Source organism: Alcaligenes aquatilis (assembly GCF_003076515.1).
GTDB lineage: Bacteria > Pseudomonadota > Gammaproteobacteria > Burkholderiales > Burkholderiaceae_B > Alcaligenes > Alcaligenes aquatilis.
Genome location: NZ_CP022390.1, coordinates 115,344 through 173,014, shown reverse-complemented (window position 1 = coordinate 173,014; position 57,671 = coordinate 115,344). Strand labels below are relative to the sequence as shown.

General features: G+C 57.3%; 47 protein-coding genes (1 of these 47 only partly in view). 22 read left to right on the top strand and 25 right to left on the bottom strand.

Annotation, left to right across the window (positions count from 1 at the left end):
* Position 1: 1 nt before the first annotated feature.
* The gene (gene gluQRS / locus CA948_RS00755) at positions 2 to 895 is read left to right on the top strand and encodes a tRNA glutamyl-Q(34) synthetase GluQRS (RefSeq protein WP_108727063.1); all 894 of its coding nucleotides are present in this window, start codon (positions 2 to 4) and stop codon (positions 893 to 895) included.
* A gap of 417 nt (positions 896 to 1,312) precedes the next feature.
* Positions 1,313 to 1,771, top strand: coding sequence for a Smg family protein (locus tag CA948_RS00750; protein WP_042484796.1), 459 nt, complete (start codon positions 1,313 to 1,315; stop codon positions 1,769 to 1,771).
* Positions 1,772 to 2,018: 247 nt separating this feature from the next.
* Here the strand turns inward: CA948_RS00750 and CA948_RS17730 are convergent, their stop codons facing one another.
* The gene (locus CA948_RS17730; protein ID WP_238988628.1) at positions 2,019 to 4,739 is read right to left on the bottom strand and encodes a GDYXXLXY domain-containing protein; all 2,721 of its coding nucleotides are present in this window, start codon (positions 4,737 to 4,739) and stop codon (positions 2,019 to 2,021) included.
* A 113-nt stretch (positions 4,740 to 4,852) separates the two neighbouring features.
* Between CA948_RS17730 and CA948_RS00735 the strand changes: the two genes are divergently transcribed.
* Positions 4,853 to 7,459: a DNA topoisomerase III gene (locus CA948_RS00735; RefSeq protein WP_108727062.1), complete on the top strand. Its 2,607-nt coding sequence runs from the start codon at positions 4,853 to 4,855 to the stop codon at positions 7,457 to 7,459.
* A gap of 90 nt (positions 7,460 to 7,549) precedes the next feature.
* On the opposite strand, the gene CA948_RS00730 is transcribed toward CA948_RS00735, so the two are convergent.
* From CA948_RS00730 to ilvB, 6 genes are all read right to left on the bottom strand, one after another.
* Complete coding sequence (locus CA948_RS00730; RefSeq protein WP_094195231.1) at positions 7,550 to 8,722, bottom strand: Fic family protein; 1,173 nt, start codon at positions 8,720 to 8,722, stop codon at positions 7,550 to 7,552.
* 237 nt (positions 8,723 to 8,959) lie between these two features.
* The gene (locus CA948_RS00725; protein WP_108727061.1) at positions 8,960 to 9,394 is read right to left on the bottom strand and encodes a CopD family copper resistance protein; all 435 of its coding nucleotides are present in this window, start codon (positions 9,392 to 9,394) and stop codon (positions 8,960 to 8,962) included.
* Between the two features lie 29 nt (positions 9,395 to 9,423).
* Positions 9,424 to 10,677 (bottom strand): TRAP transporter large permease, encoded by a 1,254-nt coding sequence (locus CA948_RS00720; protein ID WP_420866732.1) that lies wholly within the window; start codon positions 10,675 to 10,677, stop codon positions 9,424 to 9,426.
* Between the two features lie 94 nt (positions 10,678 to 10,771).
* Positions 10,772 to 11,269 (bottom strand): TRAP transporter small permease, encoded by a 498-nt coding sequence (locus tag CA948_RS00715; protein WP_108727059.1) that lies wholly within the window; start codon positions 11,267 to 11,269, stop codon positions 10,772 to 10,774.
* A 12-nt stretch (positions 11,270 to 11,281) separates the two neighbouring features.
* On the bottom strand, positions 11,282 to 12,247 hold the full coding sequence (locus tag CA948_RS00710) for a TRAP transporter substrate-binding protein (RefSeq protein WP_162496920.1): 966 nt from the start codon (positions 12,245 to 12,247) through the stop codon (positions 11,282 to 11,284).
* A gap of 109 nt (positions 12,248 to 12,356) precedes the next feature.
* Positions 12,357 to 14,126: a biosynthetic-type acetolactate synthase large subunit gene (ilvB, locus tag CA948_RS00705; protein WP_108727057.1), complete on the bottom strand. Its 1,770-nt coding sequence runs from the start codon at positions 14,124 to 14,126 to the stop codon at positions 12,357 to 12,359.
* 56 nt (positions 14,127 to 14,182) lie between these two features.
* Between ilvB and CA948_RS00700 the strand changes: the two genes are divergently transcribed.
* From CA948_RS00700 to CA948_RS00685, 4 genes are all read left to right on the top strand, one after another.
* Positions 14,183 to 14,986: an SET domain-containing protein gene (locus tag CA948_RS00700; RefSeq protein WP_108727056.1), complete on the top strand. Its 804-nt coding sequence runs from the start codon at positions 14,183 to 14,185 to the stop codon at positions 14,984 to 14,986.
* A gap of 331 nt (positions 14,987 to 15,317) precedes the next feature.
* Positions 15,318 to 15,839 (top strand): TRAP transporter small permease, encoded by a 522-nt coding sequence (locus CA948_RS00695; protein WP_108727055.1) that lies wholly within the window; start codon positions 15,318 to 15,320, stop codon positions 15,837 to 15,839.
* Positions 15,836 to 17,137, top strand: a complete 1,302-nt coding sequence (locus CA948_RS00690; protein WP_094195223.1) for a TRAP transporter large permease — start codon at positions 15,836 to 15,838, stop codon at positions 17,135 to 17,137. Before CA948_RS00695 ends, CA948_RS00690 begins: the two co-directional genes overlap by 4 nt.
* Before the next feature lie 45 nt (positions 17,138 to 17,182).
* Positions 17,183 to 18,208 (top strand): DctP family TRAP transporter solute-binding subunit, encoded by a 1,026-nt coding sequence (locus CA948_RS00685; protein WP_108727054.1) that lies wholly within the window; start codon positions 17,183 to 17,185, stop codon positions 18,206 to 18,208.
* 228 nt (positions 18,209 to 18,436) lie between these two features.
* Here CA948_RS00685 and CA948_RS00680 read toward each other — a convergent pair whose 3' ends face one another.
* Positions 18,437 to 19,939 (bottom strand): AMP nucleosidase, encoded by a 1,503-nt coding sequence (locus CA948_RS00680; RefSeq protein WP_108727053.1) that lies wholly within the window; start codon positions 19,937 to 19,939, stop codon positions 18,437 to 18,439.
* Positions 19,940 to 20,938: 999 nt separating this feature from the next.
* Between CA948_RS00680 and CA948_RS00670 the strand changes: the two genes are divergently transcribed.
* From CA948_RS00670 to modD, 4 genes are all read left to right on the top strand, one after another.
* Positions 20,939 to 23,104 carry a malate synthase G gene (locus tag CA948_RS00670; protein ID WP_108727051.1) on the top strand — a complete coding sequence of 722 codons (2,166 nt, stop codon included), beginning with the start codon at positions 20,939 to 20,941 and terminating at the stop codon, positions 23,102 to 23,104.
* A 280-nt stretch (positions 23,105 to 23,384) separates the two neighbouring features.
* Positions 23,385 to 24,095 carry a molybdate ABC transporter substrate-binding protein gene (gene modA / locus CA948_RS00665; RefSeq protein WP_108727050.1) on the top strand — a complete coding sequence of 237 codons (711 nt, stop codon included), beginning with the start codon at positions 23,385 to 23,387 and terminating at the stop codon, positions 24,093 to 24,095.
* Entirely contained in the window at positions 24,095 to 24,760 is a 666-nt protein-coding gene (modB, locus tag CA948_RS00660) for a molybdate ABC transporter permease subunit (protein WP_203226729.1), read from the top strand. The genes modA and modB overlap by 1 nt, the downstream gene beginning before the upstream one ends.
* Positions 24,757 to 25,659 (top strand): ModD protein, encoded by a 903-nt coding sequence (modD, locus tag CA948_RS00655; RefSeq protein WP_108727049.1) that lies wholly within the window; start codon positions 24,757 to 24,759, stop codon positions 25,657 to 25,659. The genes modB and modD overlap by 4 nt, the downstream gene beginning before the upstream one ends.
* Positions 25,660 to 25,921: 262 nt before the next feature.
* Here modD and CA948_RS00650 read toward each other — a convergent pair whose 3' ends face one another.
* Positions 25,922 to 26,815, bottom strand: coding sequence for a LysR family transcriptional regulator (locus tag CA948_RS00650; protein WP_108727048.1), 894 nt, complete (start codon positions 26,813 to 26,815; stop codon positions 25,922 to 25,924).
* A gap of 89 nt (positions 26,816 to 26,904) precedes the next feature.
* On the opposite strand from CA948_RS00650, the gene CA948_RS00645 reads away from it, so the two are divergent.
* Both CA948_RS00645 and CA948_RS00640 read left to right on the top strand, forming a co-directional pair.
* Complete coding sequence (locus CA948_RS00645) at positions 26,905 to 27,651, top strand: sulfite exporter TauE/SafE family protein (protein ID WP_108728664.1); 747 nt, start codon at positions 26,905 to 26,907, stop codon at positions 27,649 to 27,651.
* 243 nt (positions 27,652 to 27,894) lie between these two features.
* Positions 27,895 to 28,902: an AraC family transcriptional regulator gene (locus CA948_RS00640; RefSeq protein WP_108727047.1), complete on the top strand. Its 1,008-nt coding sequence runs from the start codon at positions 27,895 to 27,897 to the stop codon at positions 28,900 to 28,902.
* On the opposite strand, the gene CA948_RS00635 is transcribed toward CA948_RS00640, so the two are convergent.
* A complete protein-coding gene (locus CA948_RS00635) occupies positions 28,899 to 29,411 on the bottom strand; it encodes a 2,4'-dihydroxyacetophenone dioxygenase family protein (RefSeq protein ID WP_026483888.1) in 513 nt (170 codons plus the stop codon). The two genes, CA948_RS00640 and CA948_RS00635, sit on opposite strands and share 4 nt — an antisense overlap.
* A 377-nt stretch (positions 29,412 to 29,788) precedes the next feature.
* Here CA948_RS00635 and CA948_RS00630 point away from each other — a divergent pair, with 377 nt between their 5' ends.
* Positions 29,789 to 30,601, top strand: a complete 813-nt coding sequence (locus CA948_RS00630) for an alpha/beta fold hydrolase (protein ID WP_159086091.1) — start codon at positions 29,789 to 29,791, stop codon at positions 30,599 to 30,601.
* Between the two features lie 132 nt (positions 30,602 to 30,733).
* On the opposite strand, the gene CA948_RS00625 is transcribed toward CA948_RS00630, so the two are convergent.
* The 6 genes from CA948_RS00625 to dinB all read right to left on the bottom strand — a co-directional run bounded on the left by CA948_RS00625 (position 30,734) and on the right by dinB (position 38,679).
* Complete coding sequence (locus CA948_RS00625) at positions 30,734 to 31,924, bottom strand: acetylornithine transaminase (RefSeq protein ID WP_094195198.1); 1,191 nt, start codon at positions 31,922 to 31,924, stop codon at positions 30,734 to 30,736.
* A 272-nt stretch (positions 31,925 to 32,196) separates the two neighbouring features.
* Entirely contained in the window at positions 32,197 to 33,258 is a 1,062-nt protein-coding gene (locus tag CA948_RS00620; RefSeq protein WP_108727045.1) for a serine hydrolase domain-containing protein, read from the bottom strand.
* Complete coding sequence (locus CA948_RS00615) at positions 33,258 to 35,792, bottom strand: TonB-dependent siderophore receptor (RefSeq protein ID WP_108727044.1); 2,535 nt, start codon at positions 35,790 to 35,792, stop codon at positions 33,258 to 33,260. The genes CA948_RS00620 and CA948_RS00615 overlap by 1 nt, the downstream gene beginning before the upstream one ends.
* A gap of 78 nt (positions 35,793 to 35,870) precedes the next feature.
* The gene (locus tag CA948_RS00610; protein ID WP_238988627.1) at positions 35,871 to 36,851 is read right to left on the bottom strand and encodes a FecR domain-containing protein; all 981 of its coding nucleotides are present in this window, start codon (positions 36,849 to 36,851) and stop codon (positions 35,871 to 35,873) included.
* Positions 36,848 to 37,399 (bottom strand): sigma-70 family RNA polymerase sigma factor, encoded by a 552-nt coding sequence (locus CA948_RS00605; RefSeq protein WP_326833659.1) that lies wholly within the window; start codon positions 37,397 to 37,399, stop codon positions 36,848 to 36,850. The genes CA948_RS00610 and CA948_RS00605 overlap by 4 nt, the downstream gene beginning before the upstream one ends.
* A gap of 74 nt (positions 37,400 to 37,473) precedes the next feature.
* Positions 37,474 to 38,679: a DNA polymerase IV gene (dinB, locus tag CA948_RS00600; RefSeq protein WP_108727042.1), complete on the bottom strand. Its 1,206-nt coding sequence runs from the start codon at positions 38,677 to 38,679 to the stop codon at positions 37,474 to 37,476.
* Positions 38,680 to 38,856: 177 nt separating this feature from the next.
* On the opposite strand from dinB, the gene CA948_RS00595 reads away from it, so the two are divergent.
* The 5 genes from CA948_RS00595 to CA948_RS00575 all read left to right on the top strand — a co-directional run bounded on the left by CA948_RS00595 (position 38,857) and on the right by CA948_RS00575 (position 44,465).
* Positions 38,857 to 40,428 (top strand): ABC transporter substrate-binding protein, encoded by a 1,572-nt coding sequence (locus tag CA948_RS00595; RefSeq protein ID WP_108727041.1) that lies wholly within the window; start codon positions 38,857 to 38,859, stop codon positions 40,426 to 40,428.
* Between the two features lie 155 nt (positions 40,429 to 40,583).
* Entirely contained in the window at positions 40,584 to 41,570 is a 987-nt protein-coding gene (locus tag CA948_RS00590) for an ABC transporter permease (protein WP_108727040.1), read from the top strand.
* Between the two features lies 1 nt (position 41,571).
* The gene (locus CA948_RS00585; RefSeq protein WP_108727039.1) at positions 41,572 to 42,486 is read left to right on the top strand and encodes an ABC transporter permease; all 915 of its coding nucleotides are present in this window, start codon (positions 41,572 to 41,574) and stop codon (positions 42,484 to 42,486) included.
* Positions 42,487 to 42,489: 3 nt separating this feature from the next.
* A complete protein-coding gene (locus CA948_RS00580) occupies positions 42,490 to 43,464 on the top strand; it encodes an ABC transporter ATP-binding protein (RefSeq protein WP_108727038.1) in 975 nt (324 codons plus the stop codon).
* Positions 43,461 to 44,465, top strand: a complete 1,005-nt coding sequence (locus CA948_RS00575) for an ABC transporter ATP-binding protein (protein WP_086069875.1) — start codon at positions 43,461 to 43,463, stop codon at positions 44,463 to 44,465. The genes CA948_RS00580 and CA948_RS00575 overlap by 4 nt, the downstream gene beginning before the upstream one ends.
* Before the next feature lie 168 nt (positions 44,466 to 44,633).
* Here CA948_RS00575 and panD read toward each other — a convergent pair whose 3' ends face one another.
* Complete coding sequence (panD, locus tag CA948_RS00570) at positions 44,634 to 45,194, bottom strand: aspartate 1-decarboxylase (RefSeq protein WP_094195190.1); 561 nt, start codon at positions 45,192 to 45,194, stop codon at positions 44,634 to 44,636.
* A gap of 262 nt (positions 45,195 to 45,456) precedes the next feature.
* On the opposite strand from panD, the gene CA948_RS00560 reads away from it, so the two are divergent.
* Positions 45,457 to 46,236: an ABC transporter ATP-binding protein gene (locus CA948_RS00560; RefSeq protein ID WP_094195188.1), complete on the top strand. Its 780-nt coding sequence runs from the start codon at positions 45,457 to 45,459 to the stop codon at positions 46,234 to 46,236.
* Between the two features lie 341 nt (positions 46,237 to 46,577).
* Here the strand turns inward: CA948_RS00560 and CA948_RS00555 are convergent, their stop codons facing one another.
* On the bottom strand, positions 46,578 to 47,195 hold the full coding sequence (locus CA948_RS00555) for a flavin reductase family protein (protein ID WP_108727037.1): 618 nt from the start codon (positions 47,193 to 47,195) through the stop codon (positions 46,578 to 46,580).
* A gap of 161 nt (positions 47,196 to 47,356) precedes the next feature.
* On the opposite strand from CA948_RS00555, the gene CA948_RS00550 reads away from it, so the two are divergent.
* Complete coding sequence (locus CA948_RS00550; protein WP_108727036.1) at positions 47,357 to 48,334, top strand: AraC family transcriptional regulator; 978 nt, start codon at positions 47,357 to 47,359, stop codon at positions 48,332 to 48,334.
* 22 nt (positions 48,335 to 48,356) lie between these two features.
* Here the strand turns inward: CA948_RS00550 and CA948_RS00545 are convergent, their stop codons facing one another.
* From CA948_RS00545 to CA948_RS00525, 5 genes are read right to left on the bottom strand one after another with little or no spacing between them, the layout of a single operon-like run.
* On the bottom strand, positions 48,357 to 49,949 hold the full coding sequence (locus tag CA948_RS00545; protein WP_108727035.1) for a phytoene desaturase family protein: 1,593 nt from the start codon (positions 49,947 to 49,949) through the stop codon (positions 48,357 to 48,359).
* A 1-nt stretch (position 49,950) separates the two neighbouring features.
* Positions 49,951 to 50,562 (bottom strand): flavin reductase family protein, encoded by a 612-nt coding sequence (locus tag CA948_RS00540; protein WP_042484910.1) that lies wholly within the window; start codon positions 50,560 to 50,562, stop codon positions 49,951 to 49,953.
* 25 nt (positions 50,563 to 50,587) lie between these two features.
* Positions 50,588 to 51,832: a styrene monooxygenase/indole monooxygenase family protein gene (locus tag CA948_RS00535; RefSeq protein WP_108727034.1), complete on the bottom strand. Its 1,245-nt coding sequence runs from the start codon at positions 51,830 to 51,832 to the stop codon at positions 50,588 to 50,590.
* Positions 51,833 to 51,889: 57 nt separating this feature from the next.
* Positions 51,890 to 52,672 carry an SDR family oxidoreductase gene (locus CA948_RS00530; protein ID WP_026483921.1) on the bottom strand — a complete coding sequence of 261 codons (783 nt, stop codon included), beginning with the start codon at positions 52,670 to 52,672 and terminating at the stop codon, positions 51,890 to 51,892.
* A 22-nt stretch (positions 52,673 to 52,694) separates the two neighbouring features.
* Positions 52,695 to 53,582, bottom strand: coding sequence for a SphA family protein (locus tag CA948_RS00525; protein WP_081251453.1), 888 nt, complete (start codon positions 53,580 to 53,582; stop codon positions 52,695 to 52,697).
* Between the two features lie 330 nt (positions 53,583 to 53,912).
* On the opposite strand from CA948_RS00525, the gene CA948_RS00520 reads away from it, so the two are divergent.
* Positions 53,913 to 55,301: a DUF6056 family protein gene (locus CA948_RS00520; RefSeq protein WP_108727033.1), complete on the top strand. Its 1,389-nt coding sequence runs from the start codon at positions 53,913 to 53,915 to the stop codon at positions 55,299 to 55,301.
* Positions 55,302 to 55,515: 214 nt separating this feature from the next.
* On the opposite strand, the gene CA948_RS00515 is transcribed toward CA948_RS00520, so the two are convergent.
* Positions 55,516 to 56,553: a TRAP transporter substrate-binding protein gene (locus tag CA948_RS00515; protein WP_094195180.1), complete on the bottom strand. Its 1,038-nt coding sequence runs from the start codon at positions 56,551 to 56,553 to the stop codon at positions 55,516 to 55,518.
* A gap of 142 nt (positions 56,554 to 56,695) precedes the next feature.
* On the bottom strand, positions 56,696 to 57,671 hold the 3' portion of the coding sequence (locus CA948_RS00510) for a TRAP transporter large permease (protein WP_094195179.1). Its footprint extends 314 nt past the window's final position; the window shows 976 of its 1,290 coding nt (coding positions 315–1,290); its start codon lies off the right edge, out of view; its stop codon occupies positions 56,696 to 56,698.

Genomic DNA, 57,671 nt, shown 5'->3' with positions numbered 1-57,671 from the left:
CATGACCGCCCAGCTTCTTACCCCCTACTGTGGTCGCTTTGCGCCTAGTCCCAGTGGTCCCTTGCACGAGGGTTCACTGGTTGCGGCCATGGCCAGCTACCTGGATGCACGCGCCCAGAACGGGCGCTGGTTGCTACGCATTGAAGATATAGACACGCCACGCGTGGTCGCCGGGGCAGACCAGATCATCATGCAGCAACTGCGGGGCCTGGGCATGCACTGGGATGGCGAAGTTCTATGGCAAAGCCAGCGGCTGGCTCGCTATCAGGACGTGTTTGACGGCCTGCGCGAGCGGGATCTGGTCTACGGCTGCACCTGCACCCGTCAGGAGATTCTGGCCGCCTCCATGCCGCTTGCCCCGGATTCGCATGAATATCCCTATGCAGGCACCTGCCGCCACGGCATCCCGGCAGATCGCGCCGTACGAGCCTGGCGGCTACGCGTACCGGAAGGGGTGGAACACTTCACGGATCGCTGGGCCGGGCCGCAACAGCAGGACGTAGCCAAAGAAGTAGGGGACTACATTCTTAAACGCGCCGACAAACTCTGGGCATACCAGTTTGTGGTGGTCATTGATGATGCGGACAGCCAGATCACCGATGTCGTGCGTGGCGCAGACTTGCTCAGTTCCACGGCCCGCCAGCGGGTATTGCAAAGAATCCTGGGCCTGCCGCTCCCGCGTACCCTGCACGTACCGCTGGCCTGCGATGAGCAAGGCCGCAAGCTTTCCAAACAGAACCATGCCCCGGCCTTTGATCTGGACCATCCAATGGAAACGCTGCAACGAGTCTGGGCCTTTCTGGGCTTTGCTCCCCTGGTTGCCAACACTCTGGACGAGTTCTGGAGCCAGGCCACCTGCGCCTGGGCACGGCGCTTCCCCTTATCGCTTAGCTAAAATCCGGGTATCCAAGCAGCACACTGGATTCTGAGCGCTGATTCCTTGCTGCCTGCTGCCTGTTGCCTGTTGCCTGTTGCCTGTTGCCTGTTGCCTGTTGCCTGTTGCCTGTTGCCTGTTGCCTGTTGCCAACCAGTGTGCCCCTCCGTCGGCTCTCTGTGCCAGCTTATTAGGTTTCAAATAAACGACAGTTTCTGCCCGAACAATCGATTTATGTTTCAATCATAAAGACGCCCCGCCGCACAGGGCGTCTACCAGAGCAAAACCCGGTAAAAATCGGCCTCACCGCTCACGGCAGAACCCACCCAAGCCCTGAACCCCCCATTTGCCCCCTACCGCAAATCAGCGTAAAGTTTGGTCACTGGTTACCGAATTCACGCAGTTTTTTTAATCACTTAGGACGGCAACCTTATACCCATGTTTGATATCCTGGTTTATCTTTTCGAGACGTATTACAACCCCCAGTCCTGTCCCAAGGCGGAGGTTCTGGCCCACAAATTGGCCGCTATTGGCTTTGAAGACGAGGACATCAACGACGCACTGGGCTGGCTACATGCACTGGGCGAGACCTCGCAACAGTGTCAGCCTACCGCTCAACTCAGTCCCAACAGTCAGCGTATTTTTTCTGAGCACGAACAGAATGTGCTGGGCGCTGACGCGATGGGTTTCATCACCTTTTTGCAAAATTCCGGCGCTCTTACCGCCCACCTGCGCGAAATTCTGATTGAAAGCGCCATGACAGTGGACGAAAGCCCGGTCTCGTTGGACAAAATAAAAATTGTCGCCCTGATGGTTTTGTGGAGCCACGAAGCCGAAATCGATCATCTGATCTTTGAAGAGCTGCTCAGCGACGACTCCACCCGTCAGTCCCACTAAGCTGATACACAGGAACCTATTTTTTGTTCAAGAAACGGCCCCGATAAAGAGGGTCCTTCCACACAAAAAACCAAGGCCCGACTCCGACACTTCATCGGATTCGGGCCTTTTTGATGGGTCTTGCTGTCGCTTGGACGGTGTTTAACCTTCTTTGTGGATACAGCAGACATTCAAGAAAGCCGGATTGTCTTTATTAGATAGGGGCAATCCGACTATAGGCTATTGAGCGCAACTGATCAGATCAGGCTCACTTGATTTCCTTTCTGTCCTTGTCCAGCATCGCGCGCAACAGGCTCTGACCATCCTCGACCACGGCAAACTCGCCGTAGCGGGCGGCATCGAAGCGATCTGCCGAGCCTTCCGCAAAGAACCAGGCATCTGTTCCAGGCGTCCAGTTACTGCGGTGACGGCGCATGCGCAAGCGCATCACATCGGAAGGTTCAGCCACAGGGCCTTCTTCGCTCCACAGGCGCTCCTGGCCGTCCTGCTCCAGATAAACACCCTTGAGCTGCGCCACCTTGTTCTCATCCAGTTGCACCGCCACAACCACCCACTGCTGAGCGTCCATCTTGGCAAGCGCGTCCTTGGGCAAGCCCCAGGACAGGGCAGACAAGTTCTGCGACAGGGCAAAGTTCAAGGACATATAGTCGCCCTGCATCAGCGAACGGGGATCGACCGGAGCCAGCTCCAGCAACACCGTCTGACCATCGCTCAAGATGCGTTCTTTTTGCACGATAGCGACGTTGGCCACACCCAGCACCAGCACCGTCCCCAACAAAACGCTGGCAAGAATGCCTTTAGGAGCCGCCTGCACCGGCGCGTCGGCCACCACTTTATTGCGACCTAGCTGACCCAGATACGCAAACACCAAGCAGCCTACGCCCGTTGCCAGCAAGAGTTCGGCCTTGTCCAGCAGACTGATGTTCAGGATGTAATACAGACGCCAAAGGCAGAACAGGCCCATTGCCACGGCCACGGCCAACAAGCTGAGATAGCGCCAGGCATAAGCCACCAGAATCCAGCTCAAGGCCAGAGCCACCGGCGGATAAGGTGTCCAGACCGCACACAAGGCTGCCAGACCCAGCAAGGCAATGCCATAGACCAGAGGCTGGTCACGCCAGCCGCGCCAATAAAACGCCAGTATCGCCAAAGGAGCCATCGCCAGCAAAAAGCCAGCCACGGTCAGGTAAGGCCGCGACTCGTCCCAGAAGGGCATGGAATAAAACAGCGTGCCCGCCAAAACAAGATGAATCTGGGAAGCAAGCAGCAAGGACCAGAACAAGGGCAGCCAGAAATGCGACTTGCGCTCACCACGCACATAAAGATGTCCTAACGACAAGGCGGCAAAGAACATGAATGCAGCGGGCATTTCCAGCACCCAATAAGGCATCATGGCCCAGCGATCAAACAAGCGCTCGATCACCAAAAACTCGATCGCGGCCAGTGCCCAGATCACCAGCAACATGCGCAATACGAACTGTCCTTTGGCCAGCCTGTACAGCAAGGTGCTGATCACGACGGCTATCATGGCGCTGACCTCATGTGGCCAGGGGTAACGCATGTCCACAAGCGGCACGCTAAGCAAGAGCACCGCGCACGCAACCCAGCCGCCGACCAGATCCCGGCTGGATACCGTCTGAGCCTTGGCAAACAGCACGGGGGACACCAGAGCCATGATGCCGCCCAGTACACCCAGCGCTTCCAGACTCAAGTCCAGAGAAACAGCCAGGTACAGCAGAATAATCAGTGGTAACAGCAGGTATAGGAACAGCTTGATCAGCCTCAGATACCAAGGATGATGTTCATCACTGCCTTGAGTATCCAGTGCATCTGCCTGGGCCGGTTGTTGAGCTTGTGTAACGGCATCAGCCTGGACGCTAGCCTGAGCATTGGCCAGGACCTCTGCTGTTGAAGCCGCAGGACTTGTTGCCGCTGCTGCGTTGACGGTTGATTGAGTTGCAGCCGCTTCGGTTCCAACAGTGGCATTTGCCGTGACGGTGGTAGTTGTTGCATCAACTGCCGAGGCCGTTGCCAACGTGGCACCTGAAGCAAGATCGACCTTGGCTGCTTCCAGCGTTCCAGCACCTGCATCTGCAGTAATAGCGCCCGCCGTATCCTCTTTAGCAGCCAAGGCCTCGCCGCCATGAGTCCGTCGCCAATTGACGACCTGCTGCTGCAAGAAACGCAGCAGCCCCAGACCCAGGCCCACAATCACCACCACGATCAGTAGGAACGCATCGCCTGCATACTCGATAATCAGCATGCTCAAGGAACCATACGCGCCGAACGAGGCCAAGGACATGATCAGCAAATCCGGGCGACGGTAGCGATAAACACCGTACAACGCCAGGAACAAGGCAAGACCGAGCAGGAAGTTGCCTTCCATGACCTGGGCACCGATGAAAAAGCCCACCGCAATCGCTGCTACACGCGGCACGATGCGCCACGGGTCATGACGCGCACGCCAGATGGTCTCGGCTGCCAGCAACAGCAGCGCATTGACTGCCAGAGCCAGCAAGGTCTGCGAAGTATAGCTGCGCCCAAACCAGTCCAGACGGGCCACATCTATCCATAGGTAGAAGGCCGTATTGATCAGTACCAGCCACAGCACGGACAGAAAGACACTGCGCACGGTGAATACCCAAGGTATGATCAGCACAGTCCACAATGCGAAAAGCTGCCAAGGGTCTGCGCCAGTCTGATAAGTCTGGCCAATCAGGGCCAGCAAACCGCCCGTGGCCACGGCGGCCAGGCCGGTCAAAGCAGCAGGCACTCCCAGATCATGTCCCCAGCCACCGGAACGTCGGCGAAACAGCAAGGCCAGTCCTGCTGAAATCAGCACGGCACCTTGAGCCAGGGCAAATTTGGCGACATGCCCCCAGTTTTCCCAATTGGCCGCAATCCAGGTCACCAGACCACTGGCAAGCAGCAAAACGGCCAAACCCCAGGCCAGTTTTGTCAGAAACACTCGCCAGTCAGTTGGCCATACGTTAGTCTTGTCAGGTCTCATAACTTGCATAGAGGGATAAGCACCTCGTATCATTTCGCGCATTGCAGCGCAGTTGCTGTCACTGGAATCATATGGATAAAACACTAATCATTGCCGAGAAACCTTCAGTCGCCGTAGATATCTCGCGGGCATTGGGCGGTTTCACTCGAGAAGGTGATTATTTTGAAAGCGATCGCTATGTGCTGGCCTCCAGCATCGGCCATCTGCTGGGCCTGGTGGCCCCTAATGATCCGGTTCGCGGCAAGTGGAGCTTCACACATCTACCTGTTATACCCCCTCAGTTTGAGCTCAACCCAACAGACAAAAAATCGACTGAACGCTTGAAACTGCTAGTCAAGCTCATCAAACGAAAAGATGTCACTGCTGTTATTAATGCCTGTGACGCAGGGCGCGAGGGTGAGCTGATTTTTCGCTACATTATGCAATACGCCGGAGCGAAAAAGCCGGTGCAACGGCTTTGGTTACGTTCGATGACACAATCGGCGATTCGTGAAGCCTTTGAAAACCTGCGTGATGATGAGGACATGAAACCGCTGGAAGCAGCGGCCCGTTCGCGTGCCGAGGCTGACTGGCTGGTGGGCATTAATGGCACTCGTGCCATGACCGCCTTCAACAGCAAGGACGGCGGCTTTTTCAAAACCCCCGTGGGCCGTGTGCAAACCCCCACGCTGGCCATCGTGAACGAGCGCGAGAACCGCATTCGCCAGTTCGTATCACGCGACTACTGGGAAGTACACGCGGACTTTATCGCCGCTGCCGGCCTGTACTCCGGCCGCTGGTTTGACCCCAAATTCACCAAGGACGAACACGACCCCGAGAAGAAAGACTCGCGTCTGTGGTCCCAGGCTGCCGCTCAGACCATTGTGGCTGCCTGCCGCGAGCAGCCCGGTGTGGTCACCGAGGAATCCAAGCCCAGCACGCAGATGTCGCCCGCCTTGTTTGATTTGACCTCGCTGCAACGCGAGGCCAACTCGCGCTTTGGCTTCTCGGCCAAGACCACCTTGTCCTTGGCCCAGACGCTGTACGAACGTCACAAGGCGCTGACCTACCCCCGTACTGATTCGCGCTACTTGCCCGAAGACTATATAAGCACGGTGCAAGAAACCATGCGTGCGCTGGCTGACAGCGGCACGCCTGCCAGTGCTTCGGTGCAGCCGTTTGCGCAGGAAGTGGTCGAACAAAAATGGGTCAAGCCCAACCGTCGGATCTTCGACAACAAAAAGGTGTCGGATCACTTTGCCATCATCCCCACCTTGCAGGTACCCCGGGAGCTGAGCGATGCCGAACACAAGATTTACGAGCTGATCAGCCGTCGCTTCCTGGCGGTGTTCTTTCCGACCGCAGAGTTCCGCGTCACCACACGTATCACGCAGGTGTCGGGACACCATTTCAAGACGGAAGGCAAAGTGCTGGTCAAACCGGGCTGGCTGGCTATTTATGGCCGTGATGCCCAAGGCGAAGACGCGTCCCTGGTGCCCGTTGCCGATGGCGAGAAGGTCCGCACTGAAGATGTGAACACCAAGGCACTGGCCACCAAGCCGCCTGCACGCTTTACGGAAGCGACCTTGCTGTCGGCCATGGAAAGCGCGGGCAAGCTCGTCGACGATGAAGCCTTGCGCGAAGCCATGTCCGAGCGCGGTCTGGGTACACCAGCCACTCGTGCCGCCATTATTGAAGGTCTGCTGAACGAAGCCTATCTGCGCCGTGAAGGCCGCGAACTGGTGCCTAGCGCCAAGGCACGTCAACTGATGACTTTGTTGTCCGGTCTGGGCGTTAGCGAACTGACTTCGCCCGAACTGACAGGCGAGTGGGAGCACCAGCTCAAGCAGATCGAGCAACGTCAGTTGGACCGCGACGTGTTCATGCGTGAAATCGCGCAAATGACGCAAGTGATCGTCAAACGTGCGAAAGAGTACGAACGCGACACCGTTCCTGGCGACTACGCAACCTTGCAGACGCCATGCCCTAAATGTGGCGGCGTGGTCAAAGAAAATTACCGTCGTTATGCCTGCACGGCTTGCGATTTTTCGATTGGCAAACACCCCGGCGGTCGCACCTTTGAACTGCCGGAAGTCGAAGAGCTGCTGGCCAAGAAAGAACTGGGCCCTCTGCCTGGTTTCATCAGCAAAATGGGTCGCCCCTTTGCGGCATTGTTGCGCATCACCGACGAGTACAAGCTGGAGTTCGACTTCGGCCAGAACGACGACGATGATGACGAAACCCTGGATTTCAGCGGCCAGACCCCGGTCGGTCCCTGCCCCAAGTGCCAGTCCTCCGTCTTTGAGCATGGCTTGCGTTACTTGTGCGAAAAGTCCGTTGGCCCATCCAAGAGCTGCGACTTCCGTAGCGGCAAGGTGATTTTGCAGCAGGAAATTACCCGCGAGCAGATGGCCAAGTTGCTGGGTGAGGGCAAGACAGACTTGCTGGATGGTTTCGTGTCCTCGCGCACCAACCGCAAGTTCAAAGCCTTCCTGGTGCGTCAGGCCGACGGCAAGATCGGCTTTGAGTTCGAGCCGCGCCCAGAGAAGCCAGGTCGTAAATCAGCCGCCAAGAAAACGGCGACTAAAGCAGCGGCTAAAAAGACAGCAGCAAAGAAAACAGCAGTGAAGAAAACAGCGGCCAAGAAAACGGCAGCTAAAAAAACGACTGCTAAAAAGACGGCCAGCAAGGCAGAGTAAAAAGCTCGGCTTAGTTGGAAGAAATGGCCTCCCTTTTTTGGGGGGCCATTTTTTTATACAACGCCATATCGCCTGACAAGATAGCGAGACTTAATCCGGCTTGGTTGCGGCTTCCGGATATAACTCCGGAAACAAGAACTGCAAGCTATCAAGTGGCAAGCCCCAACGCACTGGCCCAGATGCAGTATCACTGACAAGCAAGCCGCTTTTTAACAGCTTCGACATCAAGGAGCGTGCTGTACGCTCGCCTAAACCCGTCATCTGCGCAAACTCCATGCGCTTGAGAGGACCCGCTGCAAACAAATGATAGAGAGGCAAGATAGCCTCTTTACGCACCTCCTTGTCATGAGCGTGGCGAAATATGATGAGCGCCTCAATGCGTCGCTTCATATCATCCAAATCCAGCATACGTCCCATGAATTTCACTTGGTCTTGGCAAATACCAAGAAAGAACTCAATCCATTCATTCAAACCGGCAGTGCTCAAATTGCCTCTACCGTCCAAATCCCCACGGCGGGCCGAATCTGCATTATTCAAATGAACGTAATAGTCTTGCGTGGCACGGGCCAGCCCTCGACTGGGCGACCACAAGCCTTCGGATAAAGGCCAAAGAGCACAATGCGTCTGCAAGCGGGCAGAGCGGCCATTACCATCCAAAAAGGGGTGCACCCATGTGACACGGTGGTGCAAGCAGGCGACCAGAATAAGTCGTCGATCCCAAGAATGGCTTTGATCATAGACCTCGTCCATGCGCTTCATAAAACGGGGTAAAGATGTGGCGACCGGAGGAATGTGTCGGCCAACCTGCACCGTCTCCTCTCGAAGTTTGCCAGGAATAATGACTCGGCCATCTTCGGTAAGCCGGTCCTCCTGAGGCAGTTGCGAGTACAACTTCTCATGAGCGATCAGCAGAAACTCCGAGTTCATCGGAGACACTCCTTGATCAAGCAACTCCTCCAGATCTTTTTCCGCCTGGATATGCGCCAACGCGACGCGCTGTAGTCGAGCAACGTCTGGTTTATCTGAAAACTGCTTGTGTAAAGCATCCTCAATATGGATCGGATGAGTACTTTGTCCCTCAATCCGGTTCGAGTAGTACGAGTTCATGGATCGTACAAGCTCACGAATACTTTCACGCGCGCGCGGGTGAGCCACACCCGCCAAACGGCTTGCATCACGAGCAATATCGGCCGCTTTCTCGATCAAAGCCTGAGGTAAGCTCGCCGGAACAAGAGGGTCGAACTGATGAGGAGAATCATACATTTTTTGCCGCCTTAAATTCCGCTTGCGATCACATCTCAATATATTGATATTAATAGATTTTATATGAATTTTACATTAGTTAATATACGTATATTTGCCGCCTTTTTTTCCGGTCTTTATACCGGCCAGATTTACGGCTGTACATCAATATCAACATAGCAATAGCGCAGCATATGGAAACGCCAATAGAAAGCGGACAGTTGTCAGGTTTTGGCATAGACGACAACAGCCCGAACCTTAAAGCGGCCAGTAAAACAGCGCCTTTGCCAGCACCACAATCAATAAAACGTGCGCAAAAACACTAAGGTGAATAATCCGTGAGCGCCGCGCCGTCATGGTCTTGCGCCGGCTCATCACCATGACGGACAGGAAGTGTCCAAATACACTTAACGCCAAGGCGATTTTCAAGCCCAAAATCCAGGCACGGGCCCCACCCACCTCAAACAGGGCCCGATGCTGCCAGGCCAGACTCAAACCCGCACCGTAAAGCAATAACAAGACCCAAGGCATGATACGGCGCGCCCGTCGCCCCAAGGCATGCTCGAACTCCCGCATCGATGGCCGGGAGACATGGCGCGCCAGAGGCGACAACATCAGCACCTCGAAAAACACCGTGCCGACGAAAAAAATCGCAGCCAAAAGATGGATCAACAGCAGGAGAAAGTAGCTCATGAACAGTGCTCAGAAAAGCAGACAATTCATCAACGGTACACCAGGTCTCGTGCCAACAAACTGACTTCTGGCACATAGCTGATCAGCATCAAGCAGGCCAGGATGACGACTACAAAAGGCAGTAGGGGACGTATCAGTTTTTCCAAGGAAATCCCAGCCACCGAGCAGGCGGCAAACAAGTTCACGCCAAAGGGCGGCGTTATCATTCCCAATGCCAGATTGACCACCATGATGATGCCAAAATGCGCCGGATCAATGCCAAACTGCACAGCCACCGGCAACAAGAGCGGAGCCAGAACCACGATTGAGGCCGAGGTCTCGACAAACATGCCTACCACGAACAAGGCGGCATTTATCCCCATCAAAAACAGCACGGGGCTACTAAACAACTCTCCCAACCATGTGCCCAAAGCGGCTGGAATGCCAGTGCGATTGAGCAAAAAACCAAATACACCGGCATTGGCAATGATGAACATAATGACCGCCGTGGACACCACGGAACGATGCAGCACCTTGGACAAATCGCTCCACTTAACGCTGCGATAGATCACCATGCTGACGATCAAGGCATAGACTACCGCCACAGCCGAAGCCTCAGTCGGCGTGAAAATACCCCCGTAGATCCCACCAAGAATGATGACCGGCATCAGCAAGGCCAGCCACGCCTGACGAAAGGCCGTCCAGACGCCCAAACGACCCACTCCATCTTGTAGGCCCAGTCCATGACGGCGCGCATACAGCCACACGTAAAGCATCAAGACACCACCGATCAACAAGCCAGGACCAATCCCCGCGACAAACAGTTCGCCCACCGACGTATCCGTTGAGACGGCAAACAGAATCATGGGAATGGAAGGAGGAATAATCACTCCCAGCTCCGCCGCAGATGCCTGCAAGGACGCCGCAAACGGCGCCGGATAGCCGTGCCGGACCATGGCAGGAATCAGAATCGCTCCCACCGCAAAGGTGGTTGCCACACTGGAACCGGCTACAGCAGCAAAAATCATACAGGTCAGCACACAACTGCAGGCCAAGCCACCTTGCACACCACCGACCAGGCTTTTGGCAAACTCCACCATGCGGTTGGACATGCCGCTCGATTCCATCAAGTTGCCCGCCAGGATGAAGAAAGGCACGGCCACCAAAGGGTACTTATCCAGGGCCGCATACAACTGCTGGGCGATCACCAGAAACGTCATGCGCCCCTCCCACGCCACCCCCGCCATATTGGCCAGCCCCACGGCAATCGCCACGGGCACCGTCAATACAAAAAACAGCAGCATGGACACAAGCATGATCTGGGGCACGATACGTTCTCCGGTCTAAACAGATGCCTGCCTGGCATCCAACGTTCGGTGGTGCTTTAAGGACAAAGGGTCAAAGCTGCGTGTGATCCACCACAGCGGGTGCCGGTTTTTCCAGCCAACGGGCCAGCAGCCCTAGAATGGCCAGCACAGCACCAATCGGGATCGCGATATACACCCAGGAAATGGACCACTCCAGACTGGGCATGGTCTGAAATCGCACCCGCCAGGTCATTTGAATGCCGACCCAGGTCAGCAGGCCGAAAAAAGCCAGGCAAGTAAACAGCACGGCCACATCCAGCCAGTGCTGCGCCCGCTGCCCGACCCAAAGCCGCAGCACATCCACGCTTAGCATGGCGCCCTGCCGCAAGGCCAGACACAGCCCCAGCATGACCGTCCAGATCAGGGCGGCACGCGACCAGGCTTCGCTCCAGTCGGCAGGCGACTGGAGCACGAAACGGGCGATCACTTGATAGAACGCCGCCGCCACTGCCGAGAGCAGCAGCAACTGCGTCACCCAGGACACCAGACGAAACAGGCCCTTATCCAGAACGGACAGCAGCGCTTTCATGATGAGCGCCGTTTACTGAGCCTGACGGATAGACTCGACCAATTCCTGGCCGAACTGTTTGTAGTACTGGGGATAGACTGGCTCTACCGCTTTGGCAAACGCTGCATGGTCAACCGCATTGACCTGCATGCCTTCGGCCTTGACGGCATCCGCGCCGGTTTTCTCGATGTCGTCCACGTAATCGCGCATGGCCTGGGCAGCCGTTACGCCGGCATCTTTCATCAACTGCTTGTCCTGATCGGACAGGCCGTCATACACCGCCGGAGACATCAGCACCAAGGCCGGGCCATACACGTGAGCCGTCAGCGACAAATACTTTTGCAGCTGCGGCAGCTTGGCAGACACAATCACAGACAAGGGGTTTTCCTGACCGTCGATGGTGCCCTGTTGCAGGGCGGTCGCCACTTCAGGCCAGGCCATGGGCGTAGCCAGAATGCCAATCTCGCGGAAAGCGGCAATGTGAATAGGGTTTTCTGTGGTGCGGATCTTCAAACCCTTGGCATCAGCTGGGGTAGTGACAGGACGCACATTATTGGTCAGGTGACGGAAACCTTGCTCACCCCAGGCCAGCGCCACAATCCCGCGCTTGGGAAATTCAGCCAGCATGTCCTGGCCGATCTTGCCATCAAGCACATGGCGGGCATGCTGCAAGTCGCGGAACAGAAAAGGGATATCGAACACGCCGGTCTTGGGCACAAAGTTCAGGGTTGCGCCGGTAGAGACAATGGCCAGATCAATCGTGCCCAGTTGCAAGCCTTCAATGACTTCGCGCTCGCCACCCAAGGCGCTGTTGGGAAAGGCCTCGATGGTGTAGTTGCCATCCTTTTCCAAGGCACTGGCAAAAGCCTTTGCGCCTGCTCCGTAGTGAGAGCTGGTGGACAAGGCGTAGGCCAACTTCAAGGAAGTCTGGGCCGTAGCCGCTCCCGCCGCCAGGCCCAAACCCAGCATCAAACCTGCGGCCAAAAGACGGTTCTTCATGTGTCGGTACATCATGCATGCCCCTCCTGTCTGAATGGATCTGTGTATTTAATGCGTAGTGCCCGGGCTGGGACATAGGGGTTTTTACGCCTGTGTCCCAGCCGACACCTTATTCTTCTACGTACCAGTTATCTTCGGACAACATGACCTGTTGATGGCCATAGCCCGCTGGCATCATAGGGAAACAGTTTTCCAGCGCCAGCACTTCCACGTTCAGAAAGAACGGGCCGTCATGAGCCAGACAGCGCTCCAGCGCGGCATCCAGTTGATCGGGATGCTCCACGCGCTCGGCTTCCCAACCAAAAGCGCGAGACAGGGCCACAAAGTCGGGCATGGCTTCGTTATAGCTGTGGCTGTAACGGCCATCATGAATCAGCTCTTGCCACTGGCGCACCATGCCCATGTGGCGGTTATTGCACAGAATCACCTTGATGGGCGTGCGATGTTGTACGGCGCTGGCCAGTTCCTGAATATTCATCAGCACCGACGCGTCACCACTGACACACACCACCAGCTTGTCGGGATGCGCAATCTGCGCGCCAAACGCGGCGGGCACGCCATACCCCATGGTGCCCGCACCACCGGAGGTCAGCCAACGGCGAGGGCGATCAAACTTGATGTATTGTGCTGCCCACATCTGATGCTGGCCCACATCGGTGGACACGATGGCATCACGGCCTTCCAAATGTGCATCCAAGCGTTGCAGCAAATGCTGCGGCAAGATCGCATCACTGCGCGGGGTGACGTTCAAGCACTCTTGCGCACGCCACACGCCAATACGCTGCCACCAGTCGTTCAAGCGACCTTCGGGCAACTCGTGGTGCGACAGCTCTTTGCGCAAGGCTCGTAGCAGGGGATAACAATCGCCCACCAAGGCCACATCGGCGCGCACGACCTTGTCGATGGAACCGGGGTCGATATCAATATGAATCTTGCTGGCATGGGGGCAGAAGTCGGACAGGCGGCCGGTAATGCGATCATCGAAACGCGCACCCACACAGATGATCAGATCGGCATGGTGCATGGCCAGATTCGCTTCCAAGGTGCCGTGCATGCCCAGCATGCCGACAAACTGTTCGTCACGCGCAGGATAAGCGCCCAAACCCATCAAGGTCAGCGTGCAAGGTGCGCCAGTTTCCTGAACCAGGCTGGTGAAGGCATGGCTGGCATCGGCCCCGGAGTTGATCAAGCCACCACCGCCGTAAAATACGGGGCGACGAGCGTGGGCGATCATGGCAGCCGCGCGTTTGATCGCCGCTTCCTGAGCAGGGGCCGGAGCGGCAGGCGCCAACAGGCTGTCGGCCTCTTCCTGAACGGGTGATTCGCTGCTGGCAGCCGGCAGGGTAGCGATCTGAATATCTTTGGGAAAGTCCAGCAACACCGGGCCGGGGCGACCCTGGGTACACAGGCGCAAGGCTTTGGCTGTCAAGGAAGCCACATCTTCAATACGACGCACCTGGGCATTCCACTTGGTCACAGGGCGGGAAATGCCAATGGCATCGCACTCCTGGAACGCAGCAGTCCCAATTGCGGTGGTCGCTACTTGACCACTAATGCACAGGACAGGAATAGAATCACACAAGGCATCGAGCAAACCGGAGGTGGTATTGGCCATACCGGGCCCCGATGTCACCAGCACCACGCCAGGTTTACCGGTGCTACGGGCGTAGCCTTCGGCCGCGTGTACGGCAGCTTGCTCGTGACGGACCAGAATATGACGAATTCGCGGTTGAGCATGAAGCGCATCATAGAGCGGTAACACCGCTCCGCCAGGATAACCAAAAATGGTATCCACACCCTGAGCGATCAAGGTTTCGAGCAAGATTTGCGCGCCGTTATGGGCGGTCGTTTCAAGTGACATGGTTGCGTAGCCCTGCATGTTTTGTAAGATAGAGATCGCCGTCCAGTTTATCCCCTTTTACAGGCTGATTCCCCATGGTCACTCAACGCCAACCCTGGCATGTCGTCAAACCGTCCAAACTGCATGGCAATGGCGTTTTTGCGCTGCGCGATATTCCTGCCGGAACGCGCATTCTGCAATACGCGGGCAAGCGGCTGACACCCGAACAGGCCGATGCCCTGTTCCCGGTCAATCCCGACGAGCCCTTTCACACTTTTTTCTTTGCATTGAGCAACGGCAAAATTGTGGACGGTGGCCAAAGGGGCAACGACTCGCGCTGGATCAACCACTCTTGCGCACCCAACTGTGAAGGTCACGAGAACGCAGACGGCTCACGCGTGTTCATTGTGGCCATGCGCGATATCCCTGCCGGGCAAGAGCTTCTGTATGACTACTCGCTGGTCATCGACGATGAAATTACCGAAGAGCTCAAGCAGAACTATCGCTGTCTGTGTGGCGCAGCCCAATGCCGTGGCACCATGATTGCCCTGCAATCAGATCGCTCCCAGGCTGTGGCAGACGAGCTGCGTGACGTGGCCGCCGAGTTGGATGCAGAAATGGAGCAAGCCCGCAAAGCCCCTGTCTCGGTCAAGCAAAAAACGGCTGATCTGCAAGCCGCCGCCCCTAAACAGGGAGTGGAAAAGGACGAGCCCGATCAGGATAAAGACGACGACACGGACGACGATACAGAGTCTTCAGGGCACAAAGATAAAAAAGACAAAAAGAGCAAAAAGAAGAAAAAAGACAAAGCCAAACACAAGAATAAAAATAAAGACAAAAAATCGTCCAAAAAGGACAAAGAAGGCAAAAAGGGAAAAAAGGACCGTAAAAAAGAGTAAGCTGTCCCCCAGCTTGCATTAGCCCAGGCTGCCTCACCGGCAGCCTGCACCCTTGCTAATCGCCCCGCACAGCAGGCCCGGCCACACCCCTGCCGGGCTCTCTCAGAGCGCCACACACAGGCCCATCTGTCGTGCCGGGCCAGGTTTTACACCTCCTCAGCTAGGCGAAGCACCAACCCCGTACCGCGTGTGCCCTCGCCCTCGATTCCTATCGTCTCCCCTCAGGGCCAGCAATGGCCCGTCAGTGCTCGTGCACCGGGGGAAATTACTCACTGCCAGCCCCGTCTTTGACCGCTAGCATGTAGCTTTATTGCCCAATCCGACCGATCTCATGGATTCAAGTTCTACAGATACACCCTCCCATCACGCTGCCACGCCGACCCAATCAGGCCTGCGTATTCCTTTGCAAATAGAGGACTGGGCATCGGTCCTGATTATGGCGGCCTTGGCCTTAATTACGTTCGCCAACGTGTTTGTCCGCTATCTGACCAATAGCTCCTTTGCCTGGACCGAGGAAATTTCCATCTTCTTGCTGGTGGTCCTGACCATGAATGCAGGTGCCAGTGCCTGTGTGCGCCACTTGCATATTCGCATTGAAGTCTTTGCCGATGCAGGTACACAGCATCGGCAACGTCGCCTGGCCTTGTTGAGCATTGGCATGAGCCTGTTGTTCTTTATTGGCATGGCCATTCTGTCGGGCCGCATGGCCTTAGATGAACTCCAGTGGGGCGATACCTCTCCCTCCATTGGCGTGCCCACCTGGTGGTACAGCATGTGGCTGCCCATCCTGTCCACAACCCTGAGTCTGCGTTTACTGGGCATGTGGGTCCGTCGTTGGCAGGCCAAACCATGATTGCAAGCTTGCTGTTCATCATCTTTATCGGTTTGATGCTGGTGGGCGTACCCGTTGGCGTATCGCTAGGCATAGGCGGTACGTTTGCCATCCTGATGTCGAACCTGGACACGCACTGGTTTGGCCTGATGGCGGTACCGCAAAGTTTTTACGCCGGCCTGGCCAAATACCCCTTGCTGGCCATCCCCATGTTTGTGCTGGTGGGCTCCATTTTTGACCGCTCAGGCGTTGCCAGCCGTCTGGTGAACTTTGCCGTGGCGCTGGTGGGGCGTGGGCCGGGCATGCTGCCCGTCGTCGCCATTGGTGTGGCCATGTTCCTGGGCGGTATTTCCGGTTCCGGCCCCGCCTGCGCCGCCGCCGTAGGTGCAGTCATGATCGGCGCGATGAAACGCGCGGGCTATCCAGGCCCCTTTGCCGCCAGTATTGTGGGCGCGGGTGCTGCCACTGACATTCTGATTCCACCGTCTATTGCGTTCATTATCTACTCGGTGCTGGTGCCGGAAGCCTCGGTACCGGCCCTGTTTGCTGCCGGTATGTTTCCAGGCATGCTGGCAGGGATAGGCCTGATCATTCCAGCTATCTGGCTGTCACGTCGTCACAAGCTGGGATTGGCCGAAGCCGAACTGCCGCGCCCGCCATTCTGGCGTAGTTTGCGAGAAGCCGCCTGGGGCCTGATTGCGCCGGTCATTATTCTGGGCGGTATGCGCCTGGGTCTGTTCACCCCCACTGAAGCGGCTGTGGTGGCCGTGTTCTACGGCTTGTTTGTGGGTATGGTCATCCATCGCACCATCCAGTTCCGCGATCTGTTTTTGATCCTGCGAGAAGCCGCCGAACTATCAGCCGTCATCATGATGGTCGTGGCATTGGCCGGTATTTTTGCCTGGGCCTTATCCACCCTGAGCATTATTGACCCCGTCACCAATGCCATCATCAATTCCGGTCTGGGCGAGTACGGCATTCTGGCATTGATGATTGTCATGCTGATTGTGCTGGGCATGTTCCTGGATGGCATTTCGATCTTCCTGATCTTTGTGCCGCTGTTCATGCCGATTGCCTACAACTTTGGCTGGCACCCCGTCTGGTTTGGGGTTCTGCTGACGTTGAATGTCGCCCTGGGCCAATTCACCCCACCCGTCGCCGTGAACCTGATGGTGGCCTGCCGTATCGCAGGCGTACCCATGGAAAGCACCCTGCGCTGGGTAGGCTGGTTGCTGCTGGGTATGGGCACCACCATGATGCTAGTGATCATAGAGCCCGAAATCGCCCTGTGGCTGCCACGCTACCTGGGTTTTAACTAAAACCACAAGACTGCAACACAACTCATAGAAAGGGAGACCTGACCCATGAAATTCCGTCACATTCTGGCCGCTCTGGCATGTACAGCCGCCACCCTGGCCGTGGTTCCGGCAACGCAAGCCGCCTACAAATCCGAATACAAGCTGTCCATCGTGGTGGGCACCTCCTTCCCTTGGGGCCAAGGTGCGGTGATCTGGTCCGACCTGGTGCGCGAACGCACCGATGGCCGCATCAATATCAAAATCTACCCGGGTACCTCGCTGGTGCAAGGCGACCAGACACGCGAGTTCACCGCCATTCGCCAAGGCATCATTGATATGGCCGTGGGTTCCACCATCAACTGGTCCCCCCAGATCAAACAACTGAACCTGTTCTCCCTGCCATTCCTTCAGCCCGATGCCAAAGCCACCGACGCCTTGATCCACGGCGAAGTGGGCAAGGATCTGTTTGGCTACATCGAGAAAGCCGGTGTGGTGCCTCTGGCCTGGGGTGAAAACGGTTTCCGTCAGCTCAGCAACTCCAAGCACGAAGTGACCAAGCCTGAGGATATGAAGGGTTTGAAACTACGTGTGGTGGGTTCGCCCTTGTACATGGACACCTTCAGTGCCCTGGGCGCCAACCCCACACAAATGAGCTGGGCTGACGCACAGCCAGCACTGGCCAATAAGGCCGTGGACGGCCAGGAAAACCCCCTGTCCATCTACGCCGGTGCCAAGCTGTACGACGTGCAGCAGCAATACCTGACCCTGTGGAACTACGTGTCGGATCCACTGGTGTTTGTGGTGAACCGCGATGTGTGGAAATCCTGGAGCGAAGAGGATCAGAAGATCGTGCGTGAAGCCGCTATGGAAGCTGGCAAACGTGAGATCGTCATTGCGCGCACCGGCATCACGGCTGAAGATCCGTCCCTGCTCAAAGAGATCGAAAGCCACGGTGTGAAAATCACCACCCTGACTCCTGAGCAGCATGCCGCCTTTGCCAAGGCAACCGAAGGTGTGGTCGAAAAATGGACCAAAACCATTGGTGAAGATCTGGTAAAGAAAGCGCGTGACGCCATTGCTGCCAGCCGCTAAATAACTGGGTTGGCAATACTAAAAGCCGGGCCTATTTCAGGCCCGGCTTTTTTTGTTCGACCAACGCGCTTAAGCAAAAAATTTCTAGCTTGCCGCCCGCAATACAAACCGGTAGACCGTTCGCCACTTGCCAGCATGACCCGTTGGCAAGCTGCTCAAGATGGTTTAGCGGCACTGCAAGTTTGCAACACGTCCAGGCTGGCAAACACTGACAGGCACTGCGATAGCTTATTGAAACGCCGTTTCCAGAAAGCTGCGCAACTTGCGTGAATGCAGCCTTTCCTTGGGCATCTCGCGCAGCAATTCCAGCGCCCGAATGCCGATGTGCAAATGCTGGCCAACCTGACGCGCATAGAACTCACTGGCCATACCCGGCAGTTTCAGCTCGCCATGCAAGGGCTTGTCCGACACGCACAGCAAGGTTCCATACGGTACGCGAAAGCGAAAGCCATTGGCAGCAATCGTGGCGGACTCCATATCCAGTGCAATCGCTCGCGACTGCGACAAACGTCGCACCGGCTCGTGGTGGTCACGCAATTCCCAATTACGGTTATCAATGGACGCCACCGTGCCCGTGCGCATGATGCGTTTCAGTTCCCAACCCGATAGCCCGGCCACCTCGGCCACGGCTTGCTCCAGAGCGACCTGGATTTCAGCCAAGGGAGGGATAGGCACCCAGGTGGGTAAATCTTCGTCCAACACGTGATCCTGACGCACATAGCCATGTGCCAGCACGTAATCACCCAAACGCTGGGTAGTACGCAACCCCGCGCAGTGGCCCAGCATCAGCCAGGCGGCAGGGCGCAAGACGGCAACGTGGTCCGTAATGGTCTTGGCATTGGACGGCCCCACACCGATATTGATCAGCGTGATGCCGGAGTGATCAGCCCGGCGCAAATGGTAAGAGGGCATCTGCGGCGCACGGGCCAGGGGCGAACCTGTTGTTGAAGCATTCGCGCCCGCCGGGGTGATGATATTGCCGGGTTCCACCAGATCGATATACCCCTGCTCGTCGGCCTGCAGCACTTCACGCGCCCACTGGCAGAACTCGTCCACATAGAACTGGTAATTGGTAAACAGTACAAAGTTCTGGAAGTACTCGGGCCGGGTGGCGCTGTAGTGCTGCAAACGATGCAAGGAGTAGTCGATACGCGGCGCGGTAAACGGGGCCAACGGCAAAGGTTCGTTATGCACACGCTCCCACGTGCCGTTGACAATGGCATCGTCCATATACGCCAGATCGGGCACGTCGAAGTGGTCACGCAAGGTGTCACCGGGGGACTCGGGCACAGTCGTCACGGTAGTTTGCACGCCATTGTTCAGGGCGAAATGCAATGGAATAGGCACGGATGACTCGCCCACTTCTACCTGCACACCATGATTGCGCAGCAGCAACTCCAACTGCTCCAGCAAGTAATCGTGATACAGGCCAGGGGCGGTAATGGTGGTCATGTACACACCAGGTTCAACCACGTGCCCGTAAGACAGACGGCTATCCACTTCCTGATAGGTATCGACGCGCAAGCGCACCGCAGGGTAGCAGGCTCTGAACCGCTGCCCGCGTGGAAAGCCACTTTCCAGGCACTGGGCAAAAGAATCACGCAAAAAAGCGGTATTGCGATCGTAGATATGGCGCAACTGCTCCAAAGCCTGGCCGGCGTCCTGATAAGCCTTGAACGGAATCAACTCAGGCGTGGACGTGATACGAGAAAAACCGCTGGGATCAGACATAACAAGTATTCCAAGGGGAAACAAAGACAAGCAGATCTGCAAGCATCATAAGCTGTTTATTGTCTGGCCTCCTACACGGCTCTATGACAAATTCAACTGCCTGATCCGCACGCTTATGTGCCAGCCAAACAAACATGCCTGGCCGTCTGCCGCTTTCGCAGACCACCACCACCCGAGGCAGAAGCCCGGCTATCGTTTTCGCCTACACCTACAGCCATCCCCCATCTACCTTTGAAATGGCTCGGTCAGCCCACAGCGTCTTGCCGTATCCGCGCAGGATGGCCAAGGCAGCACCCAACCCAAAGCAAATGTCGTCACTGGTTTTTGACTGAATCACAAGCCCTCCTGTCCACACAATGGACGCGACTCTCTGTGGTTTTCAGACGGAATTCACTCACGGTCCCTATTTGGATCAGCGCCTTTGCCCCGGTTTTGGGCACATTTCACTTTTCACCGATTCGGCCAAGGACACCCTGACGTACGCCTGCCCCCTAGAACCCGCTTTGATGTCAAAGGCCCTATACAAGCGGCTTGGCAGGCATTTCAAGTATTTCAAGCAGTACTCGATGTGGCGGCTTATGATGACAAGGGAAAGTCAGCTACGTCTTCTACCTCATATATAAGACTTGCCCAAAACCAGTAAATACATTAAGTATGTAGTCTTAATACTTTTAGTATTAAATCCAGCTTGCGTCAGTCCTTCATAATTTAAGTTATCCAACCTGGCAGTGTGCTCGGCATGCGTGTGAGACATAGCTCGTCATCGCGCAAATTAGCTTGTATTTAGGCTAATTTACAATGGGTTAGCGTATTTTAATGATTTTCGCTTCAAGCAATCTGCTCGCCCTCTGATGTCATTTGTGTCCTGGCGCCGCGTGGGTCTATCCACCCGCGATTTCAGCAAGTTCTGAATGCGCTCTTGACCAGGTAATCGCAGTTAGCAAGGCCGTTTGGCCTGCCGCTGTACCGAATCACTTTTAACTATCAGCAAGGGTACACATGACCACTCGAATCTCCTGCCAGCGATTGCAAGTCGCCGAGGTGCTTCATCAGTTCATCGAACAAGAAGCCCTGCCCGGCACAGGTATCTCCTCCGAAGCCTTCTGGACTGGTTTCGATAAGCTGGTCCATGATCTGGCACCTAAAAACCGCGCCTTGCTGGCCGAACGCGACCGCTTGCAAGTCGAACTGGACAAGTGGCACACGGCCAATCCAGGCCCCATCACCGATATGCCTGCCTACAAGAGCTTCCTGAGCTCCATCGGCTATCTGAAAGAGGCGCCTGCCAACGTCAAGGTCAACACCACCAACGTCGACACTGAAATCACCGAACAAGGTGGCCCTCAGTTGGTTGTGCCCATCATGAACGCACGTTACGCGCTGAACGCCGTAAACGCACGTTGGGGCAGCCTGTACGACGCTCTGTACGGCACCAACGCCATCCCTGACACCGACGGTGCCCAGCGTGGCGGTGGCTACAACGCCGTGCGCGGTGCCAAGGTTATCGCCTTTGGCCGCCAGTTCCTGAACGACACTATTCCTCTGGCTCAAGGCAGCCACGACCAGGCTACCTCCTACACCATCGCTGACGGCGCTGTGCGCGTCACCCTGGAAAACGGCGGCACCACCGGCCTGAAAGATGCATCGACCCTGCTGGGTTACCGTGGTCAGCCCGATGCGCCTGAAGCCATCGTGTTCCTGCACAACGGCCTGCACTTTGAACTGCAGATCGACCCCACCAGTGCCATCGGCAAGACCGACCCGGCTGGCGTGAAAGACATCGTTCTGGAAGCCGCGCTGACCACCATCATGGACTGCGAAGACTCCGTGGCTGCCGTGGACGCCGACGACAAGGTTCTGGCCTACCGCAACTGGCTGGGTCTGGTGACCGGCTCGCTGACCGAAGAAATCAAGAAAGACGGCAAGGTTTTCACCCGCCGCCTGGCTGATGATCGCCAGTACACCGACCTGAAGGGCGCTACCCAGACTCTGGCTGGCCGCTCGCTGATGTTCGTGCGTAACGTCGGTCACCTGATGAGCAACCCCGCCATCATTGACGGCGAAGGTCGCGAAATTCCTGAAGGCATTCTGGACGCCGTGATCACCACCCTGATCGGCATGCGTGATCTGCAACTGAAGAAAAACTCGCGCAGCGGCTCGCTGTACATCGTCAAACCCAAAATGCACGGCCCTGACGAAGTGGCCTTTGCCAGCGAAATTTTTGACCGTGTGGAAGGCCTGCTGGGTCTGGCTCCCAACACCGTCAAACTGGGCATCATGGACGAAGAGCGCCGCACCAGCGTGAACCTGAAGGCCGCCATTGCCCAGGCCACCGAGCGCGTGGTGTTCATCAACACAGGCTTTCTGGACCGTACTGGCGACGAAATCCACACGTGCATGCAAGCGGGCGCCGTGGTGCGCAAGGCCGACATGAAACAAGCCGAATGGCAGCCTGCCTATGAACGCAACAACGTTCAGATCGGCCTGCAGTGCGGTCTGCGCGGTCGCGCCCAGATCGGTAAAGGCATGTGGGCCATGCCTGACCTGATGGCAGAAATGCTGGAGCAAAAAATTGGCCACGTGAAAGCGGGTGGCAACACCGCCTGGGTGCCATCGCCTACTGCTGCCACGCTACACGCCTTGCACTACCACCAAGTCAACGTGGTCGACGTCCAGAAAGGTCTGGAAAGCGACACCAACGACTACCTGGACAGCATCCTGACCATTCCTGTGGCCACGGACACCAACTGGTCCGCCAAGGAAATCCAGGAAGAGCTGGACAACAACGCTCAGGGCATTCTGGGTTACGTCGTGCGCTGGATTGACCAGGGCGTGGGTTGCTCCAAAGTGCCTGACATCCACAACGTCGGCCTGATGGAAGACCGCGCTACCCTGCGTATCTCCAGCCAGCACATCGCCAACTGGCTGCTGCACGGCATCGTCACCCACGAACAAGTGGTTGAAACCCTGCAGCGCATGGCGGCTGTGGTAGACCAGCAAAACGCGGGCGACCCCGCCTACCAGAACATGGCCGGCAACTTTGAAGGCTCCTTTGCCTTCCGCGCCGCTCAGGATCTGGTTCTGAAGGGTCTGGAACAGCCTAACGGCTACACCGAGCCCTTGCTGCACCAATGGCGTCTGGCATTCAAAGCCGCTCAAGCCTAAAGCACACGATGTCGCCCGGAGCCTGACTCCGGGTGGCGGGTGCCCCCAATCCCCATCCTGCATCAGCAGGATGGGGATTTTTTCGTTTAAGGGTATGCCTTTGCTGAGCTTTCCTGTTTGATCGCGACTTGCCCCTCCCCAAAACACCCAAACACGCTGTCGAACCACAACACCTGCAACCGTTGTCAAACCCACGGCCTAAAAGCACCCCGGTAGTCCCTGTCCGTCCCTTCTCGTTATAAACTTGAACTCATAACGAATTTGATCGACAGGAAACCCCATGAAATCTTTGCTGTTCTCCGCCGCTTGCCTGCTGGCGATCTCCACCACGGCCCACGCTTCCGACCTGCTGATTGCCTCCGGCGCGGGCTACCGCAAGCCCGTCACCGAATTGATGGAAGCCTTCAATAAAGAAACCGGCCTGACGGTAGAGAGCAGCTTTGGCAATATGCAGCAGGTCCGCGCCCAGAGCGAGCAAAACCCGGACATTGCCGCCATCATTGGCGACCGCTTTTTTCTGGAACCCATGGGCATTGCCCAACAGTTCGTAAACATCAGTCAGGGTGCCCTGATGCTGGCCGTGCCCAAGGGCAAGACCATTGATTCCATCCAGGATCTGCAGCAGCCCAGCTACGCCCGCATCGCGATTGGCGATGCCAAGAAAACGGTTTACGGCCGTGCCGCCACCACCTGCATGGAACGCGAAAAAATCCAGGCCGATGGTCGCACCCTTGAAGTGGCCATGCTCCCGCAAGTATCGACTTACTTGCTGAACGGCGAAGTGGATGCCGGTTTCATCAACCGCAGCGAAGCGCTGGCCCACAAGGACAAACTAGGCACCATCCTACCCATGCCCGCCCACTGCCACGATCCGATTGATCTGAGTCTGGCCGTGCTCAAGAACCGCCCTGACAGTCCCACGCTGCAATCCTGGACCCAGTTCCTGGGCTCGGACAAGGCCAAGTCCATTCTTGAGCGCCACGGCCTGTGATGTCTGCCTGGATGAGCTGCTCCAGCAGCTCGCTGGGCCTGAGTGTCTATGTGCTGGCCGCCACCCTGGTGGCCCAATTGGTTCTGGGGGTAGCACTGGCCTGGGTCCTGGCCAGAAAACGCTTTCCGGGCCACGGATTACTCGATTCGCTGGTGAGCCTGCCGCTGGTTTTTCCACCGATTGTCATCGGTTATTTGCTGCTGCTTGCCTTGGGCAGACAGGGCTGGCTGGCCAGTGCCACCGGCTGGTCACCCAATATTGTTTTTCAGCCTGCGGCCTTGTTGATTGCCGCGTTTATCGCTGGGCTGCCTTTAATGGTCAAACCCGTGCAAAACAGCATGAACAGCCTGTCGCCACGGCTGCGTGAAGCAGCGGCCACGCTGGGCCACGGCACCTGGTCCTACTTCTTCCGGGTGGAGCTACCCTTGCTGCGGCCCGCCTTGGCCACAGGTCTGATTCTGTCGGGCGGCAGGGCGCTGGGCGAAGTCGGGATCTCGCTGATGTTGGGTGGCAATATCGCGGGCCGTACCGAAACCCTGTCTTTATCTATCTACAACGCCGTGCTCGATGGCGACACAGACTGCGCCAATGCACTGTCCTGGATGCTGGGGCTGACGGCATTAGCCTGTTTTTGGGCGCTACGGCGCTACGGGAATCAAAAATGACGGTTTTTTTTGAACAAAGCCAAATCGACCAATGGATTGGCGAAGATGCGTCCTACCTGGACCTGACCAGCCATATGCTGGGCCTGCACAAGCAGAACACCACACTGCGTTACGTCGTGCGTGACCCTATCCGCGTAGCAGGCACTGAAGAAGTGGCCGAGATTGTGCGCTCTTGCGGCGGCCAGACCCAGCACTACACCCCCAGCGGCGTGGCGGCTATGCCCGGTCAGACCATCTTGCTGGCCCAAGGCCCCGCCCAAGCCGTGCTGCGCGCCTGGAAAGTCGGCCAGAACCTGCTGGAGTTTGCCTGCGGTATCGCCACTCTGACACATCAAGTGGTGCAGGCCGTGCAAACGGTGGATGCCTCGGTAGCGGTGCTGACCACCCGCAAACACGCGCCTGGTGTGCGCAAGCTGGCCTTGAAAGCCACACTATCGGGCGGTGCCATGCCGCATCGGCTGGGCCTGGGTGAAACCATTTTGATCTTCCCGCAGCACCGCGCCCTGATGGGCGGTTGGGAAGAGGTAGGCCGTGCAATTGCCCGCCACAAATACGCCTTGTGCGAGAAAAAAATCGTAATTGAAGCAGCCGATCTGGACGAAGCCTATCGCGCGGCCCAGGCTGGCGCGGACGTGGTGCAGTTCGATAAAGTCCCGCCTGAAACTCTGACGCAAATCGTGCCTGCGCTGCGCAGGGCGCATCCTAACGTCACCATTCTGGCGGCAGGCGGGATTCATGCAGGTAACGCAGCCGCCTATGCCGCAACGGGCGTGAATGCCTTGGTGACCAGCAGCCTGCACTACGCGAAACCGGCCGATATTGGGGTGAAGATCAGCTTGGCGGAGCCAGCAGAATCGCAAGAGCCACTTGCAGCTAACAAGATGGAGGAGCTGGAATAAGAACGCCAGCAGCCCGCTATTTATCAGCATTGTCCGCTCGGGGGTTAAACGAAAGCCAGGAAGATAAGCTCCAGCATTAGAGCAAGTAATCAAACGACAGATTTACACAGCACCAGCGACAAAATAAACGGGCCGCTGAATCCCACAGAAGAATCCCACAAAAAATGCAGAAACCAGCACGAGGCCTACGCCTAACATCGGCCCACTGGCTGCTTGAAAAACACATAAGGCCAGCGAATAAGCTCCCGCAATAAGCGTGGACTCAGCAGGCCTTCGTCGACCCCAAATGCTGCAACAAACGCTGCATGGGTTTGGAGAGGGCATCCCAATCCTGATAGCACAGGCACAAGGAGCGATTGGCCCAGGGGTCACTCAAAGGCCGCGCTACAAAGCCATAACGGCGCTTGTAGCGGCTGGCCACCCCTTGCGGCACAATCCCCAGGCCCACACCGTGGGCCACCATCTGGCACAGCCCTTCAAAAGTTTTCATGCGGATACGCTGCGCCAAAGCATGGCCCGCAGCGCGAGCATGCTCGTCCAGATGGTCTTGCAAGGCATTACCGGGCATCAGGCCCACGAATGGCTCATGCAGAACCTCCTGCAAGCTCAATTTGCTGAGCGCCGCCAAGGGATGAGCCGCCGCCATTATCAGCACCAAATGATCCTTGGCGACCGGCTCCAGCACCAGCTCCGGTGCCTGCACCGCATCCGACACCACACCGGCCTGGGCCAAACCTGCCGCCACCGTACGCACAATGTCTGTGCTGGTGCGCTCTTTCAGTTCGATGTGCAGATTGGGCCGCTGCGCCAACCAGGGCGCCAGACGGGGCGGCAGAAAGTCGGTCAAGGCCGCCGTATTCGCATACAGGTGCAAGGTCCCCCGCGCGCCAAGGGCGAAATCCTGCAATTCGCCCTTTAGCAAATCATGCTGACGCAACATCAAACGGGCATGGTGGGCCAGGGCCTCACCCGCTTCGGTAGTGACGACTCCACGCGGCAGACGCTCCAGAAGGGCAACACCCGCGTCGTCCTCGATACGACGCAAACGCTCGCTGGCCGAAGCCAATGCCAGATTCGCGCGTACCGCCCCCTGTGTGATGCTGCCTGCCTCCACAATGCTCAAGAACAAGTGAAGATCTGCCAGACCCAGTCGCATGACCACTCCTGAAAACCCTTCGGATAAACCGAAGGATACCGTCTTAAATCCACATTGTGTACGCCTGCCTGCCACGCTTCAATACAGGCATGCATGAATCTCTCACTTTCTTTCTTCTGATCGGCGCCACCTTCCTGGTCGCGGGCATGGTCAAAGGCATTACCGGCATGGGCCTGCCTACGGTCGCCATGAGCTTGCTGGGTCTGGTGATGTCACCCGCCTCGGCCGCCGCCTTGCTGGTGTTGCCTTCTTTTATCACCAATGTCTGGCAATGCCTTGCCGGGCCGCCCATGCTGGCTTTGCTGCGCAGGCTCTGGCCCATGATGCTGACCATTGTGCTGGGCACGCTCTGGGGCTCGTCCTTGCTGGCCAATACCTCACCGCAGCTATCAGGTATGGCCTTGGGTATCGCGCTACTGGTTTATGCAGGCTATGCGCTTATCGCCCCCACCCTGACGGTGTCACCCCGCTTCGAGCCCTGGCTTGCACCCTTGATTGGCCTGGTGACGGGCGTCGTGACCGGCATTACCGGCGTTTTTGTGATGCCTGCCGTACCTTATTTACAGGCCCTGAATCTGAACAAGGATGAGCTGGTACAGGCCTTGGGGCTGTCCTTCACCATCTCCACCCTCGCGCTGGCAGGTGGCCTGTTCATGCACGATGTGTTCAAGCCAAATCAGCTGAGCCTGTCCACCGTAGTGATTGTTCCAGCTTTACTGGGCATGTGGCTGGGACAAAAAGTTCGCATGCGCATCAGCCCGCGACGCTTCAAGCAATGTCTGTTGCTGTTCCTGGCGGTATTGGGTCTGCAACTGATTATTCGTCCTTTTATTTAAGGTCAGCTCACGACATTGAAGACCTACGGTTCACTTCTTCAAGCCTCAACCACAACGCCAAAAACCAGGCTGATTCTTTTAAACCTAAATAAAATAACAACCATTCTATCCTTCTGTAAATAAAGAATATTCTGAAACCCACAAGCCCCGATCAGGGATAGCCCCCATGCCCGCCCAGCCGTGCAACTTTTACACTAGTCGCTGGTCACGCGCATCCTTATGCTCTGGAACAAGGGGTTCCCAATGTCGGCAGAAAATGGCTTGGATCTGTCGGTGTTGTACCGTCATCCAATCTTTCATTCACACAGCGCCGAGCTGTCCCATCAGCCACTGAGCCGGGCCATTTCCCGGCATGCTCTGCATTGGGGTCGCGGGCGCATCAACACCAGCCTGTACCGCCGCGATATTGATCAGATCAGCCTGATGCGGCTGGGCTACGGTGCCGAAGTGGAAATCCAGGCCGATGCCTTCGGCGACTTCTGTCTGGTGCAAATGCCCTTGCAAGGCACGGCCGAATTCATCAGTGATGGTCATCACAAATTAACAGCCTATCCCGGCGATATTGCGGTGGTATCCCCCCGCCATCATGTGCGCACCTTATGGCAAGCCGGTTGCGAGCAGTTAATCGTCAAAATCCCCTACAGCCTGTTTGATGGCGTGGGTCATCAGACGCTGACGCACGAGGGCATGACTCGGGGCTGTGTCTACAAGTTGGACCCCTGTATGGGCCCGCAATGGGCCAACCTCATCCAGCACCTGCTTCTGCTCCCGGCACAGCACAGCGACCGTTCAGCCTCCTGGACGCAGCATATTGAAAGCAGCCTGGCTTTATTCCTGCTCAGTCATCCCACCGATAAACAAGCTGTGCAGGCTCTGGTGGATGAGTCCATGGGAGCCGCAGCCCGGGCAGGGCAAATGCGACTGCTCCAGGCCAAAAACTATGTGCTGGCGCATTTGCACAGCAACATCTCACTGGATGATCTGGCGCAGGCAGCAGGTGTGAGTCCCCGCTTCCTGCATCTGCTGTGCCGTCGTCACTACAAGCAGTCACCCATGAGCTGGGTACGCAATCTGCGTCTGGACGCCGCGCATCAAGTGCTGCAAAGCCGACCCCGCCCCAATGTCACCGAGGTGGCACTGGCGCATGGCTTTGGGCATCTGGGCCGGTTTTCTGCCTACTATCAGCAACGCTTCCAGGAGCTGCCCCATCAAACGGGGCAGACACGGCACACAAGCCTCAAACAGTCTTAGATAAACATGGACTGGTTGATGGGCAGATTGTGCTTCTTACAGTAGCTGGTGTAGTGGTCGATCATCCAGAACACGTCGATGATTTCCAGAATGTTGTCGTTCTCGTCCAGGAACTCGATGGGCGTGCCCAGGTGGAACAGCGTTTCCATGCCTTCATCAGACACCAGCGTGTGGGTGCGGCCGGGGCTTTCGTGGATGTAATGGCCAGCGCGAGCCACCCAGTCGTACTCCTCGTAACGCAGGCTGCCGGACAAGATGTAGCCAGTCACCACAGCGCGATGACGGTGACGACCCAGGGAGCCACCCTTGTCGGCACGCATGATGTGTACCGAGGTGTTGTTGCGAATATCAAAGCTCAGGTGACGCAGCCAGATATTGGGGCCGAAAGGAATCCAGGGGGAGGTTTCTTCAGACGTATCGAAGTGACCTTCAACCAGAGCGTATTCGTCGCGGACCTTGTCGATGCGCTTTTCGATCTCGATGTAGGGTGGGGTGCTGTTTTGGGTCATGACTTGTCTCTCTCATAGAAATAAAACCGCTGCGTGTGTGACACAGTCGGATGCCAATCCCCCGGATTGGCTGGTTTTTATTCTATGAATCAATTTGGCGCCGAACTATCCAGCTCTGGCACAACACAGGGGCGGATTATCCAGTTTTGGCACTGCTTTTGTCCTTCACTGCCACCCAGCACAAAAAGTGGTGGCTATCCGAGAACCCGTACTCACATTCAACCCTATTGCTGCACATCGGCCCAGCCAGGCAGGAATATCCCTAACAGAGGCTATCCACCCGTTTGGTATACTATCTACAATTATGGTATATACCTCATGTTTCATCGAAACCAACTGAAAACAGCGAGAAAGGGCTCCTAAACATGCGAAACATAATGAAAAAAATAGATTTTCAGGATTTCAGTCTCGCCTATCTTCACCCCCCCACAAACGGCAACACCCCTATCATTTGTATACATGGCTCATGGGATGATCACCAAAGCTGGAACGGTGTTGCCAACAAGCTCTCTGACCATACACTTCTGCGCTACGATCGGCGCGGCCACAGCCGAAGCTCCGCTCCCAAAGGCCAGGGTCGCCTGAGCGAAGATGTCGCCGATGTCATCGCTCTTTTGGACCATCTGAACCTGCAAACAGCTCATGTCCTCGGACACTCTTATGGAGCGAATGTCTCCATTGTTCTGGCCAGCCGCCACCCGGAGCGGGTCAGTTCGATGATGTTGCTGGAACCCCCGGTTTTCAGCCTTTTACAAGACGAAAACGAGGCCCTCAGACTGGAAGCAAGCGACTTGATGAAACAAGCCGCCATGATGATAGAAAAGGGACAGGTCGAAGCAGGCGCAAAACTTTTTATCGAGAAAGTCGCCTTCGGAGACAAGGCCTGGCATGAAGTATTCGACTCGCAGGCCCGCGCCACCATCCTGTCCAATGCACACACGTGGCTCGATCAATTCCGGGACCCGGATCGCTTGGCGGTCAATGTCAGCGCCTTAGCCACGTTTGCCGGACAGACGACACTATTGACCGGCAGCGCGACCCTACCAACCTACGCAGCGGTCATTCAGAAAATATCGGAACGGGTGCCACGCGCCACGATTCGCACCGTCACAGGGGCGGGCCACGGCATGCATATTTCCCACCCTGAATTAGTGGCTGCCGCTGTAAAAGCCCATTTAGAAACCGTGTAAATGCACCTTTTCCCCAGGGCATGGTGACACCCACCATCCCCTGCTCCACGTTATGGCAGGAACACAGCCCCTGTTGTGCAAAGACCAAAAAAATCCGCCCGAAGGCGGATTTCTTTATGGCAGCAACACGACTTAGCCGCGAACCTTGACCAGAATTTCGTCCAGCCAGGCTAGCATCAGGTCGATTTCATCAGCCGTGATGTTCAAGGCTGGCATGAAACGCAGCAGGTTAGGGCGAGGTGAATTCAGCAACATGCCTTCCGGAGCACGGTCGCGGGCCGCAGCCACAATTTCCGGGCCGTCATCCTGATCCAGAATCAGGGCACGCAGCAGGCCTTCACCACGTTCACCATCCATGCCCCACTTGGCGCTGATGGCCAGCAAGCCTTCGGACAGTTGCTTGGCGCGGGCGTTGACCGAATCCAGGAAGCCAGGAGCGGTCAGTTCATCAAACACCGCCACGCCAGCGGCGGTCATCAAGGGATTACCGTTGTAGGTACCGCCCTGATCACCAGGTTGAAAGCAGGAGATTTCCTCGCGTGCGCACAGTGCCGACAAAGGCACGCCACCACCAATACCTTTACCCAAGGTCATGATGTCAGGACGGATGCCCGAGTGTTCGTAAGCAAACATAGTGCCGGTACGGCCCATACCGGTTTGCACTTCATCCACGATCAGCAGCAGCTTGTGCTCGTCGGCCAGAGCGCGCAGGCCCTTCATGAACTCCACGGTCGCGGGAATAACACCGGCCTCGCCCTGTACGGGTTCAAGCATGATGCCCACGGTTTGATCGTCAATCAGTGCGCGCACGGATTCCAGATCATTCAACTTGGCTTTGGGGAAACCTTCAACCTGAGGCGCAAACATGCGATCCCAGCCGGGTTTGCCGGACAGGGACATGGTGGCCAGGGTACGGCCATGGAAAGAGTGCTCAAAAGAAATGATCTTGTAAGCGTTGTTCTTGTTGATCTGACCCCATTTGCGCGCCAGCTTGATGGCGCCTTCGTTGGCTTCACCACCACTGTTGGCAAAGAACACACGATCAAAGCAGGAGTGTTCCACGATGCGTTTGGCCAACGCGATAGAGGGCTCGTTGTAGAACGCCGGCGAGGGGTTGATCAATTTGGACGCTTGTTCGGTGATCGCCTTGATGACGTTGGCAGGGCTGTGGCCCAGCGCGTTCACGGCCCAGCCCTGGACGGTGTCCAGGTATCGCTTGCCGTTGTGGTCTTGCAGCCAGGAACCTTCTCCTCGCACAAAGACCAACTCCGGACGCTGGGTAATTTCCATTAATGCACGTACACCGGCCCGATCGAATTCCATAACGGCAAACCTTGATGAAAATGAAAGAAAAAAAATAAGCCAGCCCGGCGGCTGGACAATTAATTCTAACGCAGCCCACCCCCGGCAGGACGCTTATGCCTGGGACAATGTCCATCTGGACAGCGATTGTCCCTTTTCTGGTACAGCTTGATGCGAAAACAGCGCGGTTCCTGACTTATCAACAGGAGCCGCGCTGTTTTGCTTGAAGCCTGAAGGCTTGTTTTCAGGTGCTACGCTGCCATATCAAACAGGGCTCCGGTCAAGTCGTACCATCAAGGTTGATACACAATGGGCTCCAGTTGCCCGATACCGGTCTGCAGCAGCCGCTCGGCCATGGCACGCACATCCCAATGAATCGCGTTACACATCACCGCCGCCCCCTGACGCCGCTCCGGTGAGTAGGCCATGAAGCTGTGATAGCCCGCCCAGCCTCCACCATGTCCCCAGGCAGCATAGTCCTCACCCAGTTGCACCGTTTCCAGCCCGAACTGGTAATTATTTTTGGGTTCGGTAGGGGCCGATTGCGTCAGCAGACTACGCAGCCCCATCAGCGGCTGCCCCTCCGGGCTCTGCAAGACCGTGTCTTGCTCCAGATGCTGCAACCAACGCCACATATCTGCTGCGCTGCTATGCACCTGACCATCGCCCGTCTGCTCCCAACTGGATTCACTGTTTTGTACTTGCCCATCCTTGACCCGATAGCCACGAGCCAATTGTGGCAACGCAGACGGGTAGCGATCCACAATCGCGGTTTCGTCCATGCCCAAAGGTTCAAAAATATAGCGCTGGGAAAACCGGGTCAGGGGCTGGCCGCTGACCCGTTCCACCAGTTGGGCCAGCAGAAAATACCCGGTATTGCTGTATTCAAACCGCTCACCCGGCGTAAAGCGCAAAGCGGGATGGGCAGCCAAAACCTCCAGCGTCTCAGACACGGTGACCGTCTCATGCTCTCGGCCTGCCTGGTACAAGGGCTCGATGTAATCCGGCAAACCACCGGTATGACGCAGAACTTGTCGAACAGTGGGTTTGCCCAGTTCACCGGGCAGGTCCGGCCAATACCGGGCCACGGGTTCATCCAAAGCCAATTTTCCATCCCGAACCAGCATCAGGGCAGCCAAGGCAGTGAACTGCTTGGACAGGGAGGCCAGATTAAAGCGCGTGTGCTCGTCGATGTACTGACGTTTTTCCAGATCCGCCCACCCCCAGCTTCCTGTGCGTTCCCCTTGCTCCGGATGCAGCAAGGTCCAGGCGCAACCCGGTTTCAGCAGGGGACTGGCTTGTGCGTTGACACTCAAACCCAGGCCCAGCAGGGCTAGCCCTATCAGTCGTCTCATCAGAATCGTCCTGAAAAAGTTAAAGACACCTGTCGACCCAGGCCCCAGCCGCAAGTCCACAAGGAACCGCAGCCATTGACGTACTGTTTGTCGGCAATATTGGTCACATTCAAAGAAAGTTCGCTGTTTTTCAGCTCAGGCGAGATCCAGCCCAACTGCGTCGCCATCCGGAAATCCGCCACGGTATGGGCCGGGATGCGCAGGCTGGCGTAGCCACCACCGGCCACATCAATGTCCCCGCCGTGGGACGAGCCCACATGACGGATCCCCAGCCCCATAACCGTGCCAGCCAGCGCTGTGCGCCCGGTAAAGGTGTAATCCACCCACAAGGCGGCTTGATGGCGCGGTGTATACAAGGCCGGTTTGCCCTGTTCTTCAGGGATCTCACTGCTAAGCACTTTGGTATTCAGGTAGGAATAACTGCCTATCACAGACCAGTTAGGCGACAAACGGCCCGTGAGCGCTAACTCCAGACCGCGCGAACGCAGTTCTCCGGTTTGCACCTGATCCGGGAAGCCGTGAATCGGGTCGTCCGTCAGCCTGTTGGTCTGGCGCAAATCAAACACGGCGGCACTGGCCATCCAGTTCGCGCCCTCGGGCTGATACTTGACGCCGACTTCGGTCTGCTTGCCTTTCATGGGCCGGAAGGCCACACCGTCTGCCGTCACACCGGCAACAGGCTCAAACGAGGTGGCATAGCTGATATACGGTGCCCAACCCGAATCGAAACGATACAAGGCACCCAGGCGACCCGTGGTGGCCTTGTCGCTCTGGCCCAAATCATCCTCTCCGGACCGGCGGCGGCTGGTGCCACTGACGGAGGACCGATCATGACGCAAGCCAGCCACCAGACGCCAATTCCCCCATGAAACCTGGTCTTGCAGATACACGCCGGTCTGATGACGCCGGTTACTGACTTCACTCAAGGTGGTAAAAGGCCCGATCATTGCGCCATACTGCGGGTCATACAAATCCAGCACACCGCCGCTGCCTTCCGGGCCTACCGAGGCGGTCTGACGACGGGCATCAAAAGTGCCCCGGTAATAGTCCAGACCCAGCAACACCGTATGCTCGGCCTCCCCCAGGTTCCAACGCCATTCGGACTGCGTGTCCACACCCAAGGAGCGGGATGTTCCTGTCCCCCGGTTGGCGTAGCGTTCCAGCGTGCGCCAATCCCAACCGCCTAGACTGGGATCGTCGAAGGAATACATATCGCTGGTCACCGATTCCATCACCGACTTGATGCGTTGCACGCGCAAGTTCTGGCGCAGTGTCCAGTTGTCGTTGATGTCATAGACCGCCGCCCAGCCGACCATATCCTGATCGCGGTCATAGCGATCAAAATGTGGCTCGCCGATAAAGCGTGACAGAGGGATTTTGCCGTTGGGGTTATCAAACAAGGTGCCGTAGGCGGGCAACCACATATAGTCACTGCCGCCACGGTCGCGTTGCACCGAACCCATCAGGACGATTTCACCGTTCTCGCCCAGCGGCAAGGTGACGGAAGGGGCCAACAACAGGCGTTTACGCTTGACGTGATCAGTACGGCTTTCGGTATCGGAACTTAGTGCCAGCACGCGCCAGGCACTGACGCCATCCTGACCCAATGCGCCGCCCAGATCCACGCTGCCCCGTAGCTGACGCGGCGCCCCCAAGGTCAGTTCAATATTGCGTTGGTCCACTTGAGTAGGGCGCTTACTGACCATATTGACCATACCGCCCGGCACCATCTGACCATACACCACCGAGGCCGGCCCCTTCAGGACTTCAATGCGCTCCAGCATGAAAGGATCAACCTGCAGCAAGGTCCAGTTATTGCCCGCACCGCTGCCGCCGGCCAGCTTCACGCCGTCCAGCCACGCCACGGAATCTGCATTGAAGCCACGCAAGGACATAGTGTCAAAACGTGAATCCACCCCATCAAATTCCACCGCCACGCCCGGCACGTAACGCAAGGCTTCGCCCACCGTGCGAGTGGCCAGAGACTCGATCTGTTGCTGCGTCACGACGGCGATCGAGGCCGGCGTGTCCATGATGTCCGCATCGCTCTTGGTCGCCGTTGCGCTGCGCCTTGCCAGCAGGCCATTCGCGGGCCCGGTTGCGCTTTCGCGTTGAGCCTGCACACGTACCGCTTCCAGCTCCTGGTGACTGCGTGTGCTCAAGCCAGGCGCAGCGCGCAAACGATAACCGCGACCATCCGCCACGGCCTCCAGACCGCTACCTTGCAAAATCTGCCGTAAACCTTGTTCCGGTGTGTAAGCGCCCCTCAAGCCCATGCTGGTCTTGCCGGCAGTCAAAGACGCATCAATAGCCAGTAAAAATCCGCCACGCGCCGCAAACTGATTCAAGACCTGATCCAGAGTGCCTGCGGCAATGTCATAGCTTATTTGCTGACTACTCATGCTTTGAGCCTGAACGCTGGACAACGACAAGGCTCCCGCCAGGCTTGCCGCCAGCAAGCACGGCCCCAGGGCCGAACGGGCAATAGTGAAACGTCTGGGCCGGACCGCAGAACGCATGGATTTAATCAACATGGCCTCTCTCTTCAGGAATAAGCAGCCCGGAACAAAAACCGGGCCTTTGCATATATCCCGAACGAGAATCAAAAAGTGCTACGCCGACGCCGATACCGTGACCCAATACGGCGTCATCATCCGTACCTGCACGGGCAGAGCCTGCGACACCGATTGCAAAATCGCGTCCGTATCCTGCAAGGGGTAGACGCCCGAAATCATCAGCCCAGCCACCGCCGGATCACAGCGCAAGACTCCCGCCCGATAACGGGCGACTTCTGCCAGAAAATCACCCAAACGCCAGCGCTCTGCAACCAGCAAACCACGCTGCCAGGCGCTGGCCTGCTCATTGGCTGGTTCTGGGGTATAGCTTTGCTGCTTGCTGAACAGGACCTGCTGTCCGGCCTGCAAGCGTGTGCGCTGACCGACATGGCGGGGGCGCAGTTCTACCGCCCCCTCATAAACCTGGACCGAGACACGCGCCTTAGAAGGCCAATGTCGCACCAGGAAACGGGTACCCAGCGCCTGAACTTCCCCTTCGGGGGTCTGCACCACAAAAGGCCGATGCCGGATTTGCGGGTCGGATGCCGTACTGATCAAAACCTCGCCACCCAGCAAGACGACATTGCGTTGCGTTTCGCTGTATTGCACGTTCAAGGAACTGGCCGTATTCAGGGCCAGCGCGGTGCCATCGGGCAAAGTCAGCTCTTTACGCTGGCCTGATGCAGTGCGGTAGTCTGCATTCCAGGCCGCCCATTGGGGTGTGCGACTCACGCCATAACTGCCCAGCCCGCCACACACCAACAACAGGAAGCTACGCAAAATGGCACGACGCCGCTGTACAGCCTGGGCGGACAAACCAGCCTGCAAGACCTGCGACGCCACCTCCTGCGGCGCAAGCTGCATTTGCTGACCAAACTGCTGGATACGGGCCCAGGCCTGCTCATGCAAGGGGTCGGCCGCCAGCCAGATCTGAAAGTCCTGCTGCTCGTGCTCTTGCACTTCACCAGACCAAAAGACGACTTGCCATTCCAGGGCCTGGGCATCAACAGGACTCATGGCGGGACGGGGTGTGCTCACGGCAGGGCGCTCGCGTCCAGATCAGCCATCACAGCAAAACAGGCTTGAGTGGCCTGCAGCATGTATTTGCGTACTGTCGCCACAGCAATGCCCTGACGCTGAGCAATGGCCGAGTAAGTCAGGCCCTCGTAGCGCGACAATAAAAATACTTGCTGGACGCGACCGGGCAGCCCGTCCAAAGCAGCGCAAATACGCAGCAGCACTTCCAGGGTCAGGGCACGTTCTTCAGGAGAGATCGCCGTCGGTTCCGGCATATGCGCCAAGGCATCCAGATACGCCTGCTCAATTTGCTGACGGCGGTAGCGATCAATGACCAGCCCCTTGGCGATCTGCATCAAGTGAGGGCGGGCCTGCTCCGGACCGGGGATGCGGCCCGAGCTCATGACACGCACATAAGCGTCATGCACCAGATCGGCCGCATGGTGAGAACAGCCCAAACGTCGCCGTAACCAATCGTGCAGCCAGCCACGGTGCTGGCAATACAACACATGTATATGTTGCTGCATCTGAGCGACGGTCATCACTTCGGTGGCGGGGCGCTCGTTCACGGGCGACTATCCTGAAACTCAAATAAGAATGAGTCTCATTATATGTATATGCGGCTGGTCTGCCTAGTTTTGAATCAGAACAAGCCGTCCAGATCCAGTTGCCGGGGCTGCTCCTGCGGCATTTCACTGATAGGCAGCAGGGCACTGGCTTTCACGCCCAGCAAGCGCAAGCGCCTGTCCAGTACGGCGCGTTTCAGATTCTGGCGGGCAGCAGCCAGAATGGCATCCGCCGCCAGCACCGGCGCGGGCAGAGACAGGTCGCGCGTCACGGTTTTGAAGTCCTCGAACTTCAGCTTGATCCCTATGGTTTGGGCGCACATGGCGGATTTGCGTAAATCCTGTTCCAGCTTTTCACACAAGGACTCCAGCACAGCAGACAGGCGGGAGCGATCCATGCGCACGTGCAGATCACGCTCGAAGGTGGTTTCACGGCTGATGGATTTGGGCGTGCGGTCGGTGGACAAGGGGCGCTCGTCCTGGCCTTGGGCCACGGCCATCAGCCATTGCGCGTAGCGCAGGCCAAAATGTTCCTGCAGTTTTTCTGCAGGTGTAGCGGCCAGTTCCCCAATCTTCTCTATGCCCATTTCCGTCAGTTTCACGACCGACTTGGGACCAATACCATTGATCTTGCCCACGGCCAGCGGCCAGATGCGGGTGGGGACATCATCCATGGTCAGCACACAGGCCCCATTGGGCTTGTTCAATTCCGAAGCAATCTTGGAGAGCAGCTTATTGGGCGTGATGCCTACCGAACAGGTCAGGCCCGTGGCCTGGTTCACCGCCTGGCGGATCTGCTCGGCTAATTCGTGGCTGTCTTCGGTTTTATGACTCAGGTCTACATAGATCTCGTCGATACCCCGATCCTCGATATGCTCCGAAACCGTCGCCACAGCCTGTTTAAACAAGCGCGAATAATGGCGGTAGGCTTGAAAATCGGCAGGTAGCAAGATGGCATCAGGGGCTAGTTGGGCCGCCTTCATTAAACCCATGGCCGAGAACACACCCAACTGACGGGCTTCATAAGTCGACGTCGTAGCGACCCCGCGCCCAACATAATCCGCCAGACGGGCATGTTGCCAACTACCATCGGGCAATTTACGCGGCGTATCCGCACTGCGCCCGCCAATCACCACGGGGCTGCCACGCAAATGCGGGTAGCGCAGCAGCTCTACCGAGGCATAAAACGCATCCATATCCACATGAGCGATACGCCGCTCCAGGGGTTTCTCTTCTTGTGCCGCCACCTTGATCAGCCCGTTAACTGTATATATGTACACCATTATAGCGACAAGTCTGCCCCGCGCTGATCCGGCCTGAATAAGCGTAGAGATGATATAAATCACTAATACTCATTAAGCTGACGGCAGGCTGAAACTACATATTGAATCGGCAACAAGCGCCCGGTTACTATGCAGCCTCTCTATCAGCGACACCAACCATCCCATCAGGAGGTTTTCATGAACAAAACAGTATTGGCTGCTGCGCTGGCAGCTCTGGTCGCCCTGCCCCTGGTAGGCCACAGCAAGACGCTTACTTGGTCCAGCCAGGGTGACTTCATGACCCTGGACCCCCACGCACAGAACGAAAACCTCATCATTACTGCCAGCTCGTATGTGTATGAGCCCTTGGTGGACTACAACAAAGACTTCCAGTTAACACCTGCACTGGCGACCTCCTGGGAACAGCTAGAGCCCACGGTCTGGCGATTTACTCTGCGCGAAGGCGTGAAGTTTCATGACGGCGCGCCCTTTACCGCTGACGACGTCGTGTTCTCCATCCACCGTGCCATGGCTCCCACGTCCAATTTCAAAGCCTACGTCAACGGCATTGATAAAGCGGTCAAAGTGGACGATAAAACGGTGGATATCATTACCACCGCCCCCAACCCTGTACTGCTGCGACAGTTGACCAACGTCTTTATCATGAACAAAGACTGGTCCGAAAAAAACAAGGCCCAACAGCCGCAGGATTTCAACAAGAACGAAGAAACCTATTCCTCGCGCAACACGAACGGCACTGGCCCCTACAAAGTGAAGTCCCGTGAAGTGGATGTGCGTACCGTCTTTGTGGAAAACGAAGAGTGGTGGAACAAAGGCAATAAAGTGGGCAACGTCACCGAAGTGATCTACGTGCCTATCAAGCAAAACGCCACCCGTACCGCCGCCTTGCTGTCGGGCGAAGTGGACCTGGTGTTGGACCCACCAGCACAGGATTTGCAGCGTCTGCGCCAGCAAGCCAAGGTGGTGGAAGGTAATGAATACCGCACTATCTACCTAGGCCTGGACCAAAAGAGCCCCGAACTGAAGTACAGCAGCATCAAGGGCAAGAACCCCTTTGCTGACCAGCGCGTGCGTGAAGCTCTGTACGTGGCCATCGACATTGAGGCCATCAAAAAAGCAGTGATGCGCGGTTCCTCCGCCCCCACTGGCACAATGATCGCTCCACAGGTTCACGGCTACACCAAGGAATTGGCGCAGCGCCTGCCTTACAACCCGGACCGGGCCAAAGAATTGCTGAAAGAAGCTGGTTACGACAATTCCCTGACCTTCACGCTGGACTGCCCGAACGATCGCTACATCAACGATGAAGCCATCTGCCAGGCCATTGTGGGTATGTGGGCCAAGGTCGGCGTCAAGGCCAACCTGAACGCCATGCCTCGCGCCACCTACTTCCCCAAGGTGCAAAACTACGACAGCAGCGCCTATATGTTTGGCTGGGGCGTGCCAACCTTTGACGCACTCTACACCCTGCAAAGTCTGATGCACAGCAAGGGCGAGGGCGCTGACGGCTCCTTTAACTTTGGCAACTACAACAACGCTGAAGTTGACACCCTGATCGACCAGATCAAGACCGAGACCGACACCGCCAAACGCGATGCGGCCATTCATAAGGTTCTGGAAATTCATGCCAAAGAAGTGGGCCACATCCCACTGCATGACCAGATCATTCCTTGGGCAATGGCTAAAAAAGTCGACGTCATTCACCGTGCGGATAACCGCATGGCGGCTCAATGGGTCACCGTGCAATAAGCCTTTCTTGCCTATCCTGCCCCGCTGCCATGCGGGGCAGGTCTTATGTAGTCCATCGTCTTCATTTCTGCACACGCCCCCTTGACGGGCCCTTTCTACACATTAAGGACGACACTGGTCGCGAGTGATCCTCGCGCTCTACCAGGAGACCGCCTATGCTGGTATTTATTATTCGCCGTCTGATCCAGGCTGTTCTGGTGATGCTGACGGTCAGCCTTCTGGCTTTTGTGCTGTTTCGCTACATTGGTGACCCGGTCACCATCATGCTGGGGCAGGACGCCACCGAACAAGATCGCGTGGAGTTGCGCGCCAGCCTGGGGCTGGACCAACCTGCTCCCGTTCAATTCGGACGCTTCGTGGGCCAGGCCGTAAAAGGCGAGTTTGGTCTGTCCCTAAGGCAAGCCCAGCCTGTCTCCACACTACTCAAAGAACGTCTGCCTGCCACCGTCGAGCTATCCGTGGTGGCCGCCATACTGGCCTTGCTGATCGGCCTGCCGCTGGGCGTGTACACCGCCTTGAAGCGCAATGGTTTCATGGCGCAAAGCATTCTGGCCTTTTCATTGCTGGGCATATCCTTGCCCACCTTCCTGATTGGTATCTTGCTGATCCTGATCTTCTCCGTGCAATTGGGCTGGCTGCCCAGCTATGGCCGGGGGGAAGTCCTGAAGTTTGGCTGGTGGAGTACCGGCCTGCTTAGCTGGGACGGGATCAAGCATTTGATCCTGCCCGCCATCACGCTCTGTTTGTTCCAGCTCACGCTGATCCTGCGTCTGGTGCGCTCCGAGATGCTGGAAGTGCTGCGCGCCGACTACATCAAATTTGCGCGTGCCCGTGGCCTGTCGCAACGCGCCATCCACTTTGGTCACGCCCTGAAAAACACCATGGTGCCGGTTATCACCATCACGGGTCTGCAACTGGGCGGCATTATCGCCTTTGCCATCGTGACGGAAACCGTTTTCCAATGGCCGGGCATGGGTCTGCTGTTTATCCAGGCCGTGCAATTTGCCGACATCCCCGTGATGGCGGCCTACCTCTGTCTGATTGCCCTGGTATTTGTTGTGATCAACCTGCTGGTAGACCTGCTGTACTTCCTGGTCGATCCACGTCTGCGTACCCAATTGTCGGGCGCCAAGGGGCACTAATATGTTCGCTAAATTAAAAACCGCCTGGGATAGCGATCTGGTCTGGTCCTGGCGTCACTCCCCCGTGGCCATCGCGGCCACCATCATGGCCTTGCTGCTGTTTATCGGTGCATTGGGTGCCCGCTGGGTGGCCCCCTGCGACCCGTTCGATCTGACCTCTATCGACCTGATGGATGCCTTGCTGGCACCGGCCTGGTCGGAGAACGGCTCGCCCCAATACTGGTTGGGAACAGACAGCCAGGGTCGTGACCTGTATTCAGCCCTGTTGTACGGGACACGCACCTCCTTGCTGATCGGTCTGGCCTCGGTGGCTCTGTCCATGGTGGTCGGCATTGTGCTGGGCCTGCTGGCCGGTTACTCCGGTGGCCGTGTGGATGCCTTCATCATGCGGGTGGCCGATGTACAACTGTCCTTTCCAGCCATTCTGATTGCCTTGCTGATCGACGGTGTGGCCCGTGCGGTGTTCCCCTTGAGCATGCACGATGTGGTCGCCTTTCCGGTGCTGATCGGGGCCATTGCACTGGCTGGTTGGCCGCAATATGCCCGTACCGTGCGCGGCTCCACGTTAGTGGAAAAAAACCGTGAATACGTGCAGGCTGCCCGCGTTATTGGCGTGTCCTCGCCACGCATCATGTTCAGCCATGTGCTGCCTAATGTGATGGGTCCCGTGCTGGTGCTGGCCACCGTGCATCTGGCCACTGCCATCATTACCGAAGCCACGCTGTCCTTTCTGGGTGTCGGCGTACCGGCCACCTCGCCCTCCCTGGGCACCCTGATCCGGGTCGGTAACGACTTCCTGTTCTCGGGCGAATGGTGGATCACGATTTTCCCTGGCCTGATGCTGGTGCTGCTGGTGCTGTCGGTCAACCTCCTGGGCGACTGGTTGCGTGACGCCCTGAACCCCAAATTGAGCTAAGCCATGACTGCACTCTTAACTGTCCAAGACCTGTGTGTCGAATTCCCGACCCGGCGTGGGGTGCTCCAAGCCCTGGATCATGTGTCCTTTTCCATCGCCCCTGGTGAAGTACTGGGAGTGGTGGGGGAGTCCGGTGCCGGCAAATCCCTGACGGGTTCCTCCATTATTGGTTTGCTCGATGCCCCCGGTCGCATCAGCGGCGGCCAGATCCTGCTGGAAGGCGAGCGCATCGACAATCTGAACCAGGACCAAATGCGCAAGATTCGTGGCCGCAAGATTGGCGCGATTTTCCAGGACCCGCTGACCTCGCTGAACCCGCTCTATACCGTGGGCCATCAGTTGGCTGAAACCATCGTGACGCACCTGCCCCTGTCCTGGAAACAGGCACAGGAACGCGCCATCGAATTGCTGGAAGCTACCGGCATTCCGGCAGCGCGCGAGCGTATCGACCACTATCCGCATCAGTTCTCTGGCGGCATGCGCCAACGGGTGGTGATTGCGCTGGCCCTTGCAGCCGAGCCCAAGCTGATCGTGGCGGATGAACCCACCACGGCACTGGACGTGTCTATTCAGGCGCAGATTATCGACCTGCTGAAAACGCTCTGTCGCTCGCAAGGCACCTCGGTCATGCTGATTACCCACGATATGGGGGTGATTGCCGAGACCGCCGACCGCGTGGCCGTGATGTATGCCGGTCGCATTATCGAGATTGGCCCTGTTCAGGATGTGATCCAAAAACCCAGCCACCCCTATACCCGTGGCTTGATGCGTTCCATCCCCAATCTGCACGCCGGACTGGAACGTCTGGAACAAATCCCCGGCAGCATGCCGCGCCTGAACGCCATCCCGCCCGGCTGTGCCTTCAATCCGCGTTGTGACCGCCGTTTTGATCGTTGCCTGGTCGAACGCCCCGAGCTGTTGCCTGTTCCCCCACAAACACAGGCGGCCTGTTGGCTGCATGCACAGGAGTCCGCATGAGCGCCCCTAAACAAGCCCTGGTCCAGGTCAAGGACGCTGCCTGCTGGTTTGATGTGTCCCCGCCTTTGCTGGAACGCCTGGTCTACCGCAAACCCAAGGTAAATCTGCGGGCGGTCGATGGCGTCAGCTTCACCTTGAACAAGGGTGAAACGCTGGCCCTGGTCGGAGAGTCCGGCTGTGGCAAATCCACCGTGGCCCGTTTGCTGACGGGTCTGTATTCGCTGACACGCGGCGAGATTCTGTTTGATGGTCAGTCCCTGAAAACCATGGACAAGGCCAGCCAGAAGGCCATGCGCAAGCGTCGTCAGATGATTTTCCAGGATCCCTATGCCAGCCTGAATCCGCGCTGGCGCGTGGGCCGCATCATTGCCGAACCACTGGTCACGCACACCGACATGAGCAGCGCCCAGCAAGAGGCCAAAGTAGCCGAGCTGCTGACGCAAGTAGGGTTGAACCCCAGCGACGCTCAGCGTTACCCGCACCAGTTCTCCGGCGGCCAGCGCCAGCGTATTTCCATTGCCCGTGCGCTGGCCCTGCAGCCTGAATTTATCGTCTGTGACGAGCCGACCTCGGCGCTGGACGTGTCGGTGCAGGCACAGGTACTGAACCTGATGAAGGATTTACAGCGCGAGCTGGGGCTGACCTACCTGTTCATCTCGCACAACCTGGCTGTGGTACACCACGTGGCCGATCGGGTTGGCGTCATGTATTTGGGCCGGATTGTGGAAATTGCGCCACGCGATGACCTGTTCGCGCAGCCTCGCCACCCCTACACGCGCATGTTGCTGGGAGCCATTCCCGACATGAGCGGGGCGGGCAAAAGTCGCATTCCGGTAGCAGGGGAAGTGCCCAACCCGCTGAACCCGCCATCAGGCTGTACCTTCCATCCACGCTGCCCGCTGGCCAATGATCGCTGCCGCCGCGAAGCCCCGGCTTTGCTGCAAACCGGGCAGCACGAAGTGGCTTGCCATGCTGTAGAAGAAGGGCGCGATCAGGCCTGATGTAAAAAACGCTGCATCTACTGCCTTTGGCAGTGGCTGCAGCGTTTTTTTGACCGCTGATTATTCTTGAGCAACACACCTTTCCTGGTCGGAAAGCAGGGCTGGAAAATACCCAGGGTGATGATGTTCTAATGAGCAGCCGGACCATTGCGGCCCGGCGCAAAAATATCAGTTTTGAGTCGCAGGCGCGAAATCGGCCAGATGGCAGGACAAAATGTCAGCAATAGCGCGATCATCCAGACCACGGGAGCGCAGGTCAGCGGACAGGGCGTCCACATCCACACGGGCCAGAGGACGCTCGGCACCACGAGGGCGGTCGTCACGCACCACGCGAAAGTCGTAATCGCGCTGGGCGGTCTTGGCCACTTCGTAGTGCATGACTTCGTCCACTTCGTTTTCTGGCGTGAAGGTCAGCACGGTAGGGCGCAGGGAATACAGGTCTTCGGAGTTCATCACGTATTCGGTTGCGCAGATGATGACGGTATCGCCTTTCTGACAGGTACGAGCCGCCGCGCCATTCAGGACTACACAGCGCGAACCGGGTTCACCGAAGATCACGTAGGTAGAAATACGGGCACCGCTGTCCTTATTCCAGATTTCCACAAACTCCATGGGTAAAATGCCCGCTTGTTCGCAGATTTCCGGATCCAGGGTGATCGACCCGTGATAGTTCAAGTCGGCACCGGTCACCTTGATACCATGCAGCTTGGCACGAACCACTTTTTTCATGACAACACTCTCTAGAAACAGGTCCCCTAAAAACGGACACCTAAACTTGGCTAAAACGCGGCTTGCGCTACGCCCTTAGCCCGATCAGGGCTGCGGGAAAGACTGCATCATAAACCCAGAAATGCGCCCAAATCCGTTTAGACCCACAGATTTGTACGGGAAAACCACAAGCCCAATGATTTGCCTGGCGGCCAGTCTGTGCTGTAATCCCCTCTGCCGCGTCGCACCGGTCTTTTTTATTTTCAATACGATACCGCTTTCCATGCCCAACCTGCTCATCGAGAATATTCACAAACGCTATGGCACCCTGGAGGTCCTCAAGGGAGTCTCTCTAAGCGCGGAGCCGGGCGATGTCATCAGCCTGATCGGTTCCAGTGGCTCGGGCAAAAGTACGTTCCTGCGTTGCATCAACTTTCTGGAAGCGCCCAACTCGGGCCGTATCGTCATCAAGGGCGAGGAGCTGAAAACCCGTCTGGACCCTAAAACGGGCGAACTGGTTGCAGTCGATAAACAACAGCTCAAGCGCCTGCGTACCAGCCTGGCCATGGTGTTCCAGCACTTCAACCTGTGGTCCCACATGACAGTGCTGGAGAACATTACCGCCACGCCTATTCATGTGCAGGGAATGGACAAGGCTCAGGCCATTGCCAAAGCCGAACTGTATCTGGACAAGGTAGGCCTGTCGCGCGATCTGGCCAAGCAATACCCCGCCTTCTTGTCCGGTGGCCAGCAACAGCGTGTCGCCATTGCCCGTGCGCTGGCACTGGAGCCCGAAGTCATGCTGTTTGACGAGCCGACCTCGGCACTGGACCCGGAACGGGTGGGCGAAGTTTTGCGTGTTATGCAGAATTTGGCCGAAGAAGGGCGCACGATGGTGGTCGTTACGCACGAAATGAGTTTTGCACGGAACGTCTCCAGCAAGGTGGTGTACCTGCACGAAGGCCAGATCGAAGAAGAAGGCCCACCGGAAGAAGTGCTGGTATCGCCACGCAGCCCTCGTCTGGCGCAATTCCTGGCGGCAGGTGGTTCGTCAAAGGGCTAAGATGCCCGTCTACGGCACGCAGAGCAGTTTGACGGGGCTGTGACTGGCTATTCTGCCCCTTGGGTCGGTTGGATCGTCCAGTCACCGAGCAATCGCGAAGCAGTAGGTTCGCTGAGCCTGCCAGACTGCGACACGACGGAAACATCGAAAAGCCGGAGCGCCGGGCCGCCAGAACGCCAGAACGCCAGACAGCCGAATGTATATCAACAGGTAAAACAGCCCAAAGACTTCGGCCACACCCTGAGCATACATAAAGCAAACGGCGCCTTTTGGCGCCGTTATGCATTGGCAGTCACTTCAATGAAGCCGCCAACCAGCGGCTTCTGACTACAGCCCTGCTATCAGGACTTGGGACGCGGCATATCGAACAAGGTCAGGTCGGTAATTTCAAAGTAATCGCCAGGACCACCGCCACGCAGAATCGGACGTGGGATCGCGGTGCGGTAAATGCCATCCACGATACAGTTGGGCGACACATGCACACCCACCACTTCGCCCAGCACCATCCAGGTGTTCAGGTCCTTGCCGTCCGAATCCTTCAATTGAAAGTGCGTCGTCACCTTGCACTCCAGCGAGGCATGGCTCTCGCCCACGCGGGGGGCATCAATCAGTCGAGAGTCCGCAGGTGTCAGGCCCGCAACTTCAAACTCGCGCACATCCTGTTCCAGACTGGTCATGTTCATGGGCTCGGCCAGATCACGGCTGGCCAGGTTCCAGGTAAAGACGCCGGTTTCAATGGCGTTGCGCACGCTGTCTTTGTAGCCCACGCTGGAAAATGCGATGACAGGCGGGCGGTAGTTGAACACATTGCAGAAACTGTAGGGGGCCAGATTCAGCACGCCGTCCTTGCTTTTGGTGCCGATCCAACCGATAACACGGGGACCCACAATAGAACTGATCGGGTCGTGGCGCAGTCCATGGCCTTGAGTGGGTTCATAAAAGTGAAAGTCTTTCTGCACGGTTCTCTCTGTTAATAAACACAACAAACTAAACAGGACTGCGGGAAATCCCGGTGGCCCACTGATATACTTTACAACTAAAATAAAGCCGCTGCAAACCGTTGAAACTCAAGGTTTTACGTCTCCTTCCTGCCTTTCAGAACCATCTAGGCACATGAAACATGGAAAATAAGCCCGATCACTGGGCACGTGTAGCGTCTGCTGACCTGGAACACGTGCGCAAATCTGTCAGCGATATGTTCAAATCGCACCAGCTCAAGCAGCTACGTGCCGACCAGACCCTGCAAACCCGACTGCGCCATGCCCAGTTTGGTCAGGTCGCCTTGAGCCGCCTGGGCTATGGCGCCGACGTACACATACAGCCTGATCACCTGGCCGGGTTTTACCTGGTTCAGATGCCCCAATACGGCACCGCCAAAATCCGCTGCGGTGGCCAAACCGTGGACTCCAGCCCCTATGCCGCCACGATCTTGAATCCCAACGAGGACGTGGACATGATCTGGCACGCCAATAATGAGCAATTAATGCTCAAGATAGACCGCAATCTGGTGGAACAGGCTGCCCGTGGTCTGGGTCTGGATGTCGGCCCGCAAGGCCTGCTGTTTCCGGTACGACTGCAGGCTCACACCCAACCTTCCTGGCAGATCATGCTGCGCTACGTGCTGGACTGTGCGCGCAACTACGAGTACATCCGACGCTCCCCGCTGATCATCAACCAGCTGGAGCAATTGGCGGTGACGACCCTGCTGGATCTGCACCCGCCGGCTCAAATTCAGGCGCTGAACCCCACCCGCATCTTGCCGCGCCATCTTAAGAAAGTCGCCAGCCATTTGCATGAACAGGCCCATTTGCCCGTCACGGTGGACGAACTCAGCACCATCGCTGGCGTCAGCTCGCGTACCTTGCAACAAGCCTTCAAGGAGCACTATGGCGTCAGCCCCATGCAATATCTGCGTCAAGTGCGGCTGGACCGTCTGCGCCACGAACTGATCCACTCCAACGAGCCTCATCTGACACTGGCCGATCTGGCCATGCGCTGGGGCTTTGCACACCAAGGCCGTTTCAGCGCCGAATACCGCAGCCGCTTTGGCGAAACGCCTAGCGAGACCCTGCAACGAGTGCGCGGCGGTCAGCACTAAGCGGACCGCCTCATTCGTCCTGTCACCCCTTCAAGATACGCTGGGCGGCCAGATAGCCGGATTGACCACCCAGGCCAGGGCCCGGATGCACCGCCGCACCAATTTGATGCAGATTGCGCCAGGGCGTCGTGCCGCTGCGCGCGTTCTTGTGTCCGGCAAAAGGGCGCATGAAAAAGAACTGATCGGGTGAGCACACACCGCTATACGGGTCACCCCCCACCAAATTCATATTCAAGGCTTCCAGATCCGCCGGGCTGACGCCATGTCGCCCAATGATCTTGGCAGCCAGACCGGGCATAACGGTTTCCAGACGGGCCTGTACACGGTCAGCCATCGCCTCGCGCACGGCTTCATTCCAACGACCATCCGCCGGCACAGGAATCTCGCCCGCCTCATCACCTTTGATATGGCGCGGCAGCTCCTGCATTTGCACCCATAAGATCCAGTGTCCTTCCGGGGCACGAGTTACATCCACCGCCACCGGCTGGCCCACGGCCAAGGTCGGTTTGGCAGGCAGGTAGCCATTGCTGGCCGTCACCACGGAGGAGCACACCTGCTCCATGCTTTCCGTCACGTGAACCATGGGTACATGGCACAGTTCCGGATCCACCCAGTCGGGTGGGGAATTCAAGGCAAAGTGAATCTGCATGCCGCCGCGACCATAGTGATAATCCTGGGCGGACTTCAACAGCTCGGGTTCAACTTCAGGCAAGAGGTCGCCATACAGCTGACCGGGCGTCACATTGCACACCACCGCACGGCGGGCCAGATAGCGCTGTGTGCCAACACACACGCCAATCGCTTTATTGCCTTCCACCAGCACACGATCCACATGGGAATTGGTCAGTACCGCCCCACCTGCTTCTTCAATAATGCGGGTAAAGGCTTTCACAATCTGGTAACTGCCGCCTTTGACCACCGGCATGCCACCGCTGACTACGGCGCTGAAAGTCAGCTTGCCGATCAGGGCCGAGCTGGCCTCATCCGGACCCAAACCGCTATGCAGCACCCAGGGAGCAATCATGGCGCGGGCCAGATCGCTGCGCAGATCGCGCATGGCCCAGCGCCGGAAGCTTTCCAGCGCTTGCGAGCCAAAAGACATCAAGCCGTCCAGCCCCCGTTCGCGCCAGGCACCAAAAGCCAGTTTGGCCATGGGCCAGCGGTAGGGCTCCCCACCCAGCAGGCCAAATACCAGACCGGCATCCGGGCCAAACATGCGTGCCGCCATGGCGCCCAAGGCATCGCCTTCACCGGGCATCAGGTCATTGAAACGACGCACCGTGTCGTCCATATCCTGACGCAAGGCCAGCGACGGGCCACCGGGAATGGCCAGACCCGTGCTGTACTCGCCTTTGGCGAACTCCAGACCAGCTTTGGCCAAGGGTTCGGCCAGAGCGGCATACGACGCGCCGCCCATAAACAGGGGATACCAGCTGGACAGAACATCATGGGTGAAACCGGGGAACAGCTCCTGGGTACGGATACAGCCCCCGGCAACCGCATTGCGCTCCAGCACTGTCACCGACAAGCCCCGTTGGGCCAACAAGGCGGCGCAGGTCAGGGAGTTCATCCCGCTGCCGACAATGACTACATCAGCGCTGTGCGCGTCACTCATTTCAACGGTCTCCGCTAGGCGTGGTCAGGTTGGCGAAACGGCCACGGTGAAACACCGCAGGTTCGTGTTCAGTCAGGGTGGTGTGGCGCACCACACGGCCAATAAACAAGGTGTGGTCGCCGCCTTCGTGCTGACGGTAGTTCTCGCACACAAAGGTCGCTACGCAATCGTCCAGCAATGGCACGCCTTCTTCACCATCCACATGCGAGACCAGCGAGAACTTGTCCTTGACCTGGGAATTGGCAAAACCCAGGGCCACGGGCACTTGCTCCTGGCTAATCACATTGATGGCAAAGTGGCTGCATTTTTCAAAGATCTCCAGGCTGGGCGAATGATTCACCAGGCTCCACATCACCAGAGGCGGCTCCAGCGACAGGGAGGTAAAGGAGTTGATGGTCAGACCCACCGCCCGGCCATCGGGACAACGAGTGGTGACAATGGCCACACCCGTTGGAAAATGGCCCAGTGCCTGGCGAAACGCACGGCTATCGACCACATTCAGATTGGACGGTGTGGGTTTGGCGTCAGCGGCTGCCAACGCTTGGGCAGACACGGCCTGCCGCTGGGCAGCGGTTTGGGACGAGGAGTCTTGCAGCGTTGCGGTGGGGGTCATGATACGTCTCCTTGAATACTATCTATCAGGCAGCCACAGATTGGCTGCGAGTCTTCTCGATCAATGCTTGGGCGGCACTAAGATCCTCCCAGGCCGGGAACAGAACCGGCGGGTGGTTAAAGCTGTTGGCCAGGAAATGGGCCAGGGCAGGCGATTGCTGGGCCGAGGTCAACAAGGCAAACGAGGAGTCGGTTGGCGGCATCAACATGGAGTTGGTCCAGCGCACGACCAGGTTGGCGTAATCCCAGTAACGCTCGAACGTTTCCTGCATCCAGTTACGATCAAACGCGCCTTCACCGCGCTGCAAGATGCTGTCCAGATACACCTGGGCGGCTTTTGCCGCGTTGTTGGAACCCTGGCCGGTAATCGGGTCGTTCACGACCACGGCATCGCCCAGACCCAGCACCATACGGCCCGAAGGCAGCGTCAGCACGGGTTTGCGTACCGTGGGAGGGAAAGCACCGGACAGGTAGCCCTGGGCATCGGTCAGTTCCACATTGCGGGCACGATCGGCTTCCCAAGGCAAAAATTCACGCAGGAAGGACACGCTTTGCTCCAGGTGCGCTTCAGGCGTCTTGGCATCGCGGAAGCGATCCAATGGGCCACCGGGCACGCCTTCAAACACCATGATGTCGCAAGGACCGGACAGGGTCAGCGATGGGAACACAAAGTATTCGCCCACACCGGGGATGAAGTTGAAGGACACACGCGAATATTCAGGCGTAGGTTCCAGACCGTGTACGTAGGTCAGGGCCAGAGCGCGCTGGGGCTTGTCGTACATGGAGCGCTGATCGTCACGCTCGAACAGTTTGACCACTTCGCCTTTACCGGCAGCCAGCATGGTCAGGTCGTATTCCTGGGTGATGCGCTCCAGTTCGGCCACGCCCACGTCTTCCATGATCAGCTTGCCGCCGCGCTGCTCGAACAGTTCCAGCCAGTAAGGCATTTTTACGCGCTGGTCGGTGGCTTGGGCTTCGCGGTCCAGACGGCCACTCCAGTCCACAGCCTTGGTGTCAGGCTGCTCGGGGTTGGGCAGGGCAAAGCCGATACCTTGTACGGGCGGGCATTCGTCGTCCCAGAAGTTCAGACCCAGGCGACGCTCTACATCCAGCGCCTCGGCAAACATGCACTGGCTGGACATGACACGGCCACCACGAACATCGTCAGGGCTGCGGTTGGTGAAAACGGCTACGTCGTAGCCTTGGGCCAAGAGGCCAAATGCAACGGGCATGCCAGCTTGGCCAGCGCCCACAATAGCAACTTTACGCATGATTTTTTTCCTTCTGAGGGAGCTAAGGACGCCACCCCAGCGGCGTCCCGGTTTTTCTTATTCAGCCAATTTAGGAATGGCCGGTACACCTTGCTCGGGACCCATGGCCGAGTAGCCGCCATCCACGGCATAATCGGCACCGGTCACGAAACTGGCGGAATCCGAGAGCAGGAAGGAGACGACTTCGCCCACTTCCTGGGGATCGCCCACGCGGCCCAGCATGTGAAATGCCGAGGCCACGCGATCGGTTTTGGCGCGATCGCCGCCCGTCAGCTCGTCCATCACCCGCGACCAGATCCAGCCGGGCGAGACCGAGTTCACGCGGATACCGTCTGGAGCAAAGTCCAGCGCCATGCTGCGCGTCAGTTGCAACAAGGCGGCCTTGGAGACCGGGTACAACCAGCGCCCGGTTTGTGCGATCGACGATGAAATGGACGTGAAGTTGACGATGGAGCCGCCACGCGGCAACAAGGGACGCACGGCCTTGGCCGCTTGCACGGCGCTGACCAGGTTGATGTCCAAGGCCTTGAGCCAATCTTCACGGCTGGAGGCCATACCCTCATCCAGATAGGAACAGGCCAGATTGACCAGGCCATCCACACGGCCAAAGTGCGCCTTGACCTGCTCGATGGCCGCATTCAGGCTTTGATCGCTAGTGATGTCCACTTCCCAGAATTTGGCTTTGGCGGCATCATTGCCTACGGCTTTCTGACCACCTGCGGCATCAATATCAAACACGGCCACACGTGCGCCATAGCCCATCAGCACTTCGACCACGCCTGCGCCAACGCGCGTTGCGCCGCCGGTAACGATGACTACCTTGTCTTTCAGTCCTTTCATCTCGCTCTCCTGCCGCGGGCCCTTAGAACGGAACCGCTACTTTTACAAAAAATTGTTTTCCTTCAGGACGGCCACGCACGCCCAGATCCTGCTGGTACTTGGCCGTAATCAGCAGACCTTTATCGTTGGCGTAACGCAGGCTCGGGCCAATCGCGAAGGAACGCGCCTTGCTGTCACCGGCTGCCGGGCCACGGTCGCTTTCAATCTGTTGATAGGCGTAGCCACCCACCCCCAGCACCAGGCCATTACCAAAACCCCAACCCACGGCGTAGTCGGCGTGAATGGCCTTACCCGTGCGGGTTTCGGTATCACTGTTGCGGAAGTTGAAGTCCACCATCATCTTCAAATCCAGGTTGATGCCGCTGGGCTGCACGTAGCTAAATGCTGCGGCAGGCTGGATGGCCCAGTAGTTACGGCCCAGGTTGGCGCTGTCGGTCACCTTGTAGCGGCCGGTAGGGGCCACAAAGTCCACACCCAGCACGTAGTGCATTTTTTCGCTGGGGTGAAAGCCCAGGGCGGGACCGAACACCACATCACCCAGACCACTGCGGCGCTGCGACTGACCGGCGGCTTGTGCCTTGACAGTCAGCAGCGGAGCCAGAGCGTGGAACGCCAATTGGCCACCCAACACTTGCTGATCGGTCACCCAAACCAGACGCGGGGCCACCATGGCCACATCCACCTGGAAGTCAGGAATAGGCAACTTGTCGCCGTTCTTGTCACGCACCGAGTCATAGCGCATGGCACCGCCGTACATCAACAAATGCACACCGGGTGGTGGCAGGGCGCCACTCATGAAATTTTCCAAACCGTCGGGATAAATGGGCAGGCCATTACCTTCAATGGCACAGGCCGGACCGGCGCCCAAAGCGCCTGCCCCCAGTACAACGGCTGCTATTTTTTTATTGATGTCCCCCACGTCCTTCTCCTTTTGTTTTTTAGGTATGACGATGGAGCCAATGGTAGAAGTGCCGTTTGTGCCGGTATATCCACTTTGCGCAGCACCTAGCCAATAAGCGCAAGAAGCCGCAAAAGCAGGGAAAACCCCGATTTGGTTTAGATTTAAAGGATGGCGATCAGCAAGGCCGTTAAACGCTGTGTTTCAACGCTCACCAGACATAATTTCCTCGCTTCTCGCGCGATGAATAAGTACTATCACCGCGACCTCAACATCCAGAGCAGCGAACGATGTGTCATACCGTCGTCGTGGACCTGGCCACACCTTCGTCTCTTCATACCGATGAGCCCCAATTTCTCTTTTGCTGAATCCCGATTCGGCCAGCCTTTATTCAGCCGCCGTTCCGGTGCCTGGGCCTTTGTTCTGTTTTCAATGCTGGCCGTCATGGCGACGTGGACCCTTTACTGGCTCACCCCCATGATTTCGGACGACTTCAACTACGCCAACAAAGGCATTGCGTGGACGTCGATCAAACAACATTACCTGCAATGGAGCGGTCGACTGGTCTCGGACACGCTCTCGAGCGCCATGCTCAACCTAGCCCCGGGGTGGCTGAAAGCCACGTTGAATACGGCAGCCCTGCTAGGCCTGATCACGGTACTGACGGCGCTCGGCGCGCAACTGGCTGGAAGAGCCTTGCGCCCCTCTTTGCTGCTGCTGGTCTTTACCTTGTATTGGCTGGTCAATCCCAATCTGGGACAAACCACCTTCTGGTTGGTAGGGGCTGCCAACTACCTGTGGCCCAATCTGTTCAACTTTGGCTTTGCACTGGCCTTTGTGTGGTATTTGCAAAAAGGCAGGCCCTCTGTCGTCACAGGCTTGGCGCTCTGCATTCTGGGCGTGCTGGCCGGTTGCTCCAATGAGAACACCGGGATTATCAGTTGGGGCTTGCTCGCGTATCTGAGCCTGAGGCACTATCAGCGCACAGGCTCGCTAAGCCCATGGCATCTGGTTTGGTTGCTCTGTATGGGGCTGGGGATCACCGTACTGGTCCTGGCACCGGGCAATCAAATACGCGCAGAGTTCTTTGCCCATTGGTACGACCAGCCTTTGTTATGGCGCATTGGGGAGCACTTTGCTCGTCGTTTCCCGGACGCGATACTGCGTTACTGGGGGGTCATTCTGGTGATGCTGGTTTGGCGTTTTGCCGCAGGGCCTGCCAGCTCTGAATCAGCACGCCGGGCAATATGGCTGCTCATTGGCGCGTCACTTCTAGCCAATGCCATTCTGGTTTTGGCGCCCAATATCCCCAAGCGAGCCTTGAATGGCGGCTTGATGTATCTGCTGGTGGCCCTGTCTATTTATGCGCATGATTTATTGGCGCAAGGGCAGCGCGCCATCCCTATGCGGCGCAGCCTGTTGGTGACTTTAGGAGTCTGCGGCACACTCTGGCTGGTATCCAGCGGCCTCATGTTACGCAGTTATCACGGTACCTGGGAGCAGGATCAGGTGCGGCGCGCGCTCTTGGTCGATGCCCACCAGCATCAGCGCCAGCATGTCGCACTGCCGAAGTATTATTTCCTACCCACTTTGCGCTCGCGGGATCGCTTTGATATGCACTTCAACCCCAAAGCCATGGCCCGATACTACGGGAGCAAAGCGGTAATCAACGAATATGCCGTCCATCAGTACTATGACCTGGAGACAGGGGCACCCCCACCCGCCCCCTGAAGCTGTAAAACTTGCGCATTTACTCCGCTACAAGCCGCTTCAGGCCCCGGCGGGCCTGAAGCGGCGTTTTACAGAGAGAAACGTCGACCAGGACTGCAGCAGCAACCCGGCTGCCTATCCTCCACCCTCACCACAGCCCCCAAAAAAACATAAAAAAACCCCGCCTTCCCAAAGGAAAGCGGGGCCAAAACTGTAGTGTGCCTCTTGCTGCGTATTACTTGGCAGCGCTCAGCTCTTTGATCTGCTCACGGAAGTAGGCCAGCGCGGCTTTACCGTCAATGCCCTTTTTGTCTGCGGCTTTGATCCAGTCCTCTTCCACAAAAGCCAGACGTTCCTTGAGCTTATCGCCCGCCTCGCCTTCGATGCGCAGCGTCTTCAAGCCCGCTGCCGTGTGCTTTTCAATAGCTTGCTGCTCGGCAGCCTGCCATTTGGAACCGAAATCGTTGGCAATCCACTCGCCACTGATCTTCTCGATGGCCGCACGATCAGCCTCGGACAGACTCTTCCATTTACGCTCGTTCATGAACAGGTATTGACTGGATTTACCAAACCCGCCAGGAACAGAAACCGCTGTCTTGATCAGCTTGTCCAGCTTCCAGTTATCCAGTTGGTCGTACTGGAAATACATGCCGTCAATCACACCACGCGACAGCATTTCATAGCTGTCTGAGGCCGGCGCATTCACCGTCACAATACCCAAGGCTTTGCCAATGGCATCGAACAGCGGGCTGGGCGAGCGCAACTTCTGGCCGTCCAGATCCTCGATGCTTTGCACATCTTCCTTGCGGGTAAAAATGACCGTAGCGGGACTGGTCCACATACCTAACAGTTTCACGCCTTTGTGCTCGTTGGCATCCATCATGAACTTTTCATAGGTACGCCAGTAGGCGACCGAGTTCACGCCGCCGTCATCTGTTGTGAAAGGCAATTCGGCAAACTCGATCAATGGGAAACGGTTGGCGGTGTAGCTGTGTACCGACATACCCAGATCTGCAATACCGTTACGGACCAAGTCCAGATGGGCCTGGGGTTTGCCCAGGGCATTGATGAACTCCACCTTGACACGGCCCTCTGTCACCTTTTCCACTTCCTGTGCCCAGGGCTCGAACATATTGGTCACGATAAAGTGACCGGGCGGCATCCACTGCGAAAAACGCAAGGTAGTGACTTCGGCGGCAACCGACGGCAGGGTCGGCGCCAAGGCTGCGGCAGCCAGGCCCAGGCTCAAGGCCAATTTCTTGAAAACACGCATCTCGACTCCTCGTAAATTATTTTGCTGCCGGGCCACTGCAGCCCGGCTTTCTGACCGCCCGACGGAACATGAAACAGGTCCTGGACCTGCACGCCCGGCGGCTTTTACTGCTGCCCGGATCACAACGGCATCCGGGCAGCTTTTACATACTGTTCGGAATAACCAGAACAATCCAGGGAACAAACACCAGCAACAACAAGCGAGCAATATCGGTCAGAACAAAAGGTGTCACACCCCGAATAATCGTGCCCAGGGAGACATCAGACATCACGTTCTTGATCATGAAAATATTCAATCCCAGCGGCGGGGTAATCAGGCTGATTTCAGCGGCCACCACCACAATCACCCCGAACCACACCAGATCAAAACCCAGCGAGGCCACAATCGGATAAAAGATGGGCACGGTCAGCATGACCATGGACATCGTTTCCAGAAAACAGCCCAACACCAGATAAATCAGGCAAATGATCAAAATCACCGCAATCGGGGAGACATCCAAGCCCTCGATGAAACTGAGCAATTCACTGGGCAAACCGGCCACTGACAGAAAGTTGGTAAAAACCAAAGCCCCGATCACCAAAGCGAACATGATGGCGGTGGTCTGGGCGGCCTCGATCAGCACCGTCAAATACATGCGCGGCTGCCAGCCACGACGCTTCAAGGTCAGCAAAAAAGTGGCAGCCGCGCCAATACCAGCCGCTTCAGTCGGGGTGAACACCCCCCCGTAAATACCGCCCATGATGACGATAAACAGCACCGTAATGGCCATCACCCCTTTGGTCGCCTCAAAGCGTTCACGCCAACTGGCTTTCTCGCCCGGACGGCCCAGATTAGGGTTGATGGCAGTAATGATGGTGACCGTCACCAGGTACATCAACATGGCGATCAGGCCGGGCAAAAAACCGGCGGCAAACAGCTTGCCGATGTCGGTTTCGGTCAAGATCCCATAGACCACCATCATGACGCTGGGCGGAATCAAAATACCCAGTGTGCCGCCGGCGGCAATACTGCCCGTGGCCAGACGATCATCGTAGTTATATTTGCGCATATTGGGCATGGCCACGCGGCCCATGGCAGCTGTGGTCGCCATACTGGAACCACAGAGCGCACTGAAGGCA

Bases quoted from the DNA above. Each gene is read 5' to 3' on its own strand.
- gluQRS (WP_108727063.1), top strand. From the start codon at position 2: ATGACCGCCCAGCTTCTTACCCCCTACTGTGGTCGCTTTGCGCCTAGT.
- CA948_RS00750 (WP_042484796.1), top strand. From the start codon at position 1,313: ATGTTTGATATCCTGGTTTATCTTTTCGAGACGTATTACAACCCCCAG.
- CA948_RS00735 (WP_108727062.1), top strand. From the start codon at position 4,853: ATGGATAAAACACTAATCATTGCCGAGAAACCTTCAGTCGCCGTAGAT.
- CA948_RS00730 (WP_094195231.1), bottom strand. From the start codon at position 8,722: ATGTATGATTCTCCTCATCAGTTCGACCCTCTTGTTCCGGCGAGCTTA.
- CA948_RS00725 (WP_108727061.1), bottom strand. From the start codon at position 9,394: ATGAGCTACTTTCTCCTGCTGTTGATCCATCTTTTGGCTGCGATTTTT.
- CA948_RS00720 (WP_420866732.1), bottom strand. From the start codon at position 10,677: ATGCTGCTGTTTTTTGTATTGACGGTGCCCGTGGCGATTGCCGTGGGG.
- CA948_RS00715 (WP_108727059.1), bottom strand. From the start codon at position 11,269: ATGAAAGCGCTGCTGTCCGTTCTGGATAAGGGCCTGTTTCGTCTGGTG.
- CA948_RS00710 (WP_162496920.1), bottom strand. From the start codon at position 12,247: ATGAAGAACCGTCTTTTGGCCGCAGGTTTGATGCTGGGTTTGGGCCTG.
- ilvB (WP_108727057.1), bottom strand. From the start codon at position 14,126: ATGCAGGGCTACGCAACCATGTCACTTGAAACGACCGCCCATAACGGC.
- CA948_RS00700 (WP_108727056.1), top strand. From the start codon at position 14,183: ATGGTCACTCAACGCCAACCCTGGCATGTCGTCAAACCGTCCAAACTG.
- CA948_RS00695 (WP_108727055.1), top strand. From the start codon at position 15,318: ATGGATTCAAGTTCTACAGATACACCCTCCCATCACGCTGCCACGCCG.
- CA948_RS00690 (WP_094195223.1), top strand. From the start codon at position 15,836: ATGATTGCAAGCTTGCTGTTCATCATCTTTATCGGTTTGATGCTGGTG.
- CA948_RS00685 (WP_108727054.1), top strand. From the start codon at position 17,183: ATGAAATTCCGTCACATTCTGGCCGCTCTGGCATGTACAGCCGCCACC.
- CA948_RS00680 (WP_108727053.1), bottom strand. From the start codon at position 19,939: ATGTCTGATCCCAGCGGTTTTTCTCGTATCACGTCCACGCCTGAGTTG.
- CA948_RS00670 (WP_108727051.1), top strand. From the start codon at position 20,939: ATGACCACTCGAATCTCCTGCCAGCGATTGCAAGTCGCCGAGGTGCTT.
- modA (WP_108727050.1), top strand. From the start codon at position 23,385: ATGAAATCTTTGCTGTTCTCCGCCGCTTGCCTGCTGGCGATCTCCACC.
- modB (WP_203226729.1), top strand. From the start codon at position 24,095: ATGTCTGCCTGGATGAGCTGCTCCAGCAGCTCGCTGGGCCTGAGTGTC.
- modD (WP_108727049.1), top strand. From the start codon at position 24,757: ATGACGGTTTTTTTTGAACAAAGCCAAATCGACCAATGGATTGGCGAA.
- CA948_RS00650 (WP_108727048.1), bottom strand. From the start codon at position 26,815: ATGCGACTGGGTCTGGCAGATCTTCACTTGTTCTTGAGCATTGTGGAG.
- CA948_RS00645 (WP_108728664.1), top strand. From the start codon at position 26,905: ATGCATGAATCTCTCACTTTCTTTCTTCTGATCGGCGCCACCTTCCTG.
- CA948_RS00640 (WP_108727047.1), top strand. From the start codon at position 27,895: ATGTCGGCAGAAAATGGCTTGGATCTGTCGGTGTTGTACCGTCATCCA.
- CA948_RS00635 (WP_026483888.1), bottom strand. From the start codon at position 29,411: ATGACCCAAAACAGCACCCCACCCTACATCGAGATCGAAAAGCGCATC.
- CA948_RS00630 (WP_159086091.1), top strand. From the start codon at position 29,789: ATGAAAAAAATAGATTTTCAGGATTTCAGTCTCGCCTATCTTCACCCC.
- CA948_RS00625 (WP_094195198.1), bottom strand. From the start codon at position 31,924: ATGGAATTCGATCGGGCCGGTGTACGTGCATTAATGGAAATTACCCAG.
- CA948_RS00620 (WP_108727045.1), bottom strand. From the start codon at position 33,258: ATGAGACGACTGATAGGGCTAGCCCTGCTGGGCCTGGGTTTGAGTGTC.
- CA948_RS00615 (WP_108727044.1), bottom strand. From the start codon at position 35,792: ATGTTGATTAAATCCATGCGTTCTGCGGTCCGGCCCAGACGTTTCACT.
- dinB (WP_108727042.1), bottom strand. From the start codon at position 38,679: ATGGTGTACATATATACAGTTAACGGGCTGATCAAGGTGGCGGCACAA.
- CA948_RS00595 (WP_108727041.1), top strand. From the start codon at position 38,857: ATGAACAAAACAGTATTGGCTGCTGCGCTGGCAGCTCTGGTCGCCCTG.
- CA948_RS00590 (WP_108727040.1), top strand. From the start codon at position 40,584: ATGCTGGTATTTATTATTCGCCGTCTGATCCAGGCTGTTCTGGTGATG.
- CA948_RS00585 (WP_108727039.1), top strand. From the start codon at position 41,572: ATGTTCGCTAAATTAAAAACCGCCTGGGATAGCGATCTGGTCTGGTCC.
- CA948_RS00580 (WP_108727038.1), top strand. From the start codon at position 42,490: ATGACTGCACTCTTAACTGTCCAAGACCTGTGTGTCGAATTCCCGACC.
- CA948_RS00575 (WP_086069875.1), top strand. From the start codon at position 43,461: ATGAGCGCCCCTAAACAAGCCCTGGTCCAGGTCAAGGACGCTGCCTGC.
- panD (WP_094195190.1), bottom strand. From the start codon at position 45,194: ATGAAAAAAGTGGTTCGTGCCAAGCTGCATGGTATCAAGGTGACCGGT.
- CA948_RS00560 (WP_094195188.1), top strand. From the start codon at position 45,457: ATGCCCAACCTGCTCATCGAGAATATTCACAAACGCTATGGCACCCTG.
- CA948_RS00550 (WP_108727036.1), top strand. From the start codon at position 47,357: ATGGAAAATAAGCCCGATCACTGGGCACGTGTAGCGTCTGCTGACCTG.
- CA948_RS00545 (WP_108727035.1), bottom strand. From the start codon at position 49,949: ATGAGTGACGCGCACAGCGCTGATGTAGTCATTGTCGGCAGCGGGATG.
- CA948_RS00540 (WP_042484910.1), bottom strand. From the start codon at position 50,562: ATGACCCCCACCGCAACGCTGCAAGACTCCTCGTCCCAAACCGCTGCC.
- CA948_RS00535 (WP_108727034.1), bottom strand. From the start codon at position 51,832: ATGCGTAAAGTTGCTATTGTGGGCGCTGGCCAAGCTGGCATGCCCGTT.
- CA948_RS00530 (WP_026483921.1), bottom strand. From the start codon at position 52,672: ATGAAAGGACTGAAAGACAAGGTAGTCATCGTTACCGGCGGCGCAACG.
- CA948_RS00520 (WP_108727033.1), top strand. From the start codon at position 53,913: ATGAGCCCCAATTTCTCTTTTGCTGAATCCCGATTCGGCCAGCCTTTA.
- CA948_RS00515 (WP_094195180.1), bottom strand. From the start codon at position 56,553: ATGCGTGTTTTCAAGAAATTGGCCTTGAGCCTGGGCCTGGCTGCCGCA.